The organism is Pseudoalteromonas carrageenovora IAM 12662, from assembly GCF_900239935.1.
Taxonomy (GTDB): domain Bacteria; phylum Pseudomonadota; class Gammaproteobacteria; order Enterobacterales; family Alteromonadaceae; genus Pseudoalteromonas; species Pseudoalteromonas carrageenovora.
The window spans coordinates 296,945-354,615 of record NZ_LT965928.1; the positions used below are offsets into that span (position 1 = coordinate 296,945).

Consider the following 57,671-nt stretch of genomic DNA (forward strand, 5'->3'; position numbering starts at 1 on the left):
ATGTGAAAGTAGGACATTACCAGGCTTCAAATAAGAGAAACCCGTTACAGCAATGTAACGGGTTTTTTTACGTCTGCAGAAAAGTAAAATTCGCGCAATTAACATCCATACCCATCACGTAGGTCGTGCGTAGCGACTCCCGACGCTAAAAGTATTTTTAATTATACCAAAATCACGCAATATCGCAGTCGGCCAAGAAAGTAACATTTTACTGTAACTCTCTACGGCTGTTGGTAATCAAAAGTGAGTAGATTAGGCGTTAGCCTTGGCATCATAAAATAACTTTTTAAGTATGTTATTTAAACCTTACTGGCATGTATTTCTTTTTATCGACTCAGAACAATTATTGCTCTAGTCTAAATCTAATAACTGTTACTTTATAAATTTACAAATAGAGTACAGAACTCAGATATATAAGATTAGAATAATAAGGGATTTATAATGAGTAAAATTGAAAATTATCTGCATGGTACTTTTTGCTGGTCTGAGCTTTGCTCTCATAACTGGAAAGATGGTAAGGCATTTTATACTTCATTATTTAATTGGGGATATGATGACCAGCCAATTGGAGAAAATTTATATTACACCATGCTGCAAAAACAAGGTGATGATATTGCAGCAATGTATGAAATGGATCAAGAACAGGTTACTGCGGGTGTTCCGAGTTATTGGTTAGCATATATTACTGTAGATAATGTTGATGAATGTGCTTTAAAAGCACAAAGCCTTGGTGCTGAAATTATTGCGGGTCCTCATGATGTAATGGATGCTGGCAGAATATTAATGATAAAAGATCCTGGTGGAGCAACTGTTGCTCTGTGGCAAGGGAATGCGCATAAAGGGTGTAAACGTGTTGAGGAGTTAAACACGCCATATTGGTATGAGATGGCAACGCGAGATACTAAAGCAAGTAAAGATTTTTACTGTTCTTTGCTGGGTTGGCAAAGTGAAACAAAGCCAATGGATAATATGCAATACACATTGTTTTTAGTTAATGGTAAACCTATCGCAGGCATGCTTGAAATGACAAAAGAGTGGCCGGGAGATATTCCTGCTCATTGGATGATCTATTTTGCTGTTGAGAATTGCGATACGGCTATTAAAAAAGCTGTAGAGCTTGGCGGGCAAGTGTGTGTACCTGCTACAGATGTTCCTGACGTTGGCCGATTTTGTGTTATCTGTGATCCTCAGGGTGCTGTATTTTCGGTAATACAGCCAGATATGCTTAGTAGTTCATTAGCGTAAATATATTCTGGTATTAAAGATAATATTATTTAATACCAGCAACTAAGTTCCCCACGTTATTTGACTATCCATTATGAATTATTGTGCAATTTTTCTTGCTATAATGCACACAATTAAATAGTTAGTAGCACTGAGAGCACAATGGAAATTGAACAAGATAGCAACTTAACCCTTCCTTTATTTCTTCTTGATGAAACTTTGAGTGAAAGAGATTTAGAACACCCTGATTTTGAAATTTCTATTGCGTTAAATGATGAGTTACTAACTCAAATTTGCCAAAACCCGAGCGAAGGTAGCAGTGTTGCTATTACGCTGAGTAATTACCAACTATTAATTACAGATTCGGTGTACTTGGCGATTATAGAACAAGAGCACGATGCGCAAATTACTTTAACTCATGGACCTTTATTGAGTGTGGTACTAAATACCTCAGAGCAACAAACATTTGTATCTCCACAAATGGATATGATGCCAACATTTGACTTAGGTGATGAGGACTTAGAATGAAAAAAATTCTAATAAGTGCCATAGTACTGATTATTTTGAGTGGGTGTGCATATTTAGGCAGTGCTCATTACGATAATGTATTTGGTGCAGAGCAAACACAGGAACGTATTGTTCCACATACCACGGGTGCCGGGGCTGATTTTTTACAAAATGTAAAACCAGTACTCGATACTCGCTGTGTTGTATGTCATGGCTGTTATGATGCGCCTTGTCAATTGAAGCTTTCATCGCCTGAGGGTATTGACCGTGGGCTAAGCAAAGATCTTGTTTATGATGGAACACGTTTACTTGCCACTACACCGAGCCGTTTGTTATTTGATGCCACTGATACTAAGCAATGGCGCGAGAAAAACTTTACGCCTGTGCTTAATGAGCGCGCTCAAACAGAAGAGGCTAACTTAGCTGGTAGCGTGCTATTTAATAGTTTGGTATTAAAGCAAAGCCATGAATTACCTGCTAATGAAGTCTTAGATGATGAGTTTGATTTTTCACTTAGTCGCTCACAAACGTGTGCCACAATGGGCGAATTTGATCGACTTGCGGATGAGCAACCCCATGCTGGTATGCCTTATGGTTTACCGGGAGTTTCGCGGGAAGAGTTTAATCATTTACAAAACTGGCTTAAAGATGGCGGTAAAATGTCGCACCTTAAGCCGCCTAGCCAATTTGATCTAAACAAAATAAAAGGCTGGGAAGCATTTTTAAATCAAGATAGTTTAAAGTATCAGTTATCCGCTCGTTATATATATGAACATTGGTTTTTAGCGCACATTTATTTTACTCCCGAAAACCCAAAAAGCTTTTTTAAACTTGTGCGTTCAAGTACTCCTCCTGGTGAGGAAATAAAGCTAATCAACACGCGCCGCCCATATGATGATCCTAAAGTTAGCCGTGTTTATTATCGTTTTATGCAAGAACGCTCAACTATTCTTTCTAAAACACATTTACCACTTGAGCTTAATGAAGCTAAGTTACTACGTTTATATGAGCAGTTTATTGCGCCTGATTACACCGTAACTAAAATGCCGAGTTATAAAGCTCAGTCGGCTTCAAATCCATTTAAAACATTTGAAGTAATTCCTATTAATTCTAAGTATCAGTTTATGCTTGATGAAGCTGAACTTATTATTATGGGTTTTATAAAAGGGCCTGTTTGTCGTGGTCAGATTGCGCTAAACGTAATTAATGATCATTTTTGGGTAGCCTTTGCTGACCCTGATAAAGTTGCTACACCCGCTGTAGGGGAAATGCTTGTACAACATGAAGATGCTCTAGAGCTTCCTGCTGCTGAAGAAAGTAATGCATTGCCTATCTCTAGCTGGGTTAAATATTCAGTACGTGAGAAAAAATATTTACAGGCTAAAGTTGAGCTTGCAAACGACATGTTTAAAGGTGGCGAGCATCTTACAACCGATTTGCTTTGGAAAGGTGATGGACATAATAAAAATGCAGCACTGACTATTTTTCGTCATTTTGACAGTGCTACTGTGGTTAAAGGTTTTATAGGGCAAGAACCTAAAACAACTTGGATACTTGATTATGCTTTATTTGAGCGTATTCACTACTTACTTGTAGCCGGTTTTGATGTGTACGGAAATATTGGTCACCAATTAGTGACACGCTTATATATGGATTTTTTACGTTTAGAGGGCGAGCAAAACTTTTTATCGTTGCTGCCAGAGGCAAAGCGTAATCAAATTAAAAAACAGTGGTATCGTAACTCACCACCAGATTTATCTAAGTTCTTTAAAAATAATCGCGAATTTAGCCAGCCAAGCGGTATTGAGTATAAAACCGATAACCCACAGCACGAGTTATACACTTTAATGAAGGAGACTTTAGCGCCTGTACTAAGTGAAAGGTACGATTACACTAAAGTGCCAGAGCCGTTAAGTGCAATAAATAATATGTCTGCAGAGGCGGTTAATTTATTACCTCAAATTTCTTTTGTACTTGTTAAGTAAGCTGATAATAGCCATAAAGGTTATACAATCATCCATCATAATGCGCACTATAATATATCGAGTTTATTAAATGAAAACGGCCAACGAGCCTATGATGAAGATACAGCTACAATAGTGCCTGGCTTTATAGGTGATTACCCTGCTGCTATTTGGTATTTAAATAACGATCAACAAGTTAATGCATTTGCCGAGCAGTTGCCAATGATGCAAATTGAAGCTGATTATCGTGCTTTAAAAAGTAAATTTGGAATACGCCGCACTCACCCACAGTTTTGGCAATACAGCGACATTTTACACTCTGTGGCAAAAGAGTATCGTGGTATAGAACATGGAATGTTTGATTACAACCGATTAGAAAATAGATAACGTTTAACTTTATAAAACCCAGCTTTTGCTGGGTTTTTATTGTCATAGTTTTCTTGTCTAAACATAGCTTACTTAATCATATAAATGGTATTACTCTTACTGATTTTGCGTTTCATAAAATTAGGCTACACTTAGATAAAAAAACAGGTCCTTACATGTTCAATATTATTAAAAGTGTTAGAAAGCGATACCGATGGGCGTTATTAGCTATTGCGCTTTTGATCAGTGGTTCTGCATTATTACTCCAATTAAGTATTTCGGTTCAAAAGTACGATGCTAAAATTATTAATATTGCAGGTAAGCAAAGGATGCTTTCGCAAAAAATAGCCTGGCATAGTAATACTATACTTAATACGAATAACTACTCTGCATTACATACTCAATCTCTAAAAAAATCCTTAAATGTATTTAAATCTGCTCATCAACAATTATTAGCTCAAAGCCCTAACGGGGAGTATAAATATTTAACGCCTGAGCTTATAAAGTTATACCTATATGAGCCAATACAGCTAGATAAAAGCGTTACACAATACATATTAGAAGCAGAGAAGTTGTTATACCAAAAGGGGGAAGTAAAACAGTCAGTTTTTTCTATCGAAGAGGTAGAAGCGGTTTTATTAAACCTCGATAAGGCAGTTAGTTTATATGAGCAAAGTGCGCTCAGTAAGGTTAACTGGGTTTCTAATTTAGAAATATTATGTTGGCTATTAGCCATGATATTACTGCTAATTGAGCTAAGATTTGTTTTTATGCCAATGGAGAAAGAAGTAACAAGTACGCTGTTAGAATTACAAAAACAAAAAGATTTTGTACAGCAAATTAGCCAAAATAAAGAGCATTTTATTGCCAGAGCTAGTCACGAATTTAGAACACCTTTACAAGGCCTTATCACATCTATAGAAGCACTAGAGATAACCCCTGAGCAAGAAAGTATTAAAACACAGGCAAAATATTGCTCCCTCAGATTAATATCCATGCTTGATGAGTTACAAGACCTGCAAGCTCTAAGTGCAGGGAAGTGGGTGCCCCATTTAAAAGATGAAAACCTATTAGAGTCGTGCAATAAAGTAGTGATAGCTTATAAATATGCATGTAAGCAAAAAGGTATAAAGTTAACTAGTCATTTAGATGAATCGTTAAATTGTATTTGTAAATTAGATCACCAGCGCTTGCAGCATATGTTTACTGAATTGATGAGTAACGCGATTAAATTTACAGCTCAAGGTGAGATTAATGTATCTGCAAAGCTTTTAAATAATGAGTTTTGTTTAACTGTGAAAGACACAGGTTGTGGTTTTTCACAGGTAATTGCTGATCTTGAGTTTGATTCGTTTAAACAGAGTAACCACTTTCAAGGATTAAGAACCGGACTTACCCGGGTACAGTATGTAGTTAAGGCGCTTCATGGCGCAATAAGCTTTAAAAACAACGAAACGCATGGCGCTACAGTAACCCTAAGCTTACCAATAATAAGTCATAAAGAAGCGCTTGTAGAGCACACAGTAAACAGCAATCTAACATGCTTAGTTGTTGAGGATAACCCACTTAATACTTTGTTGCTTACCCGTATACTTACTCTTTTAAATTTAAGCTACGAGTGCGCCGTAAATGGAGAAATAGCGTGTGATATGGTGAGCAAAAATGAATACGATATTATTTTTATGGATTTAAATATGCCAGTGATGGATGGATTTGAAGCAATAAAAATAATACGTTCTGAACTTAATAAAACCATGCCAATTATAGCCGTAACAGCAAATACCTCAGATGATGATATGGAGCAAGTTTATAAAAATGGAGCTAATTTTCATATCCATAAACCTATCAGCCAACAAGCAATTGAGGATGCTTTAAATAGCATACGTGAAATTAATTTCACTTGCAGTGAAGGTACTTGCTAAGTACTTTAAATATGCGTTAAGTTGTTGTTTTATTGTTTACTCGGAAACGCACGTGCAGTCAATTACGCTTCAGCAATTTAATGGTTACTTAAAAGGGCAGGGTAAAAGCCGTTACAATATTAGTACTTTAAATTGGCAAGTTAATTTGGGAGAACATTGGCTATTATTAGGCGGGAATGGCGCAGGTAAATCAGCGTTAACGGCTACCTTAATAGGCGACGCAAAGTGTGAGAGTGGCAAACGGTTAAGTAACATTGACAACTTGATGTTGGTCTCATCTGATTCCCAAAAGCAATTACTAGCAAATGAGTTAGAGCATGAAAAGCAAAGCTTAGTAAAAGATCTTATATTTACCTCGCAAAACCAACACAGCAGCCTTTTAACTCAGCTTATTGAGCTTTTTAAATTTGATACGCTACTAAACAGGCGCTTTAGAGACCTATCAACCGGTGAAACCCGCAAGTTATTACTCATTAATGCGCTTAGTTCAAGCTGTGACTTAGTGGTGCTTGATGAGCCTTTTGATGGACTTGATGCGGATTCGTGCCTTCAGCTTAATCAAATACTAGTAGATCTTAGTAAAATAATTACTTTTGTTTTTGTCTTAAACCGTCTGGATGAAATCCCTGCTTTTATTTCTCATTATGGTTATGTTAGCCAAGGGTGCTTAATCCATACATTAGCTAACCCAAGTGTTGAACAGTTAAACGACTTACTAAAATTACTGCATTTAGAGCACACTACATTAAGTGTACCAAAACCCGATAGCACACAGTTACAATCGCTATTTGCAGGCGAGACTTTAGTTAAATTAAATAATGCTAAAGTTAGTTATAGTGATGTAACTGTATTTAAAAACTTAAGCTGGACTATAAAAAAGCATCAGCATTGGCAACTAAGTGGAGCAAATGGCTCAGGTAAAACATGCTTATAAACTTAATAACAGGTGACAACCCTCAATGTTATAATAATGACATTGAAGTGTTTGGGTTTAAACGGGGTACGGGTGAAAGTATTTGGGGTATAAAACAGCACATTGGTTTTATATCAAATGCACTTCATATAGATTTCCGAGTAAGTATTTCGGCGCTTAATACTGTTATTTCAGGATTTTATGACAGCATTGGTTTATATCAAAAACCGAGTGATTCACAAGTAAATATCGCCAAGCAGTGGCTTGCATTAATAGGTTTAAGTGATAAGCAAAACACCTCATTTACCCAGCTTTCGTATGGGGATCAGCGTATGTTATTAATTGTACGCGCGATGATAAAGCACCCCACATTACTTATTTTAGATGAGCCTTGCTTAGGGCTAGATGAAGCGAATAGGCAGCGGGTGTTAGTATTAATCGAGAAAGTGTGTGCGGCTAATACAAGCACTGTAATTTATGTAAATCACCATGCGGCAGACAAAATTAAAGGAATAGAGAATTACTTAAAAATGGAAGATTTTAAGTATTAGTTCGTTTTTTATATTTTTTATTAATACTTTCTATTGAATAAATAACGATTTCAATCGCAAGAAGAGTAGAAGCAATGATTAACCCGCCACTTGGTTTAAAGTGTCCCTCTTGATAGTAATATATTCCACTTATAAACAGCATGGAGAGAAAAAATAAAATCTCAAATTGAATACGTTTCATAATTCACTTAAATATTATGAGCTTACAAAGAGTAGCCATTTCGTAAGCTCTATAGGGGGTCTAATTTTAAAGGCGAGTAACACTGAAACCTTTATCTTTTAACTGCTTTATTAAACCATGTTGCTCTGGTAAGTGCAGTGCGCCTACTGCAATAAATAGCTTTTCTTTAGTTAAGCGAGGCACTAATTGCTCAACCCATTTATCATTACGATTAACTAGCATAACTTGCTCGCTTATTTCACCGTAATTACTCTCGTCAAAACTCATATTGTAGTACTCGGTAAGCGTATCCATATCGCCATTTTTCCATGCGTTTACTAGCTTAATGAAGTAGGTATTAATATCGGCAAGCTGCTCAAACGTTTCTTCAATCATTTCGTTACTTAATAGTGCCATACCATCAAACATTTGCAGTTGCTGCTCTAGCGTTTCTAGCTCTCCAATTGTGATATTTTGCTTTTTAGCGTAAGCAAGTACTTGCTTGTCTATGCCTGTTTGGTCAGAAAAACCTGCATTTTGAAACTCAATTTGCATCATCGTCACCATTACAGCCCAAGGTTTTAGGCCGTTAAACATGGCAATATCAATCGATTTTTTAGAAAAATAATCTTTAAGTTTACTGTAGTTTTGCTTTGAGAGCTCTGTTTGTAATGTTTTGCCATCTTTAAGCATCATAAAGGGCATTGAACGCTGCTGCATTTGCAAAGGCGTGAGTTTACTAATATCTACTTCAACAACAACTTGCTCGCTTTGATCTATAGCCTTAGTTACTTTTTCTGGTAAGCCTTTCATGCTGGCATCACCTACGTGAACTGTGCCAAACAAATATGAGCTAGTGCCGTTTTTCTCTACTTTATATAAAGCCGGTGCCGCAAGGCTATTAAAACTAAGTACTGTAAACAGCACCATAATAAAAAGGTGACTAATACGAGGTGTTGCTTTCATAGCTTGTCCTTAAAATCTCATTGTTGAGTTAGATAAATACTAACCTAAATTCACTTTATGGGCAGTGTTAAATTAAATGTAAGGGTATTATTTTCGTTATTTTGAGCATTGATTTTAAAGCCATTTAAATCACATAAGCTTTGCACTATAGAAAGGCCTAAACCGTGGCGTTGGTTATTAGTTCGTGACGAATCGAGTTGATACAGTGGATCAAAAATAGCACTTAGCTCTTCATTGTTAAGTAGCCTGTCGACTTTGTTACTGATTGAAATTGTTACACTATGCTCATTTTCAATGGTATCTAATATGATTGCTTGATCAGTTATACCGTAAAATAGCGCGTTATCTATAAGATTACATAAAATGGTATTTAAGCTAAATTCATCTGCAATAATAGTTAAATCATCATCGAGCATATTATTAATACGCTTTGATATATTTAGATGCTTGAAGGCCAGCTCCTCAATAATTTGGTCAATTAAGCGTTTTAAAATGATATTTTGATTACTCAGCTCAAAAGCATTACTGCTAGATCGTTGCAATAACAGTAAGCTATTTACAATCGTTTTCATTCGCTGGGATATATTGAGTACGTCGCTGGTATAGGTGTCGCTAATACGTTTATCTTCAGGGTATCGAATAGCTACCTCTGAAAGGCTTATGAGTTCAGCAATAGGAGTTTTTAGTTCGTGTGCTATATCGCTAGTTAAGCGTTTTTCATTGCTGTAGAGTTTCTGATTTACAGTGATAAACTTATTTAGTTCGTTACGTATGGGTTCTAATTCTTCTACTTTTATATCGCTTTCTATGGTTTGTGCTACACCGGTAATATCGAGTAACTTTATTTGGTCGTTTAAATTATGCAGCGGATACAAGCCTTTATTTACAATACGTGTCACTAAATAGCGCACGCCAAATACACCAAATATACATGTTAAAATAAATACAACATCTATAATTATGAGCACTTTATTAAGTTCATCAGTAGGTGCTGCTATTGTTAGTGTCATACGGTTAAATACGTCTAAACCTGTAGTGCTTCTATCATCTTTTTGTGCAATAAAATGGCTTATAAGTGCGCGGCCATCATGTCCGTTAGGAAGCTCAATATCGATTATTTTAGATTCATTTATTGGCATGTTTAAAAAAGGTAAGTTGGCATTTGGAAACAAATCGAGTGAATCGGAACGTTCAAATATCGCTTCGCCGTGCCAAAGCTGATAAAACTCGCTGGCTTGTGCTTGCTCATATTCAGACATAAACTCGCCAGCAAAATCAAACTCTACATTGCCGTTATCATCTTCTACTAAGGTTTTTAAGTAGTTAGCTTTGTTAGTTAAAGATTGATTGAACTGGTCCTCGACCCAAGTATCTACACTTAAATCAACGGTTAAAAATATAGTGAATAAAATAACTGAAATCACTGCGCTAATATAATTAACCAGTTTACGTTTAATTGAGTGTGTTTTATTTTGCTGTGGCAACATAGCCAAACCCCCGTTTATTTTTTATCGGAAGCTCGCCATCAAACTGTCTTACTTTTTTACGTATAGTAGATATGTGTGCTTCAAGCGCATTTTTAGAGAGCATATCGAACTGACCTACTACTGCTTCGCTTATAAACTCTAGTCCTAACACTCGCTCAGGAGTGTTAAATAAGCATTCTATTATTTTGTATTCATTACGCGTGAGCTCAATAGCATGCTGCTTGTAATGAAGCGTTTTAAGCGAGAGATCTAATACGCAGTCGCCTACGGTCAGTGTATTTTGTTGGTTTTGCAATGAACCACGACGAAGCAATGCAAGGACACGAGCATGGAGTTCTTCAAATGAAAATGGCTTAGTTAAATAGTCATCAGCGCCTTTCATCAGGCCATTAATTTTATCTTGAGGTTCGCTTTTTGCAGATAGAATAAGCACACAGCTTTGGCTATTACTGCTACGTAGTGCTTGTAAAATATTCATGCCATCAACACTCGGTAGCATTAAATCAAGTACCAGGAGGTCGTAGTTTCCACTCAGTGCCATGCTCAACCCTTGTGAGCCATCACCGGTTTCATCTACGGTAAAGCCAAGGTTGCTAAGGCCAACTTGCAAGCTGCGCCTTAGTGCTTCGGAGTCTTCAATAACGAGGATTTTCATGTTTACTCAGTTTATAAAAAAAGCCTTGTTACTTTAACAAGGCTTTATTATTAAGTCACTTTGTTAATGGTACCAACCATTTGTATAAGCTAGATTCCCTAAGTTCGCGTGGGCTAGGGCTTTTTTAACTAGTTGCTCATCGTTTTCACATGGTAAAAGCTGGTTATTGCTATACGTATAGGTGGTTGCTGGTTTTTGTGGTTGTAACACCACCACTTTATTATCGTGCATATAAGCAAAGTTTTTGTCGTATTGCATCATTGCGCGTTGTTTGTTGTCGCTAATTGGCTTTGATAAATCATGACCTATCATTGGGTGCTTACCACTTGCGCCAATTAAAGACAGTAGAGTAACAGGAATATCGAGCTGACTGGCTAGTTGGTCATAGCGTTTATGAGCTATACCTTTGCCAAAAATAACTGCTGGAATTCTAAAGTGATCAACCGGGACCAAATTCGAACCCGATACGCGTGAGTCGTGATCGGCAATAACTATAAATACGGTGTTGTCCCAGTAGCTCGATTTTTTAGCTTTTTCGATAAATGTACCTAGTGCATAATCGGCATACTTTGCAGCATTATTTCGGGTTTGCTTTTGTTTATCGTACAGCGTTATTTTATCGTCAGGAAAGTCATACGGGCTATGATTAGAGCTGGAAAATATAAGACTAAAAAAGGGTTTATTCTGTTTTTCAAGTTGAGAGAGTTCGAGATCGGCTTGGTCGTATAAGTCTTCGTCTGATGCGCCCCACGAGCCGTTAAAGTCTATTTTATTAAAGTTATTCGTATCTACAATATCTTTAAAGCCATTACCTAAAAAGAAGCTTCGCATGTTATCAAAATGGCTTTCGCCACCATAAATAAACTGGGTGTTGTAATTTTTCTTAGCTAAAAAATCAGCAATGGTAAAAAAGTCGCGTTGTGATTTATCAAGCTTAACAACCGCACGTGAAGGCGTTGGTGTAAACCCTGTAATCACTGCCTCAATTCCACGCACTGAACGTGTACCCGTGGCGTATAAATTATCAAACCCCCAGCCTTGCTTGTAAAGGGCGTCGATATTAGGTGTAAGCGGTAAACCGCCAAGCGTGCCTACATAACGAGCACCTAAACTTTCTTGTAAAATAATGACTAGATTTTTGGGTTTACCTATATTACTTGCGCCATGAAACGTTTTTGTAGGGGCGGTTACATCACTAAATGTGCCTTGCGTGTTTTGCATGTTACTACGCACAATACTAAGCAATTCATCGGTAGGCATTTTACCGTAATAGTCTTGGCTTGATTGCTCATTAGAGAGTTGCTTAACTGCAAATGCGACGCTATAAAGTGAGTTAAGGGTTAAGTCGTTAAGTAAGTGATCAGTAGAGAACGAGACCATGGCGGGGTTAAGCGGCCTGTGTCCTAATGAATTACGCGCGCCCAAAATAGTTAAGCATACTAAAACAAGCGCTAAAATTGATTGATTTAAGCCTGTTAGTGATGATTTGCTTTGCCATTGATTGCTAAATACTTTACTTGCAAATTTACAGCTTAAAATAAGTGCTATAACAGCAATAAATACTTCTAACTTATAGCCTGAAAAAATCATTTTTGAGACTTCTTTAGGATAAATTAAATATTCTATAAATAAGCGGTTTGGGCGTAAATCGTACTCGTTTATAAACGTAGGCGTAATCACTTCAAAAAAAACGAGTAAAGCCGACATTATTACTAAGTATATTTTAAGTAGCCCACGTACTTTATTTTGCCAACCTATACTTTGCATCACTAAAGTCAGTAGTAATGCGGGCATAATAATGTAGCTTAGAGTGGCTATATCTACTCTTAACCCACCTATAAATATAGATAACCACGCATGCGATCCAAATACACGCTCCCCTTGCCATACACTTAATCCAAAGCGAGCAAGTGTTAAAAAACTCAGTGCCAAAACAGTAAATACAACAAAAATCCATACAGGGCCAAGTGCATTTTGTATTTTAGGTATAAAAGTTAGCTTTATGCCCATAATACAGCCCACCAAATAAGAGCAGTAATTAGCATGGCTATAAACACACTGGCTGAGGCAATATCTTTAGCAAGCCCCGAAAGCTCGTGGTATTCACGGCCTATCCTATCAACTACAACCTCAACGGCTGTATTTACCAGCTCAGCAAACAATACAAAAAGCAGGCTGGCTATCAGTAATAACTTGTCGCTTAATGCAATTTCTTGTAGCCACACAAACACTCCAAGTAACGAAAACAGTGCTAGCTCTTGTTGAAACGCCGCTTCAAATCGACTCATCCATTTTAAGCCGTTAAAAGAATGGTTTAAGGTAAAAATAAGGCGCATTAAGCCTTGGCGTTTTTTAACGGTTTTATTGCTCATAGTTTTATTTCGCTTGGTGTTGTTTGGCAGCGAGCAAGTAAATCAAGGGATGCCTGATACGTTTTGCTTTTAATGCCAATTAAATTTAAAAGGGTGTGAAAAATGTTGTTGTGTGAGCGTGCAGCTCGTGTGTCTAAATTAGCTAAACAGGTATTGGTAATGCGTTGGTTATGCTCATCGGCCCACATATAAAGAGGAACATGTGTTTGCGTGCTAGGCGCAAAGCTATACGGAAAGCCATGCAAGTAAGCACCGGCTTCGCCAAGTGATTCACCATGATCAGAGACATATAAAAACTGCTTATCTATGTTGTTCGGCAGTGCTTTTAATTGATCAATTACTTGGGCGTTAACAAAGTCGCTGTACGCAATTGTATTGTCGTAGGTATTAACTAATTCATCGAGTGAGCAGTTCTGAATGTCGCTTCTGTCGCACGTAGGCGTAAATTGCTTAAACTTTTCTGGGTAGCGTTTAAAGTAGGTTGGTCCGTGCGAGCCCATCATATGTAGGACGATAACGGTATTAGCTTGGCTTAAATTGGCGAGTTTGCGTTTAAGTGGAGCAATAAGTGCTTCATCAAAACAATATTTCCCATCGCAAAGCGCTGATGCAGCGGTTGGGATATTTATGTTAACAACACGGGTGCATACGTTTTTACAGCCGCTGTTGTTATCAACCCACAGTACATCACTGCCAGCTTGTTGTGCTAGGTCAATCAGGTTTTGTTGGTTGTCGGCTGCTAATCGATCAAAGTTATCGTGTGTTTGCAATGAAAACATACACGGCACAGACACAGCCGTAGCTGTGCCACAAGACGCCACATTATTAAAATACGTTACATTATGCTTTTGTGTATAAGGATTGGTGTTACGTTTATAACCCTGGTAAGCAAAATTGTCTGCTCGTGCGGTTTCGCCAACAACTATAACTGTTACGCTGGTAGTAGTAGGCGCAATTAAAGTGGGTATTGTATCTATATTTTTAAACTTTATATTGGTGTATAGCAGTTGATCGCGCATGTATTTATAACCGCTAGAGAGGTACTGAAATGGAATGATTTCTTTTTTCAAAATGCGATTATTACGGCCAGTGGCTGCGTAGTCGGCGTAAAAGTTCACAACCACTAAAGCAATTAATAAGCAGCACGCTACAATTAGCTTTATACGGCTAATCGCTTCTTGGTGGGGGCGAGCGAAATGTATTTTCACTTTGCTTAATATAAAAACAGGTAACGCACAAAATAGCAGTAAAAAGCCTATGAGCTGCGGGTTTAAATAGTTCAACGCTTCGCTTGAATCTGTTTCGAACGTGTTTTGAATCATTGAATAGTCAAACACGACGCCGTAACTTAATGAGCCATAAAGCACACCACTCGAAATTATCAGTAAGAGGTAGTTAATAGGTTTTAGTAACCATCTGACCGACACTATCGAAAAGAAAATAATTAAAAGGCATAGCAAAAGTAGCGGGACTGAGAGTAAAAACAGCCATGAAAAAGACGCAAGTGAGGTAATGGCGCTAAACGAACCTTGAATAAAAGGAATGTTTATAACTAAACAGTAATAACAGGCAATCATTACTACAAAGGCGTTAGCACTACAGTGAATGTAAAACCGCTTACTACGATTTGGCTTTTTTTGTACTGGTATTTGGCTAAGTATGTTCATATTTAGGCTCGTTTAAAATAACAACGCCATGCTATGTAACAACACTTAAGAATTGCTTAAGAGAACCTACGTATTCCCTGAGGAAAATAAATATTTTTTATTTGCAAAAAACCTCAAAAATTAATCAAACCATAAATGAGAGATATAAGAATAGTGAATTTCCATGCTTGAAATTAAAGCATAAAAAATCCTTTAAATAGATTTATGGTGAATTTTAAAACCACTTAATTTGATTTTTAGTGTTTTTTTTGAATTGAGTTTGGTATTGACTTAAAGGGCTCAGCGCGGTACTAATACATAACAGAGCGAAAGATTACCTTTCGTAACAAATGATTTAAATTTGGTATTAATTACATGCTTACAAATGCACTTAACCTAGTCCTGATTATTATCGTGGTGATTATTCCCGCGAGGGCTTCGTAGTGCTATAAACTTAAGCATTAAAAAGCCCTCCGCACCTAACCGTTCGGAGGGCTTTTTAGTTTTAAGGGTAAAATTTTTAGCGTAAAAATGTAATTGGGTTGTCACTGAGGAATGAGGATTTATTAATGACAGGCGCAGAACTAACAATCGATTTATTAGCCAAACACGGCGTTAAAGAGGTATTTGGCTACCCAGGCGGAGCTATTATGCCAATTTACGATGCGCTGTATGGCGCGCCAGTCAAACATTACCTTACTCGTCATGAGCAAGGTGCTGGCTTTGCTGCTGTAGGTTATGCCCGCAGCACAGGTAAATTAGGTGTATGTTTAGCAACATCAGGCCCAGGGGCAACTAACTTAATAACAGCACTTGCCGATGCGATGATGGACTCAGTGCCATTGTTAGCTATTACCGGCCAAGTACCTACTGCAGCCATTGGCTCAGATGCATTTCAAGAAGTAGATGTACTTGGTATGTCACTTTCGTGTACAAAACACAGTTACATGGTAGAGCGAGCAGAAGATTTAGCCGAAATACTACAAGAGGCCATGCACTTAGCCCAAAGTGGTCGCCCAGGTCCTGTACTTGTTGATATTCCAAAAGACATTCAAATGGCGCAAGTGCCTTTTAAACCTTGGTTAGCCGCTGATGAATATTTACCGCAACTTGATTTAAACCAAGTTGCCATTGCAAATCAGTTATTAAGTGAAGCAAAGCAGCCAGTTGCATATGTTGGCGGCGGCGTGCAAGCCGCTGATGCACAAAATGAGTTAATGCAGTTTTTAAATAAAACACAGATGCCAGCAGTATCAACACTTAAGGCATTAGGCAGCGTATTACCAGATTACGAACATTACTTAGGTATGCTAGGCATGCACGGTACACAAGCCGCTAATATAGCAGTACAAGAGTGCGATGTATTAGTGTGTATAGGCGCTCGCTTTGATGACCGCGTAACTGGTAACTTAGCTAAATTTGCAGCCAAAGCAAAAGTAATCCACTTAGATATAGATGCAGCTGAAGTAGGTAAACGTAAACCTGCTAAAGCCTCATTAATTGCTGATTTAAAAACGTCATTACCGGCACTTGAATGTGTTGTAACCCCTAAAGCATGGTGCGATACAAATAAGCAGTTAAGCGTAAAGCATGCCTGGCGCTACGACTACCCAGGCGAAAAAGTATTTGCCCCGTATTTATTGAACCAATTAAGCCAGCGTATGCCAAAAACAGGCGTAGTGTGCTGCGATGTTGGTCAGCATCAAATGTGGGTAGCGCAACACATGAAGTTTAGTCACCCGAGTAATCATTTAAGTAGCGGTGGCGCAGGCACAATGGGCTTTGGTTTACCGGCCGCCATTGGTGCGCAAGTAGCGCGCCCAGACGATTTTGTAATAACGGTGTCGGGTGATGGCTCAATCATGATGAACATTCAAGAGCTTGCGACTATTCGCCGTAACAATTTACCAGTAAAAATACTAATATTAGATAACCAACGCTTAGGTATGGTTCGCCAATGGCAGGAGCTATTTTTTGAAGGACGTTATTCTGAAACAAACCTTTCAGATAACCCTGATTTTGTTCAGTTAGCCGCTGTATTTGGTATTCCTGGGCAAACAATTACACATGCAAATCAAGTTGATGATGCAATAACAGCATTAGTTAACAGCAAAGGGCCGTATATAGTACATGCCTGCATAGACGATAAAGAAAACGTATGGCCACTTGTACCACCAGGGGCTGCAAATGACGAAATGATTACGGAGAAAGCACAATGAAACACAGCCTAACTATTGCATTAAAGAGCCAAAGTATAGCGGTCGAGCGTTTTTTACGTGTAGTGCGTCACCGTGGTTTTGACCTTACGCATTTTCAGCTCAATATGGATGATGGCCACTACAATGTTGCAATGACAGTAGACAGCGATAAACCAATCCATCTTTTAACAAGCCAGTTAAATAAGCTGGTGGACGTTAAAGAAATCACTTTACAAAATTTACAGCAACAAGCTGTGTAATTGCTAACAATACAAATTTACGAGTAATTGAATAACAGTTACTCACCAATTTTTAGAATGAGGAATGCCCGCTTACAGAGCGGCAAAACAGAGGTAACTATGGCTAAATTAAGAAGTGCAACAACAACTGAAGGACGTAAACGCGCAGGCGCACGTGCATTATGGCGCGCAACAGGCATGACCGACACAGACTTTGGTAAACCAATTATTGCTGTAGTTAACTCGTTTACACAATTTGTACCAGGGCACGTACACCTTAATCAGCTTAGTGAGTTAATGGCTGAAACAATCACTCAAGCGGGTGGCGTACCAAAAGAATTTAATACCATCGCCATTGATGACGGTATCGCAATGGGCCACGGCGGTATGCTTTACTCACTACCTTCTCGCGATTTAATTGCCGACTCGGTTGAGTACATGGTTAACGGCCACTGCGCCGATGCGATGATCTGTATTTCTAACTGTGACAAAATTACCCCAGGGATGATGCTTGCAGCGCTACGCTTAAACATACCGGTTATTTTTGTATCGGGCGGACCAATGGAAGCGGGTAAAACAAAACTTGCTAACATTGATATTAAATTAGATTTAGTAGATGCCATGGTTAAAGGCGCTGATGAGTCGGTAAGTGATGCTGATTCAGAGCAAGTAGAGCGCTCTGCATGTCCTACTTGTGGGTCGTGTTCAGGCATGTTTACTGCAAACTCAATGAACTGCTTATTAGAAGCTATTGGCCTTGCACTACCGGGTAACGGTACAACGCTTGCAACTCATAAAGACCGTAAGCAACTTTATGTAGAAGCGGGTGCTCGCATTGTTGATTTATGTCGTGAGTACTACCAAAAAGATAACCATGATGTGTTACCACGTGCTATTGCTAACAAAACAGCCTTTATGAACTCTATGGTTGTTGATATTGCTATGGGTGGCTCTTCAAATACCGTATTGCACTTATTAGCAGCGGCACAAGAAGCCGGCGTAGACTTTGATATGTCGCACATTGATGAGCTATCTCGTAAAACACCATTTTTATGTAAAGTAGCCCCAGCAACACCAGAATATCACATTGAAGATGTTCACCGCGCTGGTGGCATGATGGCAATTGTACGTGAGCTAGGTAAAGCCGGTTTAGTTGATTTATCGGTAAACCACGTAGCGGGTATGACAATGGGTGAGCTTGTTAAAAAGTGGGATGCGACAGATCCTACAAACGAAGCAGCACAAAAGTTTTACCGCGCAGGCCCTGCTGGTATTCGTACTACAAAAGCAATGAGCCAAGAGTGCCGTTGGGATGAAGGTGATAACGACCGAGAACATGGTTGTATTCGTAGTGTTGAGCACGCATTCAGACAAGATGGCGGCTTAGCTGTACTTTCAGGTAACTTAGCGGTTGATGGTTGTATTGTTAAAAGCGCTGGGGTTGTTGACGAAATGCTACATTTTGAAGGCACTGCAGTGGTGTACGAATCACAAGATGATTCAGTAGAAGGTATTTTAAACGACGAAGTAAAAGCGGGTGATGTCGTTGTTATTCGTTACGAAGGTCCTAAAGGCGGCCCTGGTATGCAAGAAATGCTGTACCCAACGAGCTACTTAAAATCAAAAGGCTTAGCTGAAAAGTGTGCATTGATCACCGATGGTCGTTTCTCAGGTGGTACATCAGGCTTATCTATTGGCCACGTATCGCCAGAAGCGGCAAGCGGTGGTGCCATTGCGTATGTTGAAAATGGCGACAAGATTATCATTGATATTGCAACACGTGAAATCACCTTGGCATTAAGCGATGAAGAACTTGAAGCGCGTAAGCAAAAACAACTAGCTCGCGGTAAATTAGCCTACAAACCGGTTGATCGTGAGCGTTATGTGTCGTCGGCATTAAAAGCGTATGCACTACTTGCAACCAGTGCTGATAAAGGCGCTGTACGTGATTTAGCCAAACTGGAGGAGCTTAGCTAATTATGGTTTCTCAAGAGCTCGATTATTTTCGCGCTATTATTCAGGCAAATATGGAGCCTTTGGCAAAAGTTACTGAGGTCAGCGAAATGGCTCAGCTCAGTGCTAAGCTAGGTAACCATGTATGGCTTAAGCGTGAGGATCAACAGCCCGTGTATTCGTTTAAATTACGCGGTGCATACAATAAATTAAATAAGTTACCAAAAGGGTCTGTTGTTATTACGGCATCGGCTGGTAACCATGCTCAGGGGGTGGCACTTAGTGCATCTCACCTTGGGCACCAAGCCACTATTGTTATGCCAGTAACAACGCCTGAAATAAAAGTAAGCGCAGTACGTGCGCTTGGTGGCGAAGTGGTATTACATGGTCATCATTTTGATGCGGCAAAAGCACATGCGCTTGAACTTACTGAGCAGCGTAATGGTGTATTTGTTCCGCCTTTTGATGACCCAGACGTTATCGTTGGGCAAGGCACTGTTGCCCGCGAGTTAATGCAGCAACTCAACGAGCTTGATGCCGTATTTATACCTGTTGGCGGTGGTGGTTTACTTGCTGGTATGGCTGTTTATATCAAGTCATTACGCCCTGATATAAAAGTTATTGGCGTAGAAGCTGACGAAAGCGCATGTTTACAAGCAGCACTTAAAGCGGGAGAGCCGGTAGAGCTTGACCGTGTTGGTAGTTTTGCAGACGGTGTTGCTGTAAAAATTATTGGCAGTGAAACATTTCGCTTAGCGCAAAAGTTTTGTGATGAAGTAATCACCGTGAGTAGCGATGAAATTTGCGCCGCGATGCAAGATATTTTTGTCTCTACTCGTGCGATTGCAGAGCCTTCTGGGGCTCTTGCAACGGCAGGGCTTAAAAAGTGGAGTCAACAATCGGGCTTAAAAGGACTCCATTTAGCAGCTGTACTTTCGGGTGCTAATTTAAACTTTGATCGTCTTCGTTACGTAGCAGAGCGCACTGCGCTAGGTGAAAAAAACGAAGCGTTATTAGCCGTTACCATCAAAGAAGAAAAAGGCAGCTTTAAACAGTTTTGTGCGTCTTTAGGTGGCCGTGCTATTACTGAGTTTAACTACCGTTATGCAGGCCCAGGTGAAGCACAAATATTTGTAGGTATTGCGCTACGCCAAGGCGAGCAAGAGCTCAACGAGTTGAAACAAGACCTAACCAAAAATGATTATGCATTTTGTGATTTATCAGACAACGAACTCGCTAAATTGCATGTACGTTATATGGTTGGCGGTAAAGCGCCAGAGCAATTGCATGAACGATTATTACGTTTTGAGTTTCCTGAATATCCAGGTGCACTTGCACGCTTTTTAGATACGCTTGGTAGTAATTGGAATATTACGCTATTTCATTATCGCAATCATGGCGGCTCTATGGGTAATGTACTGGCTGGCTTTGCTATTGAGCCAAGCCAATTTGATATGTTCAACGAGTATTTAAACCGTTTAGGTTATAGCGTTCAAGATGAAACACAAAATCCATGTTTTACGCAGTTTTTAACATCTCAATCGCAAAACCCCAAAGCTGACGATTTAGTCTCAGCTTAATCCTCATATAAGCAAGCGCTCTAAGTAGGGTGCTTGCTTTATCTTGTGTTTTACATATAGTTACAAGTATTTACCATTATTTGGAACTCCCAGTTGCCTATTAAAGGATTAATACTCGTAACGTTACTTTTTTGCAGCCAGCTTATGGCACAAGAGCATGTGACTTTACAGTTAAAATGGACACATCAATTTCAATTTGCCGGTTACTACATGGCCAAAGAAAAAGGATATTACAAAGAACTCGGCTTAGACGTAACTATTAATCCGGCCAACCCTTTTATGCCCGACACTTTTGCACCGGTGGCTTCAAATAAAGCGCAATTTGGTGTAGCGCATTCTGGTATTTTACAGCAAAAAGTAAAGGGTCAGCCTTTTGTTGCCATGGCTGCTATTTTACAGTTTTCACCTTATTGCTGGATGGTTAAAGACACTTCAGATATTTTTCATCCCCGAGACTTTGTTAATAAACGTATTACTAAAGTAAGCCGCCTAGACAGCACTGAGCTATTGGTAATGCTTAAGCGCAGTGGTATAGATGTAGATAACCTTGCAGTTTATGACGGTGAAAACCCAACTCAAGCATGGGTAGAAAATAAGCTTGATGCTACACAGGTGTATGTCACTAATCAGCCCTATTACATGACTCAGCAAGGCATAGCCCATAGGCTTGTTTGCCCACAGCGCTACGGAATGGACGTATATGGTGATATTCTATTTACGAGTCAATACATGCTTAAAAAGCATCCCAAAACGGTTGAGAACTTTTATCAAGCAAGTTTAAAAGGGTGGCGTTATGCCATGATGAACATGGATGAAGCGATTGCTATTACGCAATTAAAATACGCTAATCATAAAAATTTCCATCAATTAGCGTATGAAGCTGAAGTACTGCGAGAGTATATTATGCCGCCCACAACTAACCTAGGTAATATGTCGATGGCAAAATGGCGCCTGATAGCCGACTTATATGGCATTGGGCAAAATGAGTTTGATGAAGTAAAAGCTGACTTTATTTATAATTACGAAGAGCCAGAAACTATGCAGTTATCGTGGATGTTAATTGCTGCAATACTGGTGAGTATAATTTCTATTCCGCTGTACTTACGGCTTATTTTTAGCAAAAAGTAAGCGTTTAAAAGCGCTTAACTGGTATAATAAATCGTCTTTTTTTTAGTTTAAGCTGTTATGACGTTAGCTGAGCGATTTTTTGCACTTGATACATTTTTAATGAGCACTCGCCAATATTGGCAGTGTACAGCGTTTGATTTTGAGAGCTGCCCGTGGCCAGAGTTAACAACCTTACTTAATAACTTAACTGATCAACAAGTCGTTGAACTTGATTGTGATCAGGAGCGGCTGTATGAGTTTTTTGCCCCTCATATAAATAACGTAAGTAAACTAGCTTTACTGTGCGAAATACCACAAATTAATGCTTCTCGCAGTGACTACCCATTTTGGATAAGTACGGGTATTAAAGGGCGTAAGTTTGAGCAGCTACAAGACTTTGTATCGGCATTACCTAACTCTGCTGAGCCAGTTATAGAGTGGTGCGCAGGCAAAGGACATTTAGGTCGAATGCTTGCTTTTAATGGCGCAAGTAGTGTGCACAGTATTGAACTTCAAGCTAATTTATGTGAACAAGGACAAAAAAGTGCTCAGCAACAAGGTTTAGCAATGCACTTTAGCCAAGCTGATGTACTGAGTGACGACACTCAGTCTTTTTTTAACGAAGACACCCACGCTGTTGCACTGCATGCATGTGGGGCACTACATCAAGTATTTATGCAAAAAGCATGCTTTGCCAAAGCCAAGCAAATTAGTTTCTCCCCCTGTTGCTATCATTTATATACGCCAAATAACTATCATGCAATGAGTGACGCTGCTAAGCAAAGTGAGCTTAATTTAACTCATCGAGACTTAAAGTTAGCTCTGCAAGAAACCGTTACTGCGCCTTCTCGATTAGATAAAGTGCGTAAAACAGAACTTGAATGGCGCCTTGGGTTTGACGCGCTTAGAAAATCGATAACTAACGAGCAGTCATATGTCAGTGTGCCATCGGTTAACAAGGCTATATTTTCAGATTCATTTAAATCATTTTGTGCATGGGCTGCTGAGAAAAAAGCATTAAATTTACCTCAAGGTATTGATTATGAATCGTTTTTAAATATTGGCCAAGCAAAAAAGAAAGTCACTGACCGAGTTGAACTGGTTCGACATGTGTTCAGAAGGGCAATTGAGGTTTGGCTTGTACTCGATCGTGCTTTATATTTGCAACAGCAAGGTTATCAAGTGAGTGTTAAAACGTTTTGCGAAAAGCAGTTAACACCACGTAATATATTGATTCTTGCCAATATAAATTAAATTCCCTGTCCTCGACTTAATAAGAGATGCAATGAGAAAGTTAAAAAATTTATTCGAAAACAACAAACGCTGGGCTAAACGCACAAGTGAAGCAGATCCTGAGTTTTTTAAAATTTTATCAATGCAACAAAACCCAGAATACCTATGGATTGGTTGCTCAGATTCTCGTGTTCCTGCAAACCAAATAGTTGATTTATTACCCGGTGAGTTATTCGTACACCGCAACGTAGCAAACGTTGTAGTGCACACCGATCATAACTGTTTATCTGTAATGCAATACGCAGTTGAAGTGTTAAAAGTAAAACATATTATGGTGGTAGGCCACTATGGTTGTGGTGGCGTACAAGCTGTATTAAACGATGCTAAATTTGGCTTTATTGACAACTGGCTTCGCCACGTAGGTGACGTGAAAGAAAAACACCTTGAGCATCTTAATGCTATGGATGAAACACAGCGCTTGAGCCGTCTTATTGAGCTTAATGTAATAGAACAAGTGCGCAATGTGTGTAGAACCAACATAGTGCAAGACGCATGGGAAAAAGGGCAAGACTTGACGATTCATGGTTGGGTTTACGGCCTTGAAAATGGCCACTTACATGACTTAGAAGCAGTTGTAACTTGCGCCGCAGAAGAAACCGAAAGTTATAAAAGAGCGGTACAGCACGTTTTTAAAAAAGCGGGCTGTGAGTAACTTAGCGCATGGCTAAAACGGCGGTTTTAATAGGTGCTACAGGCTTAGTGGGCAATGAGCTACTGCATAAGCTACTAAGTAGTGAACATTACTCAAAGGTAGTGACTTTAAGCCGTCGTGATTTAGCTATTTCGCATGTTAAATTAGTAAACCATGTGATTGATTTTGATAAACTGACTCAATATTCAGAACTCATTAAAGGCGATGTTTTTTTCTCTTGCTTAGGTACTACGCTTAAACAAGCGGGTTCAGTAGCTGAGCAGCGAAAAGTCGATTTTGATTATCAATTTATAGCGGCGCAATTAGCTGCAAATAACAATATTCCCCATTACTGTTTAGTTTCTTCTAGCGGGGCTAATGCACACAGTCGTAGCGCATACTTAAAAATGAAAGGAGCGCTTGAAGTTCAAGTTAAGCAGCTTAATTTTTCTAAGTGCAGTATTTTTCAGCCATCGTTGTTATTAGGTGAGCGTAAACAATTTAGAGCGGCCGAAAAAATAGGGAGTTATATTTTTCCGGTTATTACAATGCTGCCTTTTTTAAAGCGTTATAAGCCAATTACGGGCAAACAAGTTGCGCAAAAAATGCATACGGTGAGCATTGAGCAGCAAGCTGCGTTATCGTATTACGTGCTCGATGAGTTATTTAAATATAGCTAAAAATACAAAAGGCAGCCTAAGCTGCCTTTTGTATTTTTACGCTTAATTATTCAGCGTCTGATTTAGCACTTAGCTGCTGCTCAAGTAGGGCAACTTTTGCTTCTAATTCTGTCAGTTTTTCGCGAGTACGAATTAGCACTTGGCTTTGCACATCAAATTCTTCACGGCTTACAAAGTCCATTTCAGCAAGCTTGTTTTGTAAAACTTGCTTAGTTTTACCTTCAAGTGTGTCTGCTAAGTTTTTTACACCTTGTGGCATATTGCTCGTAATTTGCTTTGCAATTTCTTCAAGTTTTGCTGGGTTGATCATAATTGTCCCTTCGGCCTTGCCTAAAATGATAATAACTCATATTACCTTATACCCAATGTATTTAACACATGATCATCTTTATCGAATTAATTAAGGCAATTGCTTTGCCTGCTGTGGTGGTTACGTTAAAATTGCGCGTCTTTTAAATCTCTTTGGTCGTTATGAAACTCAATCCTAAACAAGATGAAGCAGTAAAATATATTAGTGGTCCATGCTTAGTTTTAGCTGGCGCAGGCTCTGGTAAAACCCGTGTTATAACAAATAAAATTGCTTACTTGGTACAACAATGTGAATACAAAGCGCGAAATATTGCAGCTGTAACGTTTACAAATAAAGCCGCTAAAGAGATGCGTGAGCGCGTGTTACAAACGCTTAATAAGCAAGAGGCAAAAGGATTATGGGTATCGACGTTTCATACCTTAGGCCTTGAAATAATAAAAAAAGAGTTAAAAACGTTAGGCTTTAAAGAGGGCTTTTCGTTATTTGATGATCAAGACACTAACCAGCTTTTAAACGATTTAACTGAAGACGAATTAAAAAACGATAAAGACTTACTCAAGCTATTAAAAATGCAAATAGGCAATTGGAAAAATGAACTCATTTTACCAGAGCAAGCAGTGCGTGAGGCACGCGATGCACAGCAGTCTTTATTTGCACAGTTATATGCGCGTTATCAAATTCAGCTGCGCGCCTATAACGCATTAGATTTTGATGATCTTATCATGATCCCAACGTTATTACTTACCAATAACGAGACTTCTCGAGAGCGATGGCAGCAACGCTTTAAGTACTTGCTGGTGGATGAGTATCAAGATACCAATACCAGCCAATATCAGCTTGTTAAGCTACTTGTTGGTGAGCGCGCACGTTTTACTGTGGTAGGTGATGATGACCAATCTATTTACTCATGGCGTGGTGCAAGGCCGCAAAACTTAATCCTTTTAAGTAAAGACTACCCTGGCCTTAGACTCATAAAGCTTGAGCAAAACTATCGTAGTGCACAACGAATTCTTAAATCGGCAAATATACTTATTGCAAATAACCCACACGATATTGAAAAGAAATTATTTAGTGAGTTAGGTTACGGCGAACCCATTAAAGTAATTGGTTGTCGTGATGAAGAGCATGAGTCGGAGCGTGTAGTTGCAGAGATCATATCTCATAAGTTTATGAAACGAACGAGCTATAAAGATTACGCTATTTTGTATCGCGGGAATCATCAGGCTCGTGGTTTTGAAAAATCATTAATGAGCAACCGTATTCCCTATAAAATAAGCGGTGGAATGTCGTTTTTCTCTCGCTCAGAAATCAAAGATATTATGGCGTATCTACGTTTGCTAGTTAACCAGGATGACGATAACGCATTTTTACGCATTGTTAATACGCCGCGTCGTGAAATAGGCACGGTAACCCTTGAAAAGTTAGGAACGCTTGCAAACGAAAAACACCAAAGTTTATTTGCAACCTGTTTTGATAACGACTTAGGCTATAGACTTAAAGGCCGTGGCTTAAATGCGCTTTCGGGATTTGCTCGCTGGGTAGTAGAGCTATCTGACAATGCAGTGCGCAGCGATACACTAGAAGCCGTCAAAGATTTAGTTCGTAACATAAACTACGAAGCTTACCTGTATGAGTCATCACCGAGTGCAAAAGCGGCTGAAATGCGAATGAAGAACGTTTCTGAATTGTATCGATGGATCACCGATATGCTCACCGGCGATGCTGATAACGAGCCGATGACGCTCGCTGAAGTTGTAAGTAAGCTAACCCTTCGCGATATGCTTGAGCGCAACGAAGAAGAAGATGAGTCAGATGCAGTGCAACTACTTACTCTACATGCATCAAAAGGCTTAGAGTATCCGTATGTGTTTATAGTTGGCATGGAAGAGGGGCTTTTACCACACCAAGTCAGTATTGATGAAGATAACGTAGATGAAGAGCGCCGCCTAGCGTATGTAGGTATTACTCGAGCGCAGCAAGAGTTGACACTAACGTATGCAAAAATACGTCGTCAATTTGGAGAAACATCGCAAACGGAGCTAAGCCGGTTTGTACAAGAGTTACCGCAAGACGATTTAGCATTTGAGAACAAAAAAGCGCCCAACACTCAAGCTGAACGAATGGAAAAAGGCCAAGCTCGTGTTGCAAACTTACGGGCTATGCTTAAAAAGCCAGAGTAGCTTAACTTAGCTGTGACTGAGACACCGCAGATATGCCTTGTGCATGTGTGAGCGTGTGTTGCTTACCTACAAAAAAGGCTAGTCCGTGCTTATCTAATAGGGCTCTAAAATTAAGTATAGATGGGCCTTTAGCAATTACTTTCATATTCTTAAGTTTGGTAATTGCTAGTACACCTTGTAGCTGTAAATCAACGCTATCTTGTTGTAAAACACGTTTACTAAATGTGGAGCTAAGCAGTAAGTAATCGAAATTTATATCGGTTAGTAAGTTTAGCTCGCATCTATCTTTAGCAAAGTTATTCAGCCCAATAGAAAACCCTAACTGAGGTAGCTTTTTAAGGTTTTCTATTTGTGTTGCACTAGCATGGCGAATTTCTTGCTCATCAAATAACAAGCAAAGCTGGCTTAAGCCTTGTTGTTTATTTAATACATCGGTAAAAACAATAAACTCTAACTGTTCAAGTAAATTACTTGAACATGGCACTAGTGCCATTGCTACATTGGCACTGAGTGCTTGTGAATAGGCCTGCTGCAACAATTCTAATTCAACTTGTACATGCTGATCTTTATCTGTTGCAAACTTTTTCAAAATATCAAAACTAGTGCAACCTAAGACGGGGTGTTCGCCAAAGGCTTCAAATAAAGACTCTGATTGAAATTGCTCATTGAGCGTAATAATTTCGCTACTTCTAAAATGCATTGGCAGTAGGTCTAGATGATGAAGTGTCTGCGATTCTTGTGTAGGAATTGATTGAGTTAATAATGGATGAAACAGCTCGTAGCGGTCACGACCTGAATTTTTAGCATAATACATGGCGGCATCAGCATCACGGATAATTTCATCGGTGTGAATATATTGTGGTTGTGAAAAGGTCACACCAATACTTGCGCCACTTTGTATACACGTACCTTTGCTACAAAATGGTTTTTTCATTATATCAATAATACGATTAGCAACGTCTTCAGCTTGCTGTGGCTCAGTTAAGTGGGTTAATAAAATAACAAACTCATCGCCACCTAAGCGCGCTAGTAAATCGTGTTCACGTATACAATGCGCAAATAAATCACCTACGCTTATTAAAAATTGATCGCCAGCTTGGTGTCCTAACTGATCGTTTATATTTTTAAATTTATCTAAATCAATAAATAAAACTGCAAAATGATGATCGGGAAAACGCTGATAGTGCTGCAGTGTTTTCTCTAGTTGCGTTAAAAATAAGCTGCGGTTAGGTAAGCCGGTTAACGAGTCGTGATGAGCATCGTGATAAAGTTGTTGCTCAATTTTTTTACGTTCATCTATTTGCATCTGTAAGTGCAGATTAGCTTGCTGAAGCTCTTTTGTTTTTTCGCTAACTCTAAACTCAAGCTCTTGGTGACTTTTTTCAATCGCTTGATTGGCAAGCTTGGTTTGTAAAACAGCAGCAATTTGATGCGATACAAAGGTAATTAGTTCACAATCGTCTTGGCTAAAAATATGTTTATTATTATATGCTTGGCAAACTATTAAGCCTATTACACCTTGTGATGTTTTAAGAGGAGCACCTAGCCAACTCGTTGCTTTTTGCTCTAAAGGTACAGGGGCTGAGCGCTGTACAACGCCGCTTTTTAATAGCTCCTTAGCTCTACAAGGGTGTATGAGCTGCGTTTGCTCAGTGCTAATTACTAACTCGCTATAACCTTTAGCAAAACGTCGAGGCTTTGCTACATCTCTAAACTCATCAGCGTAATAGGGAAAGTCTATCCAACCGCTTTCTTTGTTATATAGCGCGATATATAAATTGTCGGCATAGGTAATGGTTTTTATTATTTGATGTATTTGAACGTAAGCGTCATCAAGGTTTTTTGCTTGTGTGGCAAGTTCAGAAATTTTAAATAATATTTGTTGTCGTTGTAGCGCGCGCTTTCTCTGCTCTACTTCAATATTCAATGCATCATTACTTTGCGTAAGTGCACGGGTACGAATTTTTACTTCTGATTCAAGTAACTCACGTTTTTTTACACGCTCAATTGCCGTTGCTAAATAAAGTGACATAACTTCTAAGAGCTGTATTTGCCCAGAGCTATACCCTTGTTGGGTATCGTAGCTTTGTGCGGCAAGTACGCCAATAATATTTTTTTCTTGATAAACCGGAACGCCTACCCAATGCTCCGCAGGTGTACCTAATGCTTTAAATAAGCCATTTTCTGCGGCTTGTTGCATTTGTTTTTTTGTAAAATAAGCGGTTTTACCTTGCTTAAATACATAACCCGTAGCCCCCTCATCAAAACTATTTGATTGGTTGAGCGCTACAGCAATACCGTCTTTCTCATCTGAAAAATAAGATAGTTCCAATGAGTTGTTATACGAATTAGAAAGCACGACATAAAAGCTTTTACTCGGTACATATTTTTGCAATATATCGTGGATGGCAGGATAAAGTAGGGTTAGCTCGGCAACAGTACTCGCTTGCTCTGATAATTGTATCAGAGCACTTTGTAGATGGTGAGATTGCTTGTACTTTTCTAATAGCGCTTTGAGCTTTTTATTTTGGTGCGCTAATTTACTCGGTACATTGGGTTTATCTTCCAATGACGTTGACCGACTGTTTTTATTGTATAGTTATTGCTCTTATAATTTCACTTTTAAGGGGACGGGTCAAGTAGCTATTGTGGTAAAAATGCGGCTAAAAGCGTTAAAAAGGCATTAAAAAAGGCCTACCTAGGGTAAGCCTTTTTACATAACTAAATATGTTTACTTAGATGTCATGAAATCGATAGCAGCGCTAATCTCGTCATCAGAACAATCCATACAAGTACCTTTAGGAGGCATTGCATTAAAACCATTAAGTGCATGCTCAAGTAAAGTGTCTTTACCTTTAGCTATACGTGGAGCCCAATCATCAGCTGATTTAGGCGCACCTAATGCACCAGTACCATGACATGCAAAACAAGCACCTTGGTATACTTGCTCACCTGAACGTGGGCCTGTTGGCTCAGCAGCAACAGCTGCTTTGTCGCCTTCAAGGTATACAGCACCAACCGGCGCGAGACGTTTTTTAATTGCATCTTCAGTCATAGACTTATCATATGGCTGTGCGTATGCGGTGGTTGCTAGCATTACTAATACTGCAGCTGTTAGTTTTTTCATTTTGCCTTGCTCACTTCGATTTGAACGTGATCAATCACGATTATAGATGACGGAAATTAAACCGATTATAACTCTCTGAAGCAATTTATAAAACGCTAAGAGACTATTTTATTAATAAAACTGGCTAATTTTTGCGTTAACGCAATAAAATTTAAAAATTAACGTTACTTTGCAAAGTAAATAAACAAAGTTAATTAGCTACATTACAAGCGGTCACTTTAAATTAGTCCAACGACAATACGCAGCGTACAAGCTTTGCGATCCCTGCATCGGCTTCAACAAGCGATTGCGCAAGCATATAAGCAGGAGTGGTTACTAATTTATTTGGCTGATCAATTACAATATCATCAACTGCACAGTTTACATGCTTAGCGCCAAGTGATGTTAATGCATTTGCTGTGTCTTCATCAGTGCCGATAGTAAGTGAAGCACCTTCATAAATAAAGGGGATCAAAGCTGGAGCTATACACATATAACCAGCCGGTTTTTTTGCTTTTGCAAATGCTTTACCTGCTTCAAGTACTTCAGTGTTGATAGTGGCATTTGTACCGTTAATAGCAAAGTCACATAAGTTTTTTGCCGCTCCAAAACCACCCGGAACAATTAGCGCATCAAATTGTTGTACGTCTAATTCTTTCAGCGCTTTTATATCGCCTCTGGCAATACGTGCAGATTCTACAAGTACATTACGAGTTTCGGGCATTTCTTCACCCGTTATATGGTTTAAAGTGTGATGCTGTGTTATATCTGGTGCAAAGCACTGATAACTAGCATCATTTTTAGCTATGTGCAAAAGGCTAAGTACGGCTTCATTAATTTCGCTACCATCAAAAACACCAGACCCTGCTAAAATTACGGCTACTTTTTTCATGCTTTTGTGCTCCTTAAATCATTTTTATAAGTCGATTGGATGAAGTCTAACATGCCCAAAATTTCTCGCTAAAATAAATTTTTAGTATAAAAAGCATTCGCTGCGCAAGCTATTTTGCGGTTTATGCCATTTGCGATCACTTCGCCTTTAAAAAAATTATAAAGGATCGCTATGATCTTTGATCCATTATGCTAGAATACTCCTCCGGTTATTTAAATGGATACAAATAATCAAAGTGACTAACAGCGGATGTAACAGTTAGAAAACCTTTTTCCACATTGGTTTAAAATAATAAAAAAAGAACCTCGTATTATCTTTTTTAAACAAAAACAAACAGTTAAAGTATTTTCTAAGCATTTTATATTGCTTCGGAAGAATAGATTGTGGCTGTTATCTACATACTTATCCACAGCTTGCTCTAATTTATATACCACGACGGATGATAATTCACAGTCGTTTTATTTACTGCCTTATGGCATGCTTACAATTACCTTAATTTTTTGTATTTAGGATCCAAATTCACCATGGCTCAGATCCCCGAAAACCCACTAATTTTAGTTGATGGCTCTTCATATTTATTTCGTGCTTATCATTCTCCGCCGCATTTGACTAATTCAAAAGGCGAGGCTACCGGGGCTATTTACGGTGTGATCAACATGCTTAAAAGCCTAATCAGACAATATGATCCGTCGCACATGGTAGTGGTGTTTGATGCCAAAGGTAAAACCTTTCGTAATGATATGTATAGCGAGTATAAAGCTAACCGCCCGCCTATGCCGGACGACTTACGCACGCAAATAGCACCAATACACAGCATTATTAAAGCAATGGGTTTTCCGCTTATTAGCATTGAAGGTGTTGAAGCCGATGATGTAATTGGGACCTTTGCACGCATAGCATCAGAGCAAAAACGTCATGTACTCGTTTCAACGGGTGATAAAGATATGGCTCAGCTTGTAAATGAGCATGTAACACTTATTAATACCATGACCGACAGTATTTCAGACCCACAAACCGTAGTAGAAAAATTCGGTGTAGGCCCTGAGCTAATTATCGATTATTTAGCATTGATGGGTGACAAGGTTGATAACATACCGGGTGTTGAAGGATGCGGTCCTAAAACAGCTGTTAAGTGGCTTCAAAAATACGGATCGCTTCAAGGTGTAATGGATAACGCTGGTGACATTAAAGGTAAAATTGGTGAAAAGTTAGCAACGGCGCTTGATCACCTGCCTTTAAGTTATGAGCTTGCAACAATAAAATGTGATGTTGAGGTTGAATCTGATCTTGATACCTTTAAGCTCCAAGAGCCAAATAAAGATGAGTTAATTGCATTATATGGTGAATGCGAATTTCGTCGTTGGTTAGCAGAATTATTGGATGATCCTAAAACCGCAGATACACATATAGATGTGCCTACTGAGGCAAATGAGCTGCCAAAAGTAGAAGATGCACATTACGAAACTATTTTAACCGAATCACAATTTGATACGCTTATTGAGCAGTTAAATAGTGCTGATTTATTTGCGTTTGATACCGAAACAACCAGCCTTGATTATATGCAAGCGCAGTTAGTCGGTATGAGCTTTTCAGTAAAAGCGGGTGAAGCAGCTTACTTACCTGTTGCGCACGACTACCCAGGAGCACCTGAGCAATTAAGCCTTGAGTTTGTAATGCAAAAACTTGGGCCAATTTTAGCTGATGCAAATAAAGCCAAAGTAGGACAAAATCTTAAGTACGATAAAAGTGTGCTGGCTAATGCCGGTTATGAACTTAACGGTATTAAGTTTGACACTATGCTTGAGTCGTACGTATTTAATAGCGTAGGCACACGCCATGACATGGATTCATTAGCACTTAAATACCTAGGCCATAAAAATATTAGCTTTGAAGATATTGCTGGCAAAGGTAAAAAGCAGCTTACCTTTAACCAAATTGAGCTTGAACAAGCCGCACCTTATGCTGCTGAAGATGCGGATATAACTCTGCGTTTACACGAAGTGCTGTGGCCTAAATTAGCGGCAGATGAAAAGCTAAAATCGGTATTTGAAGAAATAGAAATGCCTTTGGTAAATGTTATTTCGGATATAGAACGCACAGGTGTAGCAATTGATAGCAACATGCTTGCAGTGCACAGCCAACGCTTAGGTGAACGTTTACTTGAACTTGAAAAAGAAGCATATGAAATAGCGGGCGAACCATTTAACTTAAGCTCACCAAAACAATTACAAGTTCTATTATTTGAAAAGCTTGAGCTGCCAGTTATTAAAAAAACGCCTAAAGGTGCGCCTTCAACGGCTGAAGAAGTACTGCAAGAGCTTGCCCATGATTATCCATTACCAAAAGTAATTATTGAACATCGTGGATTATCTAAGCTTAAATCAACGTATACCGACAAATTACCGTTAATGGTCAATGAGAAAACGCAACGTGTGCATACGTCTTATCATCAAGCGGTTACAGCAACAGGGCGTTTAAGCTCAACCGATCCTAACTTACAAAATATACCAATTCGCTCTGAAGAGGGACGCCGTATTCGTGAAGCCTTTATAGCCGCAGAAGGTTATAAAATTGTAGCTGCCGATTACAGCCAAATTGAGCTGCGTATTATGGCGCACTTATCGCAAGATAAAGGCCTACTTAATGCCTTTGCAAACGGTTTAGATGTTCACAGTGCAACTGCTGCTGAAGTATTTGGTGTTGAGCTTGATGATGTAACCACAGATATGCGCCGTAAAGCTAAAGCAGTAAACTTTGGTTTAATTTATGGAATGTCAGCCTTTGGTTTAGCGCGTCAGCTTGATGTGCCACGTCACGAAGCGCAGCACTATATTGATAAATACTTTGAGCGTTTCCCTGGTGTACTTGAATACATGGAAACAACCCGCGAAAAAGCCGCTGAAAATGGGTATGTAGAAACTATTTTTGGTCGTCGCCTGCATTTACCAGAAATCAATGCGCGCAATGGCGCTCGACGCAAAGGTGCTGAACGTGCAGCAATTAATGCACCAATGCAAGGCACAGCGGCAGACATTATTAAAAAAGCAATGTTAAGTGTACATAGCTGGGTAAGCGAGCAGGCACCAAATACGATTAAGTTACTTATGCAAGTTCACGATGAACTGGTATTTGAGATTAAAACGGATTGTGCACAAGCGTACACAAAACAAATTTGTGAACTCATGTCGCAAGCAGCCACACTTGATGTGCCTTTAATCGTAGAAGCCGATGAAGGTGAAAACTGGGAACAAGCTCACTAATACTTAATTATTTATTTACTTTAAAGCGCCACTAGGCGCTTTTTTTATGACTGTAAAAAACTAGCGCAATAATGCTTTAGGCTTTTGCTGTGAACAAGGTTTAGTTAAAAGTAGGTTAATTTAAGCAACTATTTGTATTAAATAGTTATATGTTCGTCAATTCGAACTGTTTTTGAGGAATATCATTGTATTTTTATGCGCTCTTTTGTTAAAGTCCCGCCCGTCCTCATCCTGTAGGACATCCTGTTGATGATGCATCTGAAAGGGTGCAACAAATTGATAGCTTCTCCCCAGTTTGCTATACCGGCCTGCCATATTTTTGGTGGGCCGTTTTTTATTCTGCTCCTAAAAAATCAGCTTTATTAATTTTGCTTATCGCGTTATCCATTCGTTACTTTGAGGTGGTTTGGGTACATCGCAGGTGATACCATCAAAGTGCTATTATTTTTAATTTCTATTATTTCCATTATTTTTATTACTAAGGAGTGCGTTATGTTTAAAGCATTAGCTATTGCAGGTTTTTCTTTATCAAGTTTAGTCATTTCTAATGTTGCGCAGGCTGATTGGCAGCTTGTTAATGATAAAAGCCAATTGAGCTTCGTATCAATTAAAAAAGATTCAGTTGCTGAGGCTCATCACTTTACCAACCTCGAGGGCATGCTTACAGATAGTGGTAAGTTTAGCGTAAATGTCGACTTAAGCTCTGCAGAAACGCTTATCCCAATCCGTAATGAGCGTTTAGCTAAACTATTATTTGAAGCGAGTAAATTTCCAAATGCTGTTTTAAGTGCTGATTTAGCTAAAGAACTTAGTAGTGTCAAAAAGCCAGGCCAGCATGTGCTTAAAGGTATTAATGCTGAACTAGATTTTCATGGAAACAAAAAACCATTCAAAATTGATGTGTTAGTAACTAGCTCACAAAACGGTGACTTAAGCGTTTCATCTTTCACCCCGATTATTATTAATAGCGATGATTTTGGCGTAACTGAAGGTGTTAAGCAGCTACAAAAATTAGCGGGTTTACCGTCAATAGCGACAGCTGTACCAGTTACATTTGCACTAACACTTAAAAAACAGTGATCTCTCTTGCACAGCTTAGTAAGCAATTAAGCGAGCCAAGCAAACCGTTTAACAGCTGGCAGCCAACTCATTGTGGTGAGCTGCCAATTGTTATTGATGAGCAAGGGCAATGGTTTTACGATGGCAGTGAGATAACTCGCATTGCTATGGTGAAGCTATTCGCCAGTGTTTTATGTAAAGAAGGCACGCAGTTTTACTTAAAAACCCCAGTCGAAAAAATAGCGATAGAAGTGCAAGATGCGCCATTTATAATTGTGGATTGGCGTTTTGAAAATACAGCACAAGGAAACGTTTTGTGTTGTATAGATAATATAGCGAGGCAATGGCTCATAAGTGCTAAGCAGCCATTAACTATACAAAACTATAAAGGTATAACAGTGCCTTATTTACAGCTGCCGTATGGTTGCTGTGCACGTATAAGTAGAAATGTATTTTACCAGTGGGCTGAAATAGCCGCAGTAGATGAGCGCGGCTATTATGTAAAATCAGCAGGAGAAAAGTTTTATCTTTCTTAGCAATTAAGCGTTAGAGTCAGTTTCTTCACTTTGCTTATCTTGTGGTGGGATTGCTACAACGGGACCTAAGTACCATTCATCTAGCTTTTTAGCGACTTCAGGCAAGCCTGTGCCTTTAAGCGATGAAAACGCATGTACAGTAATGTCACCGTCAAGCTGACTTAACTCACGACGCACTTGTAGTACCTGTGCCTTACGCGCACCTTGCTTAAGCTTGTCTGCTTTTGTTAAAAGGGCAAGTACTGGTATTTCGCTACCTATAGCCCAGTTAATTAAATCTTTATCTAAGTCTTTTAATGGATGGCGAATATCCATTAATACCACGATACCTTTTAAGCTTTGGCGTTTTTGTAGGTATTCACCTAACGACTTTTGCCATTTCTTTTTCATTTCAATTGGTACTTTCGCAAAACCATACCCAGGTAAATCGATTAAGCGCATGTCATCAACATCAGCAAGTTCAAAAGTATTGATTAGCTGAGTACGCCCTGGTGTTTTACTGGTACGTGCTAGCTTTTGGTCTGTAAGCGCATTAAGGGCACTTGACTTACCAGCATTAGAGCGACCAGCAAACGCGACTTCAATTCCCGTATCAGCAGGTAATTTAGTAATGTCTGGAGCGCTTGTTACGAAAGACGCAGTATTATATTTGATACGAGATTTGAGCACAGGCTCTCCTAAAACTTAAAAATGGTCATGTTGAGTAAACTAAATTCACTCAGGGCGCGTATTTTATACTATAAAGGATGTATTAAAAAGCGTATTTAAACACCTTAAAGCAGCACAAATGGCACATTAAAAGACACTTAAAGCTTAATCTAGGTCAAAACCCTATAATTTATAAGCTTAATATGAGTAGAAAACGTGCCAGAGAATTTTTTATCGTGTAGAATACATGTATTACAACTATCTATATTGTAGATGATACAGGGTCGGAAACAGAGAATTCACCATGAAAAAAATAGCACTATCTTTAACAATATTGCTTGGTGCGTTGTCAGCAAGCAACGCAACAGCATTCGATGGCGATGTAAACGCAGGTAAAGAAAAATCAGCAACGTGTGCGGCTTGTCACGGCCCAGATGGTAATGCGCCGGTTAATATCTACCCTAAGCTTGCAGGTCAACATCCAGATTATATCCTTAAGCAACTTCAGGATTTAAAATTAGGTATGACTTCTGGCGGTAAAGAAGGTCGTATGGATCCGGTTATGAGCGCTATGGCTATGCCACTTAGCGAGCAAGACATGAAAGATTTAGCTGCTTATTTCTCTTCACTGAATATGTCTGAAGGTTCAACACCTAAAGATGTGGTTGAAGTTGGTAAAATGCTTTTCAAAGCGGGCGACGCGGAACGTGGAATTCCATCATGTGCAGCATGTCATGGCCCTCGTGGTAATGGTTCATCGTTAGCTAAGTTTCCTAAAATTTCTTTTCAACATCCAGAATACATCAAGGCTCAACTTGAAAAATTCCGCGATGGCACTCGTAGTAATGACCTAAACGGCATGATGGGCGATATAGCTAAGAAATTAACAGATAAAGACATCGAAGTGCTTTCTCAGTACTTAGGTGGTTTACACTAAAGTCGTATTTATTTAGCCGTCACTAGTAAATACACTGTAATGTGTTGAAAAAGCAGCTTAGGCTGCTTTTTTTTGTTTTTTAATTTACCGATATTACCCACCTCTGATGTGAGACATTGTCCATATCCATCTGTAAGAAAAGTCTTCTTTTAAATTATCACTTTAACTTAACCTTCTGAATTTTAAGGGTTGTTGTACATGTTAATGTAATAATTATAATAAAAGTTATATAAACCAGTTGTAACAAAATTATTAACGAGTAAATTAACCACTGTCGCAAAACAACAATAACAAAATGGATTATGCTAAAGGAAAATGGCGCGACACGACTACATAGCACAAGATGTTGCTACTAAAGGAAATAATAAAAAAGTGTCAGGATGACCGAGAATAATAAAAAACTCATGGAAGTTTAATAATAAAAACAAAAGGGAATGTTACAGGGAAGGTATTAATAATAACAAAACGGACTGATAATAATAAAAATAATAAAGACTAAAAAAAGTCGAAGGGAGAAGTGTCCAGATAATGGCGCTCAGATTAGCAGGCGGTAGAGATGTTTTCTCTACCGCCTTTTTATTTGTCCTGTTACAATACCCACCGTTTAAAATTAGCGATTAATTAGCTAAGGCGCTTTTGAAAGAGTAACCCAACCTCTATAGCGTAAACTGAATTCTTCTGGCTAGGCCAGCACTGCGATGCCCATTAAGTTGCGCCTCGCTCAAAACCTCTTAAGTGAGATGATCAAGATATGAGTAGAACTAAAAAGTCACGCAAAAGCCCATCAAATGGACCCGTTCGTTTAAGCCAAGACAAGCTTAAAGAAATGCGCGCATTAAAAGAGCAGCGAGTTAAAAAAACCAAAGGTGCTAAGCCAGGTTCTCGTAACGCTCCAGAGCTATTAGATGATGATAGCCAAAAAGGTGGTTATACGCCCAAAGATAAGCGTGTAGGCAGTAAAAAAGCAGTGCCATTAATTGCTACAGCACCTGAACCTAAAGTTGAAATGAAACGTAACTTAAAACCTACGGTTGAACTTAAAAAGGTTACTGAGCCTGAGATAACGCCAGAACAAGAGCTTGAAGCACTTGAGAATGATGAGCGCTTACTTAAATTAGTCGAGCGCCATGAAAAAGGTGAAATGCTAACAGGTAAAGATGCTAAGTACTTTAATAGCCGTATTGCTCGCCATCAGGCTTTATGTAAAATCCTTGGTATTGAAGATGAAGACGAGTTTGAAGATGATTTCGAAGATGACTTTGCAAGTGAAGGCAACTCTGACTTCGATCAATACTTATCTGACGATTTAGCCAATGAATGGCTAGACGAAGACGACAAATAGTAAGGGCAAATAATGAGTACAGCGTTGATCATAGCCTTATTTGTAGGTGCTGCGATTATTGCTGGCTTAGCATTTTATGCGGGTCAGTTGCTTTATAAGTTAAGTGCACAAAAAAAGCTAATTGCAAAAACTCAAGCTGAGCAGCAAAAAAAGCTTAAAAAGTCGCGTTTAGAGCGTAATGCTAAATTGGCCGACAGCATTCATTTAATTGCTCGTGCAATGAACGAAGAGCAGTGTGAGTTTTCTGAAGGGTGTTTGCGTATTTGGGTACTTATGTCTCAATACGCGTTTGAAGATGAGCGTGATTTAACTGTTGAGTACCCAGGCATTTTTGAAATGTACGAAGTAGTTAAAGAAATGCCAACGCATGATGCTCGTAAAAAATACTCTAAAAAAGAGATTTTTAAACAAGACACAGCTCGTTGGCGCGCAGAAGAAAAGCTTAATGACGCTATAAAAGCTGATTGCGCAAAAATTATTGTAGAGTTTAAAGCGGCTCCTGGCAGCGATAAAGTCGTGTTTAATTAAGTGCTATTGATAATATAAAAAGCAGACCTAGGTCTGCTTTTTTTGTGCCGATGTATTTATTACCTAAAGTTCAGGCTAAATCACTCTGGAAAATCGCGTTGCGTTAATTTGTTTTTGTAAGTGAGTATCGAAGCACATGCAAATTATACGTATAAATAAATTGCCGCGCGGCGTTACTTTAATCGTATTGTTATTGATTGTTACCATGGCATCATCTATTAGCGGTATAAGTGCAGTCAGAGCATCTGCAAAGTAACTATTAAATTCAATACCATGCTTATTGGCAAACTCTTCTGTATTAAGCTCAAACTGGCAAATAAGCTGTTTAATAGCATCAGCACGTATTATGTCATCAGTATTTAAATGCAGCCCTTTATTAATCGCACAGCCGTTTTGTGTTTCGGTTGCATGATAATATTGCTTTAGCTCTTTTTGATTTTGCAAAATAGCACTGCCAATTTGTGAAATAGACGATACACCTAAGCCCAGTAAATCACAGTTACCATGTGTGGTGTAACCCTGAAAGTTACGGTGTAGCTTAGCTTCGTTTTGTGCAGTTGCTAGCTCGTTTTCGGGGCGAGCAAAATGATCCATGCCAATAAATTGATATCCTGCTTGAGTCATTTGTTCAAGAGTGTTTTTGAACATAGTCAGTTTGTCATGCGCGCTAGGCAAATCTGCATCTTTAATTTTACGCTGTGCAGCGAAGCGCTCCGGCAAATGAGCGTAATTAAATACCGATACACGGTCAGGGTTTAACGCAATTAATTGCTCAATAGTATGCTTAAAGCTTTGAGGTGTTTGTAGTGGAAGCCCATAAATCATATCTGCATTAATTGATTTAAAACCAAGCTCGCGCGCTTGAGTAATTAGCTGCTTAACTTTACTGGCTTGTTGTGGGCGATTTACAGCAAGTTGTACCTCATCATTAAAATCTTGAATACCAAACGATACGCGGTTAAAGCCTAACACGCGCAAATCAACGAGCATGTTGTCGCTAAGCGAGCGTGGGTCTATCTCTATTCCACGCTCAGTTGTATGAGTAAAATCAAAATGCTGCTCTAATAAAGTCACTAAGCGAGTCATTTGCTTGGTATTTAAAAAAGTAGGAGTTCCACCACCTAAATGCAATTGCTCTACGGTGTAGTGTTTAAATAGGGGAGCTTGGGCTTTAATCTCTTTTGCAAGGTAATCTAGATACACATCTGCTTTTGATTGATGACGAGTAATAATTTTATTACAGCCGCAGTAATAACAAAGTTGGCTACAAAACGGAATATGTATATACAAAGATAGTGAACGACTAGATGATGACTCAACGGCGCTTAGCAAGTCTTGCTGGTTGTAACCTTCACTAAGAGAAAGTGCCGTAGGGTAAGAGGTGTAGCGAGGACCAGAGACATTATATTTGTTTATTAGGGAATCATCCCATTTTGGAAGTTCTATCATCACGCGCACCTTGTATATTAATAAGGTGCAAATTATAAAAAGTTTTGTAAGAAGAGGTTTTGATCTACAACAAAAAAAGGTGCCGCAGCACCTTTTTAATTTTTTAACGCTAGTAAGTCACTGTATGGGCATCTTTAAGATACTGAAATAACTCTTTGTAGCCTTTACCTGGTTTTTCAGCTTTAGCTTCTTTGGTCGCATTACGAACTAACTGGCGTAATTGCTGGCGGTCCAACTCAGGAAACTGCTCAATAGTTTCATTTATTAGATCATCACCTTGCTCAATTAAGTCTGCGCGAAGCTGCTCAATTTTTTTAACCAATACTTCAGCTTGGTTATTTTTATTTAGCATTACATCAATTATCGCTTTAATTTCTTCGATGTTTTCTACAGTACGAAGCGTCTTAGCAATGTAGTTTAAGTGACGACGGTAAGCATCACTTTTATTACTAATTTTATCAGCAACAACCATGGCCTCTTTTAAATCGTCATTTAATGGTAGGCGCTCACGCTGTTTTTTACCCATTTTGGCAATTTCAGAACCTAACTGATGAAACTCTTGCGCTTCGCGCTTAAGCTCCGTTCTTGATACGTATATAATTTCTTCTTCAATTTCAGCAGGCTTGCCTTTTTTCTTTGCCATGGGGTGCTCTTAAATAAAAATAACTTTTGCCATTATACGCGATTCTTTTAGTGATTAATATTAGCTGATGTGGTGCAGTGAGTGTGTTAGCATTTAACTATAAAAAATGCGTGCAATATTGCCTTAAGGCTCAGGACTTAATTTATGAAAAGCCAACAACACGATCCAATTTATTCTCAAATCTCTCAAGTAAAAGATGCCGTAGCCGAAGTGCTTGAGCATGCAAAAAAGTTGGGTGCAACAGCTGCAGAAGCTGCAATGTCGAGCACATCTGGTTTATCGGTTAGTACACGTATGGGTGAAGTAGAAACCATTGAATTTAACCAAGACGGTGGTTTAGGTATAAGTGTATATGTTGGTAATAATAAAGGCTCTGCGTCTACCGCCGATTTGAGTCCAAAAACACTGCGTACCGTTGTAGAAAAAGCGATAGATATAGCTAAATTTACATCTGATGACCCATTTAATGGTGTTGCTGATAAAGAATTACTTGAGTTTGCACCAAAAAATTTAGATTTATACCACCCGTGGGATGTAAGCCCAGAGCAAGGTATTGAGCTTTGCCATGCCGCAGAGCAAGCTGCATTAAATGCTGATGAGCGAATTGTTAATTCAGACGGTGCCAGCTTTTCATCGCACCAAGGTTTACGCGTATATGGTAACAGCCATGGCTTAATTGCAGGTTTTCCTCGTACTCGTCATAGCATTAGCACTATGGTAATAGGTAAAGAGGGCGAGCATATGCAGCGTGACTCTGCTTACACCGTTGCGCGCGATCAAGCGGGTTTAAATGATGCTGCAGCTGTTGGGCTTGAAGCCGCTGCAGAAACCCTCGCTAAACTAAACAGCCAAAAACTAGGGACTATGAAAGTGCCTGTTATTTTTAGAGCTGATATTGCCAATTCACTGTTTGGCCATTTAGTGTCGGCCATTGGTGGTGGTGCACTTTATCGTAAGTCGAGTTTTTTGCTCGACAGCCTTGGCACACAGGTATTTAGTAACTGTGTAAATATAGCTGAGCGCCCACATATTTTAAAAGGTTTAGCATCATCGCCTTTTGATAGCGAAGGGGTTAAAACGCTTGATCGTGAAATAATCCAAGGTGGCGAGTTACAAACCTATTTATTAGCAAGTTACGCTGCACGTAAAATGAATATGACGCCAACAGGCCATGCTGGCGGTATACATAACTGGTTAGTTGAACAAACCCATAATGATTTATCGGCTTTATTAAAAACCATGGGTACAGGTTTATTAGTTACTGAGCTTATGGGCCAAGGTGTAAACACTGTTACGGGTGACTACTCGCGTGGAGCAGCTGGTTTTTGGGTCGAAAACGGCCAGATTCAATACCCAGTAAGTGAAATTACTATTGCCGGAAATTTAAAAGATATGTTTAAAGGCATTAGTGCAATTGGTGGCGATATTGAGCGAAGAGGCGGTATTCAAACTGGCTCAGTACTTATAGATCAAATGCAAATAGCAGGCGCTTAATACCAATTTGCAATAATACTTAATTAAGCGAATTGGTGTAATATAAAAGCGCTCAGTTAAGCCAAACATTTACGTGCTTGGCTTAACTGAGCTTTATTTAAATTTATGGGGTGTTAAATGGCAAAAGATAGATATGCACCAAAGCCGTTAACCGACATTATGGCGGGGCTCAACAACCGCTTGTCGGCCTATGCAGGTAAAAGCCAAGCACTTGATAAACAGCAAACTCTATTAAAAGAGTTTTTAGGACCTAAGCTAAGCGAAAAGTGCAGAGTGAGTAACTACCGTGATGGTACCTTAATGATTGAGGCGGTATCGGCTTCTATCGCGCTTAAGCTTAATTATTTGAAAATGGATATGCAGTCACACTTTAGAGCTGCAGGCATGGCTGAGCTTGGGCAAATAAAAATTACTGCAAATCCGCAAGCTACTCAGCGATTAAGCGCTACTGGCAATAAAAGCCAAGCACAAAGCGCAGTTACGGGAAATTCTCGTAAAATGAGCACTCAAACCTCTGATTATTTAAATGCGATCGCTGCATCTGCACCTCCTTCTCTAAAAGAAAAATTAGAGCGCCTGGCTCTGCACGGAAAAAAATAATTTTTTTAAATTCAAATAATTTGTCATTGGTAGGGCTATTTCGTTTGCTCATCGCATTCAAAATACTTTGTTACATATTCTATTTTAATGTTTGTTTAATGGGGTTTATTATACCCACATGGCGTACTTTTATCTGAGTTCGCTCTTGATACCCATTCCATTAAGTGAAAGCGTGCTGTGAGTGCTATTACATTCCTCAAGTATTCAAGAATTTAATGGAGTTGGTATTAAATTCTAACTAACAAACGGAATAACTATGAAGAAAGTAACTATTACCGCCGCAAGTATTGCACTTGCGCTTGGCCTAGTAGGTTGCGGTGAAAAACAACAAGAAACAAAAGTCACCGAAACTGCAGCAGTCACGGCCCCTGCAGACAAAACGCTTGAGTTAGGTGTAGACCTTGCCAATATGGATGAGTCTGTACGTGCACAGGATGATTTTTACTACCACGTAAATGGTCAGTGGCTTGCTAAAACAGAGATCCCGGGCGATAAATCTAACTACGGTTCTTTTTCGCAGCTATATGACGAGTCGCAAAAAGCGATGAAAGTGGCTCTTGAAAGCGCGGCTGCTAATAACGCGGCTAAAGCGGGCAGTGACGAGCATAAAATTGGTGCTTTTTATAAAAGCTACATGAATAAAGACGCGCGTAATGAAATGGGAATTACACCACTTCAGCCTTCTTTAGATACAATTGATAGTGTTGAGTCTAAAGCTGATTTAGCTGGCCTAATGGCTAAAATTCAAAAGCAAGGTGCTAGCTTACCATTTGGTTGGTTTGTAAATAACGATGCTAAAAATTCAAGCGAATATGCCTTGTACTTATCACAATCAGGCCTTGGTTTACCGGACCGCGACTACTACTTAAAAGATGACGAAAAGTTCACTAAAATTCGTGCAGCTTATGAGCAGTACATGACCGATATTTTAGCTAAATCAGGTGTTAAAAATGCATCTGAAGCCGCTAAAAGCGTTATCGCATTTGAAAAGTCTTTAGCTGATGCGCAGTGGAGCCGAGTACAAAGCCGTGATGCAACAAAATCGTATAATAAGATGACGGTTGCCGATGCTGATAAACTAATGGGCGATTTTGATTTAGCTACGTTTTTTAAAGACGCTGGTGTGGATATACAAGAAATTATTGTGCGTCAGCCAAGCTACCTAGAAGCATTTGCCGATGTGTATAAAAACACAGACGTAACAACGTGGAAAAACTATTTAAAATTCCATTTTGTTAGTGGTTATGCACAGTTACTTAGTGACGATTTAGTTGACCTTAAATTTAACTTTTACAGCACAACATTGCGTGGTGTAGAAGAGCAAGCGCCACTTTGGAAAAAAGCCGTTGATGCTTCTAACAGTGTACTGGGTGAAATTTTAGGTAAAGTGTACGTTAAAGATAACTTCCCGCCAGAAGCGAAAGCGCGTATGGAAGAGCTAGTCGATAACGTAATTAAAGGCTACGGTGTAGCTATTGAAAACCTTGAGTGGATGAGCCCTGAAACTAAGCTTGCAGCGCAAGAAAAGCTAAACAAATTTACCCCTAAAATTGGTTACCCAGATAAGTGGAAAGACTACTCTGAGCTTACAATCAATTCAGATGAACTAGTAGGTAACTACATTCGTTACAGTGAATGGGCTTACAAAGACATGATTGCTAAATTAGGCAAGCCTGTTGATCGTTCTGAGTGGCACATGACGCCGCAAACGGTAAATGCTTATTATAATCCGGTAAACAACGAAATTGTATTTCCTGCTGCAATTTTGCAACCACCATTCTTTAATTTAGAAGCGGATGATGCTGTAAACTACGGTGCAATTGGCGCGGTAATTGGCCACGAACTAGGCCACGGTTTTGACGACCAAGGTGCTAAATACGACGGTGATGGTAACTTACGTAACTGGTGGAGCGAGACTGACCTTGCACAGTTTGAAGAGCGTACAGGTGCACTAGTGGCACAATACAACGAGTACAAACCGTTTGAAGATGCAGGTGTTAACGGCGAACTAACGCTTGGCGAAAACATTGGTGATTTAGGTGGCTTAACCGTAGCGCATAAAGCATATATGTTATCTTTAGGTGATAGCAAAGCGCCGGTAATTGATGGTTACACAGGCGATCAACGCTTCTTTATGGGCTGGTCACAAATTTGGCGCCGTAAGTATCGTGATGAAGAGTTACGTAACCGGTTAATGACAGACCCACATTCACCAAGCCACTACCGTGTAATCGGTATCTTGTCGAACATGCCTGAATTTTACGAAGCGTTTGACGTAAAAGAAGGCGACAAAATGTATATCAAACCAGAAGATCGCGTAAAAATTTGGTAATTGATATTTATTTTAATTAGCTTAACCAAAATTTAGAAAAACCAGCAAGTGTTTAGCTTGCTGGTTTTTTTTATACCAATAACATTGCTGCTATTGCATGAGGGTTTTATGCATCCAGCTTTCATTACTTAAAATGTTTTTATACAAAGCCAGTTGGTTTTGAGCACGCTCTAAATTATGCTCTGCATGAGTAGTTTTAAAGTACACATCGTTATTTAAGTAATCAGCTAAAAAACGCACGCTAAGCATTAACGGCATAATTTTAGCACCAAGCAATAAGCTTGATTGCTCTGACTTACTCATAATAGGCTTAAGCGGAGCGAGGTAGCCCTTAACGAGCGCCTCAAAAATCTCTTTACGAATAACTACCTTATCAAGGTTGGTCGAGTCTTCTGCCTCAGCGCAACAAAATGTACGTACCATGTCACCAAAATCATACAGTAAAAACCCTGACATACAGGTATCTAAATCGATAACCGCTTTTGCTTTATGCGTATTACTACAATACAGCATGTTATTTATTTTAGTGTCGTTATGGCAAACCCGAATAGGTAAGTCGGCAGCTATATCACTGAGTTCTGTAATTAAATGCTGCTGCGATAAGCAAAAGGCTATTTCGCTTTCACAGCGAATGAGACGCTTATCACTACTTGTATTTATAGCTGAATTTAATTGCTCAAAGCGCATGGCTAAGTTATGAAAATCCTCAATAACAGTGTAAAGCGATGCGGCGTCAAAATCGTGAAGGGCGCTTACAAAGGTGCCAAATGCTAAAGCAGCCTGATGTGCTTGCTCTATGGTTTTAACCACATCTTCACTAAAGCTTTGGCTAATAAAGTTAAGTACTCGGTATTGCTCGTTTTCAATACTTATTAAGTACTCATTGCTGCGTGTGCGTATGTGTTTAACAATCTCGAGCGGGTAGCTGTTACTTTGCTGTTTAGCGCATAAGTGCTGTTCAATTAATTTTGCATTATTAATGAGTTGCACAGGGTGTTTAAATACATGGGTATTGAGCTTTTGCACAATAAATTGCTGCGACGCATTACTAAGCAGCCACGTCGTATTTATGTGGCCGCTACCTATAACGCTAACCTGAGTAAGCTCAGGGTTTAGCGCTAAAAGCCCACTTAATTTATTTTGAATTAACGTATTCATTTAACCTACGCGTATCGAGCTTGTAGTTTTTCAATAATATCAGCGTTAGCCGCAGGGAAGTCGTAGTTACTAAGCTCACTAATGGCAACCCATTCGCTTGGTTGTCCTTCAGCGCCACGCGCTTCACCACTAAAATTACTAACGACATGAATATCGAGTTTTACACATTTATCGCCGTAGTCATGCTCAATCACCATTAGCTGGCTAGAGCTGTGAATTGTGATCCCCACTTCTTCTGTTAGCTCTCGCTTAAGCGCTGCAAATACGCTTTCGCCAGCCTCTACTTTGCCACCCGGAAATTCCCATAAGCCACCTTGGTGTTGCTCATCACCGCGCTTACAAATAAAAATGGCATTGTTTTTTTTAATAACACCTACGGCTACATTTACTATTTTTATTGTCATGTTTTTACTCCATAAAAAAAGCGACGCTAGCGTCGCTTTTTAATTACTTACAATGCGTAGTTATTTTAATTTACCACAACACTGTTTGAATTTTTGACCTGAACCACAAGGGCACGGATCATTACGGCCAACTTTTGGCTCTGTTCTAGCCATTACGGTTGCGCTTTGAGGTGCTTCGCCGCCTACGTGCTCAGCTTCTTCATGTTGGTATTCGCGAGGAGCATTTTCACTCTTACGGTGTTGCTCTTCTACTTTTTCAACATCTTCTTCTGCACGTACTTGTACTTTACTTAAAATGCCAACTACATCAACTTTTAAGTTTTCAAGCATTTCAGAGAACAGCTCAAACGACTCGCGTTTGTACTCTTGCTTAGGATTCTTTTGCGCGTAACCACGTAAGTGAATACCTTGGCGTAAGTGATCCATTGCAGCAAGATGATCTTTCCAGTGCTGATCAAGGCTTTGTAGCATAATCGCTTTTTCAAACTGGCGAAGTACAGAGTCGCCAACTTGTTCTTCTTTTTGCTGGTATGACTGCTCAACAGCTTGCTCAATACGTTCACGAAGTTTTTCTTCGTAAAGTTTATTGTCATCGGCTAACCACTGAGTAATTGGTAGCTCAATTAAGAAGTCTTGTTTTAATCGCTCTTCGAGGCCAGGCACATCCCACATTTCAGCAAGACTTTGTGGTGCAATGTACTGGTCAATAACACCAGCAAGTACATCACCACGGATAGCCGTGATAGTTTCTGAAATATCGCCTTCTTCAAGCAGTTCGTTACGCTGAGAGTAAACAACACGACGTTGATCGTTTGCTACATCATCGTATTCAAGTAGTTGCTTACGTACATCAAAGTTACGTGCTTCTACTTTACGTTGTGCGTTTTCAATTGCGCGGTTTACCCATGGGTGCTCAATTGCTTCGCCTCGTTGCATGCCTAGCTTACGCATCATGTTAGTCATGCGCTCGCCGGCAAATATACGCATTAGCGCATCATCCATTGATAGGTAAAAACGGCTAGAGCCGGCATCACCTTGACGACCAGAACGACCACGTAATTGGTTATCTATACGTCTCGATTCATGGCGCTCAGTACCGATGATGTGTAAACCGCCAGCATCAATTACTGCATCATGGCGAATTTTCCATGCTGCTTTAATTTCAGCAATTTGCTCATCTGTTGGATTTTCTAGTTTTTCAACTTCGCTGTTCCAGTTGCCGCCAAGCACGATATCGGTACCACGACCGGCCATGTTGGTTGCAATAGTAACAGTGCCTGGTAAACCTGCATCAGATACGATGTCAGCTTCTTGCGCGTGAAATTTAGCATTAAGTACATTGTGCTTAATTTTTTCTTTGCGTAAAAACTGTGATAAATACTCAGAGCTTTCAATTGAAATAGTACCGACAAGCACAGGCTGTCCGCGCTCTTGGCAATCTTTAATATCAATTAAAATAGCTTCGTATTTTTCTTCTTGCGTTAGGTAAACTAAATCGGCGCGATCATCACGAATCATCGGCTTATTAGTTGGCATAACTACGGTATCTAGGCCATAAATTGACTGAAACTCAAATGCTTCAGTGTCGGCTGTACCTGTCATACCTGCTAACGTTTCGTATAAACGGAAGTAGTTTTGGAAAGTGATTGAAGCAAGTGTTTGGTTTTCGTTTTGAATTTTTACGCCTTCTTTAGCTTCAACAGCTTGGTGTAAACCTTCAGACCAACGACGACCTTCCATTGAACGCCCTGTATGCTCATCGATAATAATGACTTCGTTTTCTTTAACAACGTAATCAACATCTTTTTGATAAAGCTTATGAGCGCGTAGTGCTGCATATACATGGCTTAAAAGGGTAATGCTACTTGCAGAGTAAAGCGAGTCGCCTTCTTCAATTAAGTTACGTTCAGTTAATAAGTCTTCAACTTTAATTTGGCCGCGTTCAGTTAAATGAACTTGCTTAGACTTTTCGTCAATTGTGTAATCGCCATCGCCTTCAACACCTTCTTCGTCTTCTTTTTCTTGAAGCTCTAAAAGCGGTACTATTTTGTTGATTTCGATGTAAAGCTCAGAGCTATCTTCAGCCGGACCTGAAATAATAAGTGGTGTACGCGCTTCATCGATTAGGATTGAATCCACTTCATCTACTACTGCATAAAACAATGGACGCTGTACGCGCTCATCAATGCTAAATGCCATGTTGTCACGAAGGTAGTCAAAACCAAATTCGTTATTTGTACCGTAGGTAATGTCAGCAGTATAAGCTTGCTTTTTCTGCTGTGGCATCATGCCAGGTACGTTACAGCCCACAGTTAGGCCTAAGAACTCAAATAACTCGCGGTTTGTTTCAGCATCACGTTTAGCAAGGTAGTCGTTCACGGTAATTACGTGTACGCCTTTGCCTGTTAAGCCATTTAAGTAGGCTGGAAGTGTTGCTGTTAGTGTTTTACCTTCACCGGTACGCATTTCTGCAATGCGACCTTGATGTAAAACCATACCACCTAATAGCTGTACGTCGAAGTGACGCATGCCATTTACACGCTTTGACGCTTCACGTACCACTGCAAATGCTTCTGGTAAAATGTCGTCAAGGCTTTGTCCGTTATCGTAACGTTCTCTAAACTCAGCTGTTTTAGCTCTTAAATCTTCATCAGAAAGCGCTTCTAATTGCGTTTCTAGCGCGTTAATTAGCGCGACCGTCTTTCTTAGGTTTTTAATAGTGCGGTCATTGCGACTACCAAAAATCTTGGTAAATAAATTAGATATCATGATAAAACCGTTACAATGTATTCTTTGTTAACCGAGTGTCGGCTAACCCATTTTTTACAATTGGTAATTAATATGTGCTTTTACATAACACGTAGAACATATTAATTAGCAATTTTGTATTAAAGCGCCCAAAAAGCACTGTTTATTACGTGCGCTACTATACCAGACTCTGGCAAACAACAAACTATCTCAACAAAAAGATGTGTATTTAAAACAGAAAATTTTGATCTGATGCGAAAAAATCGCTTTAACTGATTTAATTACGCTAAAAATAGCCGCAAGTTGTAAAGATATGGTGCTAAATAAATTAAAAACAAGGGGAGTAGGCGCACAAGTTTTATACTTAGCGCTCTACATTGTTACCCCATATTTTATAACTTAAATTGGTTTACTGTTTTATTAAGTGCGGCAGCTAAATCGCTTAAATCACGCGCTTCATCAGCAAGTGTATAAGCATGATCGGCTGTACTATTTACTAAGTTGTTAATTGCCGATAGGCTGGTATTAATATCTTCAGCAACAACAGTTTGCTCCTCGGTAGAGGTGGCAATTTGGTGGCTTTGGTCTTGTACTTTAGTAACCGATTGCGCAATATTTTGCAGTGAGCTAAGTACTTCTTTGGTTTGTGATACTGAGCCTTCTGTTTGCTCTTGGCCTTGTAGCATCATTACCGATGCTTGCTGCGCTATTTGTTGCAAGCGAGAAATCATATTACGAATATCGTCGGTAGATTCTTGCGTACGACTTGCAAGTGAGCGTACTTCGTCAGCTACCACGGCAAAACCACGACCATGCTCGCCAGCTCGGGCTGCTTCAATAGCTGCATTAAGAGCAAGTAAGTTAGTTTGATCGGCAATGGAGTTAATTACATCAACTAATGCACCTATGTTATTACTTTCTTGCTCAAGGCCTGCCACTACTTTAGATGCTTCACCTATGTGAAGTGCAAGCTCGGTCATTACTTTTTGTGCTTGCGTTGAACGATTAGCCCCTTCTGCTGTAATGGCTTGCACTTCTTCGGCAGCACTGTTGGTGTGCTGCGCATTACGTGAAATTTCAAGTACGGTACTGGCCATTTCGGTAACCGCAGCGCTTACGCTATCTACTTGTTGTTTTTCTTGCTGTATTTCAGTATTTGTTTGCTCAGATACGCGCCTAAGCTGCGCTGCTGCATTAGTTAATTGCTCTGCTTGTGCGGCGGTTTCGAGCATCATGGCACGCAGTTTATCAATAAAGGTGTTCATATGATTAGCCAACTGGCCCACTTCATCTTTACTGTCGATATTAATTTTTTGCGTTAAATCGCCTTCACCCGATGCTATATCACGCATGATGTTAGTAAGTGTTGTGATAGGCTGCGAGATCATTTGAGTAGCCCACAAAATCATGGCTAAAATAATAACAAGCATAATAATTACAGCTGTAATGGTGGTAGTAACGGCTGCATTTACTGGCGCTTCAATCATGCTGGTAGGAATAAGTATCCCTACGTACCAATCTAAATAAGGCTGCTCTAGTTGCAAACGGTGGTAAACCACATAAAACTCTTCACCTTTTAAAGTAACCAGTTGGCTACCCTCAAGGTTATTGCGCATTTGAGTGTTTAGACTTTTAAAGCCAGATGTATTTGCAAATTGTTGTTCTAGGCCGTCGAGCCCTTCTTTACCTTTAGGGCCTTCGTCGGTAATAGATAATTTATGGCCTGTGGCTTTTGAAAAGTGTACTACTTTTTGATTGCCGTCGAGCAAAAACCCGTAGCCTTGACCATTAAAACGAATGTCTTCGACCATATCGTTAATTTTATTTAGCTGCAGATCAACACCGCCCATACCTATGAGTTTACGATGCGCGTTATATACTGGTTGTTGAACTACTGCTGATGCCACACCTGTAGTTAAGTCAACCGAAATTGGCCCCACGTAAAGCTTGTTGATTTGCAAAGCTTCTTGCCACCAACCACGCTTATAAGCATAGTAAGGTTGGCCGTTGTACTGACTGGTACGTTCGTTTTCTTTAAAATATTCACCAGTGGTTGCTGAAGCAAAAAAGGCTGATAATACGTTTTCATCATTTGAGCTAATACGCACAAAATCTTGGTTTACTTCGCTGTAACCTGGTGCATTTTTAATTGGTTGATCACGCACATTCCAATTTTCAAAAAAGTTGACTAAATGCGGGTTATTTACAAAAGTCGACACCAATTTACCGTACATTGCAAAGTAGCTTTGCATTGATAGTTGTTCGCTTTGTAGGTAGCTTTGTGCTTCGCGCTCTATGTTAACTCGGGAAAGATCTGCGATATGTTTAACAAAAAAAGTTGAGGCAATTATCAGTAAAACTGTGATCGTTCCACCAATCAATAATAATATTTTCTTCCGTAATGATAAATTATTTAGCATGAGTGTACGTATTATTGTTATTTAGTAAGTTATATCTAATCATATCTTACTTAAAATCGCTACGAAGTTAGATAGAAAACACTAATTATGCGTTTAAAATGAAGGGTTATGCAAAAAATGGAAACTAAAGCTAATAAATTAGTAGTACTAGGAGCTGGTTGGCTTGGTCATGCTTTGTGCGTACAAGCTAAACACGCGGGTTGGGAAGTACAAGGCACTCACCAAAGTGTTGAGCATAGCGATGATTTTCAGCGTCAATTTACATTGGTTAATAACAAGCTAAAACACGAAGTGGATTTGCGCGATGCCTATTGGGTGTGCGCTATACCTCCACGTAGCCGTAACACGCAAAGTAACTATCCAGAGATTTTAGCATCAGCACTTAATCTTGCTAAGCAGTTAAATTCAAAAGGCTTTATATTGTGCTCATCTACTGGGGTGTATGACCAAGAAGCTGGTGTTTATAGCGAAAGCAGTGAGATATCGTGTACAAATGAGCGACAAATAAAACTATACGATGCTGAAGAGCAAGTACTCGAACAAGACGGTAAAGTACTGCGTTTAGCTGGGCTCCTTGGGCCAAATCGTGAGCCTGGTCGTTTTGTTGCAGGTAAAGAGCTAAACACATCGAGCCAACAAGTGGTTAATATGGTGCACCAGCAAGATGTAATAAATGCTATTTTTTCGGTAATCGAAAATTTTAATACGGGGCAAAATATTTACAATGTAGTTAATCCGTCACATCCGACTAAAGCGAATTATTATGAACTAAAGTGTGCACAGCATGGCGGTGAAATGCCTACCTTTATAAGCGATGAAGTGGCTGAGCGAAAAGTGCTGGGCTCAGCCATTGAAGCATTAGGATTTAGTTATCAGCACACAATTTAATGTGCTGATGGCAGCGGGTTATCTATAACAAAGCCACACAATACACCCTGCGCTAAAAGCATATTTGCAGATTCAATATCAGGGGCAAAGTAGCGGTCTTTGTCGTAGTAGCTAACATGCTTACGTAGTAGTGCTTTGGCCTTTTCTACTTGCTCAGATGCTTTAAGTGGTGCTCTAAACTCAAGCCCTTGGGCGGAGGCTAGCCATTCAATAGCCAATACGCCTTGGGTGTTATTGGCCATTTCATTTAAGCGCCTAGCAGCAAAGGTTGCCATAGAGACATGATCTTCTTGATTTGCTGATGTTGGCAAGCTGTCTACAGAGGCAGGATGCGCGAGTGATTTGTTTTCTGATGCAAGTGCGGCGGCGGTTACTTGGGCAATCATAAAGCCAGAATTTACCCCACCGTTTTCTACTAAAAAGGGTGGCAAGGTTGAGAGGTTTGAATCAATTAGCAAGGCTATGCGTCGCTCGGCCAATGCGCCAATTTCAGCAATCGCAATTGCTAAATTATCGGCTGCCATAGCCACTGGCTCTGCATGAAAATTTCCACCTGAAATAATATCGCCAACATCAGCAAACACCAGGGGGTTATCGGTCACCCCGTTTGATTCACATAAAAGCACCTCTGCGGCTTGGCGTATTTGTGTTAAACATGCGCCGAGTACCTGAGGTTGGCAGCGTAAGCAGTAAGGGTCTTGTACTTTTTCACAATTTACGTGAGATTGACTAATTTCAGAGTGTTCACTGAGAAGCTCTCTAAATACGCGAGCAGTATCTATTTGTCCACGTTGGCCTCGAATATCATGAATACGGGCATCAAATGGTGCACGGCTTCCTTTGGCAGCTTCAATACTTATAGCGCCAATAACGCAGCTTTGCGTGTATAAATTCTCGGCTCTAAATAAACCTTGTAATGCAAATGCAGTAGACGCTTGTGTGCCATTTAATAATGCTAAGCCTTCTTTTGCAGCAAGTGTAAGGGGCTCAAGCGCCGCTATTTTTAGGCCTTGGCTTGCGCTAATAACCTCGCCTTGATAGCGCATTTGGCCTTCGCCTAATAGCACCAAGCACATGTGGGCTAGGGGGGCTAAATCGCCCGATGCGCCAACAGAACCTTTTTTTGGCACACACGGATACACTTCACTTTTTAATAGCTGCATAAAAAATTGAATTACTTGCAATCGAATACCAGAGTAACCGCGCGAAAGCGAATTTACTTTAAGGGTTATCATTAGCCTTACGGTACTGTCATCCATGTATTCGCCAATACCCGCAGCATGCGAAAGAACAATGCTGCGCTGAAGTAACTCAAGCTCGCTATCGGCTATTTTAGTATTGGCTAATAATCCAAAACCTGTGTTAATTCCGTATACGGTGCGGTGCTCGTTTATTACATTTTGAACGGTTTGTGCACTGGCTGCTATTTGTGCCTCGGCGCTGCTTTTTAAACTTAAATTAACAGCTGAATCGTTAATTTTTCTCAGTGTGTTTAAATCAAGGTGTCCGGGTGTGAGAGTGTGTGAAATCATGACTATTCCTTGTTTAGCATAGGTAAATCTAAGTTTTGTTCTTTAGCACAATTTTTTGCAATGTCGTAACCTGCATCGGCATGTCGCATTACGCCTGTGGCGGGGTCGTTCCAAAGCACGCGCCCTATTCGCTCTTTTGCTTCATTACTACCATCGGCAACAATAACCACGCCAGAGTGCTGGCTAAATCCCATTCCTACGCCGCCGCCATGATGCAGTGATACCCAGGTAGCACCGCCAGCGGTGTTTAATAAAGCATTAAGTAATGGCCAATCTGATACAGCATCTGAGCCATCTAACATGCTTTCGGTTTCTCGGTTGGGGCTGGCAACAGAACCCGAATCGAGGTGATCGCGGCCAATAACTACAGGGGCTTTGAGTTCGCCATTTTTAACCATCTCGTTAAAAGCGATGGCAAGGCGGGCTCTATCTTTTAAACCTACCCAGCAAATGCGTGCAGGTAATCCTTGAAATTGAATACGCTCTCGTGCCATATCTAGCCAATTATGCAAATGTTTATCATTGGGGATGAGTGCTTTTACTTTAGCGTCAGTTTTGTAAATATCTTCTGGGTCACCCGAAAGTGCAACCCATCTAAATGGACCTATGCCCTCACAAAATAGAGGGCGAATATAAGCAGGTACAAAGCCAGGGAAGTCGAACGCGTTAGTTACGCCTTCATCAAATGCCATTTGGCGAATATTATTACCGTAATCGGTTGTTGCAGCCCCAGCTTTATGTAGCGCTAACATAGCTTTTACTTGCACAGCCATTGATTGTTTAGCGGCTTTTACAACTGTTTGTGGCGCTTGCTCTCGCATTTTAGCCGCGTGCTCCATGCTCCAACCTTGTGGCAAGTAGCCATTGAGAGGGTCGTGTGCTGAGGTTTGGTCGGTTACAATATCGGGAGTAATATCGCTGGCAGCAAGAGCTGTAAATACGTCGGCTGCATTACCGAGTAAACCCACCGATAACGCTTCACCTTTTACACAGGCATCGGTAATTAATTGCAGTGCATGTTCAAGATTTGTGGCTTTAGCATCAACGTAGCCCGTTTTAATTCGAAAATCGATACGGGTTTCGTCACATTCAACTACCAGAGCGCTAAAGCCTGCCATTGTTGCAGCTAATGGTTGCGCACCACCCATACCGCCAAGCCCGCCGGTTAATACCCATTTACCCTTTGCGTTACCAGAAAAATGTTGTTTTGCCATAGCAACAAAGGTTTCGTAGGTGCCTTGTACTATGCCTTGCGAGCCAATGTAAATCCAAGAGCCTGCCGTCATTTGCCCGTACATCATTAAACCTTTTTTATCGAGCTCGTTAAAGTGCTCCCAATTTGCCCAGTGTGGCACTAGGTTTGAATTGGCAATAAGAACGCGAGGTGCATTGCAGTGGGTTTTAAATACGCCTACCGGTTTACCCGATTGTACAAGGAGGGTTTCGTCGTTTTCGAGTCTATCGAGTGTGTCTATAATTTTATCAAAACTAGGCCAGTCGCGCGCCGCTCTACCAATTCCACCATATACCACCAGTGAATGCGGATGCTCAGCAACATCAGGGTCTAAATTATTCATTAGCATGCGTTTAGCAGCTTCCGTTTGCCAACTCTTAGCGCTTATTTTTTCGCCATGAGGAGCACGTATTATACGTGTTTTATCTAATCGACTGTCCATATTTTACTCCTGTTGTATATACAAGGTAATCGGCTTTTAAAAAACGCCTTTTAAAGCGTTTTATATTTAATCTGAACTGTGCTTGATATAATTTTTTATTTTGCATTCAGGTTATTTTTTAAATGTTAAATGCCCACCTAAGCGGTATTTACTCCCAGGCGATACAAGTCGTGCAAAGCTAACAATGCCTTTGGATGACCATGTACGGCGGATTACTTGTAGACAAGGTTCTTCGTTGTACAAATTAAGCCATTGACACATTTCGTTATTTGGCATAATAGCTTCCACGGTATGGCGGGCTTGTGTAAGTGGAGCCACGTTCGATAAATATTCGTGAGGAGTGAGTAATGTAAAATCTTGCTGCAAATAATCTTTTGCAAGCTCAGGGTTTACAAAGCGTTCTTCAACTTGCAGTGGTTTTTCGTTTTCGTTGTGTACAAGTACGCTGCGATAAACCACGCTGTCTATTTCTACCCCAAGTGCAATTGCAATAGGCGCGATAGCATTAATAGATTCGAGAATATGTACACTACAGCTATAGCGGCCATTACGTTCTTTGACCTCATCGGCAATATTTTTTATTTCCAGTAATGATGACTGCGATTTAAAACTCGCTACAAACGTACCTAAACCTTGGCTGCGGGTTAAAATACCCGCATCGGTAAGCTCGCTTAAAGCACGGCGTGCTGTCATACGGCTAACGCTAAATTGGCTGCTTAACTCATTTTCTGAAGGAACGCGCTGATCTTCTTGCCACGATCCATTTTTAATTTTATCGACAATAAATTGTTTTATTTGAGCAAATTTAGGTGTTGTCATTGAAAAAGCGAGCTGTATTTATAATAAACAATGTTAGTTAAGATGACACAATTGCCTTGTATATACAAGGTGGGTTGTTAGACTGTATTTTAAGCAAGTTAAGGAGTTGAATATGCAAAATAAAATATCAAACAATGAGCTAGGTGACATCGACTTACTAATTACTGATGCCAATATTGCCACTATGGACACCGCTATAGATGCTCCTTATGGAGCAATAGAAAATGCAGCCTTGGCCATAAAAAATGGCAAGATTGCGTGGTTAGGTAAGCAATCTGATTTACCAAGTTTTGATG

Annotated in this window: 44 protein-coding genes and 2 pseudogenes (1 of these 46 cut by a window edge); 25 read left to right on the forward strand and 21 right to left on the reverse strand. The window is 39.7% G+C overall.

The genetic code is table 11. From position 1 onward, the window contains the following. Positions 1-441: 441 nt before the first annotated feature. The 5 genes and pseudogenes from ALFOR1_RS01480 (at position 442) to ALFOR1_RS01500 (ending at position 7,447) form a co-directional block, all read left to right on the forward strand. The gene (locus tag ALFOR1_RS01480) at positions 442-1,245 is read left to right on the forward strand and encodes a VOC family protein (RefSeq protein WP_104641826.1); all 804 of its coding nucleotides are present in this window, start codon (positions 442-444) and stop codon (positions 1,243-1,245) included. A 141-nt stretch (positions 1,246-1,386) separates the two neighbouring features. Beyond that, positions 1,387-1,752: a hypothetical protein gene (locus ALFOR1_RS01485; protein ID WP_104641827.1), complete on the forward strand. Its 366-nt coding sequence runs from the start codon at positions 1,387-1,389 to the stop codon at positions 1,750-1,752. Next, positions 1,749-4,082 (forward strand): annotated as a pseudogene (locus tag ALFOR1_RS01490) (fatty acid cis/trans isomerase). The gene ALFOR1_RS01485 and the pseudogene ALFOR1_RS01490 overlap by 4 nt, the downstream one beginning before the upstream one ends. Before the next feature lie 155 nt (positions 4,083-4,237). After that, entirely contained in the window at positions 4,238-5,983 is a 1,746-nt protein-coding gene (locus ALFOR1_RS01495; RefSeq protein WP_104641828.1) for a response regulator, read from the forward strand. 52 nt (positions 5,984-6,035) lie between these two features. Beyond that, positions 6,036-7,447 (forward strand): annotated as a pseudogene (locus ALFOR1_RS01500) (ATP-binding cassette domain-containing protein). On the opposite strand, the gene ALFOR1_RS01505 reads toward ALFOR1_RS01500, so the two are convergent. The 7 genes from ALFOR1_RS01505 to ALFOR1_RS01535 all read right to left on the reverse strand — a co-directional run bounded on the left by ALFOR1_RS01505 (position 7,437) and on the right by ALFOR1_RS01535 (position 14,754). Beyond that, positions 7,437-7,628 (reverse strand): hypothetical protein, encoded by a 192-nt coding sequence (locus ALFOR1_RS01505; protein WP_058547662.1) that lies wholly within the window; start codon positions 7,626-7,628, stop codon positions 7,437-7,439. The pseudogene ALFOR1_RS01500 and the gene ALFOR1_RS01505 sit on opposite strands and share 11 nt — an antisense overlap. 66 nt (positions 7,629-7,694) lie before the next feature. Beyond that, positions 7,695-8,573, reverse strand: a complete 879-nt coding sequence (locus tag ALFOR1_RS01510) for a TraB/GumN family protein (RefSeq protein ID WP_058547661.1) — start codon at positions 8,571-8,573, stop codon at positions 7,695-7,697. 50 nt (positions 8,574-8,623) lie between these two features. After that, complete coding sequence (locus ALFOR1_RS01515; RefSeq protein ID WP_104641829.1) at positions 8,624-10,060, reverse strand: sensor histidine kinase; 1,437 nt, start codon at positions 10,058-10,060, stop codon at positions 8,624-8,626. Continuing rightward, on the reverse strand, positions 10,041-10,715 hold the full coding sequence (locus tag ALFOR1_RS01520) for a response regulator transcription factor (RefSeq protein ID WP_104641830.1): 675 nt from the start codon (positions 10,713-10,715) through the stop codon (positions 10,041-10,043). The genes ALFOR1_RS01515 and ALFOR1_RS01520 overlap by 20 nt, the downstream gene beginning before the upstream one ends. Before the next feature lie 63 nt (positions 10,716-10,778). Beyond that, on the reverse strand, positions 10,779-12,725 hold the full coding sequence (locus tag ALFOR1_RS01525; RefSeq protein ID WP_104641831.1) for an LTA synthase family protein: 1,947 nt from the start codon (positions 12,723-12,725) through the stop codon (positions 10,779-10,781). Continuing rightward, positions 12,716-13,087 carry a diacylglycerol kinase gene (locus ALFOR1_RS01530; RefSeq protein WP_104641832.1) on the reverse strand — a complete coding sequence of 124 codons (372 nt, stop codon included), beginning with the start codon at positions 13,085-13,087 and terminating at the stop codon, positions 12,716-12,718. Before ALFOR1_RS01530 ends, ALFOR1_RS01525 begins: the two co-directional genes overlap by 10 nt. Next, positions 13,084-14,754, reverse strand: a complete 1,671-nt coding sequence (locus ALFOR1_RS01535) for a phosphoethanolamine transferase (protein WP_104641833.1) — start codon at positions 14,752-14,754, stop codon at positions 13,084-13,086. The genes ALFOR1_RS01530 and ALFOR1_RS01535 overlap by 4 nt, the downstream gene beginning before the upstream one ends. Before the next feature lie 548 nt (positions 14,755-15,302). Here ALFOR1_RS01535 and ilvG point away from each other — a divergent pair. The 8 genes from ilvG (at position 15,303) to ALFOR1_RS01575 (ending at position 24,414) form a co-directional block, all read left to right on the forward strand. Next, positions 15,303-16,952 (forward strand): acetolactate synthase 2 catalytic subunit, encoded by a 1,650-nt coding sequence (gene ilvG / locus ALFOR1_RS01540; RefSeq protein ID WP_058547655.1) that lies wholly within the window; start codon positions 15,303-15,305, stop codon positions 16,950-16,952. Further along, entirely contained in the window at positions 16,949-17,191 is a 243-nt protein-coding gene (gene ilvM, locus ALFOR1_RS01545; RefSeq protein WP_006793049.1) for an acetolactate synthase 2 small subunit, read from the forward strand. Before ilvG ends, ilvM begins: the two co-directional genes overlap by 4 nt. A 99-nt stretch (positions 17,192-17,290) precedes the next feature. Further along, on the forward strand, positions 17,291-19,147 hold the full coding sequence (gene ilvD, locus ALFOR1_RS01550) for a dihydroxy-acid dehydratase (RefSeq protein ID WP_104641834.1): 1,857 nt from the start codon (positions 17,291-17,293) through the stop codon (positions 19,145-19,147). A 2-nt stretch (positions 19,148-19,149) separates the two neighbouring features. Then, positions 19,150-20,703: a threonine ammonia-lyase, biosynthetic gene (gene ilvA / locus ALFOR1_RS01555; protein ID WP_104641835.1), complete on the forward strand. Its 1,554-nt coding sequence runs from the start codon at positions 19,150-19,152 to the stop codon at positions 20,701-20,703. Between the two features lie 144 nt (positions 20,704-20,847). Continuing rightward, the gene (locus tag ALFOR1_RS01560) at positions 20,848-21,831 is read left to right on the forward strand and encodes an ABC transporter substrate-binding protein (protein WP_058547677.1); all 984 of its coding nucleotides are present in this window, start codon (positions 20,848-20,850) and stop codon (positions 21,829-21,831) included. A gap of 57 nt (positions 21,832-21,888) precedes the next feature. Further along, positions 21,889-23,064, forward strand: a complete 1,176-nt coding sequence (locus tag ALFOR1_RS01565; RefSeq protein WP_058547652.1) for a methyltransferase — start codon at positions 21,889-21,891, stop codon at positions 23,062-23,064. 31 nt (positions 23,065-23,095) lie between these two features. Further along, positions 23,096-23,755, forward strand: a complete 660-nt coding sequence (gene can, locus ALFOR1_RS01570) for a carbonate dehydratase (protein WP_058547651.1) — start codon at positions 23,096-23,098, stop codon at positions 23,753-23,755. 8 nt (positions 23,756-23,763) lie between these two features. Then, positions 23,764-24,414: a Rossmann-fold NAD(P)-binding domain-containing protein gene (locus tag ALFOR1_RS01575; RefSeq protein WP_058547650.1), complete on the forward strand. Its 651-nt coding sequence runs from the start codon at positions 23,764-23,766 to the stop codon at positions 24,412-24,414. 46 nt (positions 24,415-24,460) lie between these two features. Here the strand turns inward: ALFOR1_RS01575 and ubiK are convergent, their stop codons facing one another. Next, a complete protein-coding gene (gene ubiK, locus ALFOR1_RS01580) occupies positions 24,461-24,724 on the reverse strand; it encodes a ubiquinone biosynthesis accessory factor UbiK (protein WP_058547649.1) in 264 nt (87 codons plus the stop codon). A gap of 161 nt (positions 24,725-24,885) precedes the next feature. On the opposite strand from ubiK, the gene rep reads away from it, so the two are divergent. Next, complete coding sequence (gene rep / locus ALFOR1_RS01585; RefSeq protein ID WP_104641836.1) at positions 24,886-26,904, forward strand: DNA helicase Rep; 2,019 nt, start codon at positions 24,886-24,888, stop codon at positions 26,902-26,904. A gap of 1 nt (position 26,905) precedes the next feature. On the opposite strand, the gene ALFOR1_RS01590 is transcribed toward rep, so the two are convergent. From ALFOR1_RS01590 to elbB, 3 genes are all read right to left on the reverse strand, one after another. Continuing rightward, positions 26,906-29,473 carry a sensor domain-containing diguanylate cyclase gene (locus ALFOR1_RS01590; RefSeq protein WP_104641837.1) on the reverse strand — a complete coding sequence of 856 codons (2,568 nt, stop codon included), beginning with the start codon at positions 29,471-29,473 and terminating at the stop codon, positions 26,906-26,908. Between the two features lie 162 nt (positions 29,474-29,635). After that, positions 29,636-30,031: a c-type cytochrome gene (locus ALFOR1_RS01595; RefSeq protein ID WP_058547646.1), complete on the reverse strand. Its 396-nt coding sequence runs from the start codon at positions 30,029-30,031 to the stop codon at positions 29,636-29,638. A 223-nt stretch (positions 30,032-30,254) separates the two neighbouring features. After that, the gene (elbB, locus tag ALFOR1_RS01600; protein ID WP_104641838.1) at positions 30,255-30,902 is read right to left on the reverse strand and encodes an isoprenoid biosynthesis glyoxalase ElbB; all 648 of its coding nucleotides are present in this window, start codon (positions 30,900-30,902) and stop codon (positions 30,255-30,257) included. Positions 30,903-31,426: 524 nt separating this feature from the next. Here elbB and polA point away from each other — a divergent pair. The 3 genes from polA to ALFOR1_RS01615 all read left to right on the forward strand — a co-directional run bounded on the left by polA (position 31,427) and on the right by ALFOR1_RS01615 (position 35,757). Then, entirely contained in the window at positions 31,427-34,162 is a 2,736-nt protein-coding gene (gene polA, locus ALFOR1_RS01605) for a DNA polymerase I (protein ID WP_104641839.1), read from the forward strand. A 492-nt stretch (positions 34,163-34,654) separates the two neighbouring features. Next, a complete protein-coding gene (locus ALFOR1_RS01610) occupies positions 34,655-35,242 on the forward strand; it encodes a YceI family protein (RefSeq protein WP_104641840.1) in 588 nt (195 codons plus the stop codon). Next, a complete protein-coding gene (locus ALFOR1_RS01615; protein ID WP_104641841.1) occupies positions 35,239-35,757 on the forward strand; it encodes a DUF1285 domain-containing protein in 519 nt (172 codons plus the stop codon). Before ALFOR1_RS01610 ends, ALFOR1_RS01615 begins: the two co-directional genes overlap by 4 nt. A gap of 3 nt (positions 35,758-35,760) precedes the next feature. Here the strand turns inward: ALFOR1_RS01615 and yihA are convergent, their stop codons facing one another. Further along, positions 35,761-36,426, reverse strand: a complete 666-nt coding sequence (gene yihA / locus ALFOR1_RS01620; protein ID WP_058547641.1) for a ribosome biogenesis GTP-binding protein YihA/YsxC — start codon at positions 36,424-36,426, stop codon at positions 35,761-35,763. A gap of 283 nt (positions 36,427-36,709) precedes the next feature. On the opposite strand from yihA, the gene ALFOR1_RS01625 reads away from it, so the two are divergent. The 3 genes from ALFOR1_RS01625 to ALFOR1_RS01635 all read left to right on the forward strand — a co-directional run bounded on the left by ALFOR1_RS01625 (position 36,710) and on the right by ALFOR1_RS01635 (position 39,212). Beyond that, the gene (locus tag ALFOR1_RS01625; RefSeq protein ID WP_058547640.1) at positions 36,710-37,342 is read left to right on the forward strand and encodes a c-type cytochrome; all 633 of its coding nucleotides are present in this window, start codon (positions 36,710-36,712) and stop codon (positions 37,340-37,342) included. 751 nt (positions 37,343-38,093) lie between these two features. Next, on the forward strand, positions 38,094-38,684 hold the full coding sequence (gene yihI / locus ALFOR1_RS01630) for a Der GTPase-activating protein YihI (RefSeq protein ID WP_104641842.1): 591 nt from the start codon (positions 38,094-38,096) through the stop codon (positions 38,682-38,684). 12 nt (positions 38,685-38,696) lie between these two features. Next, complete coding sequence (locus ALFOR1_RS01635) at positions 38,697-39,212, forward strand: DUF2489 domain-containing protein (protein ID WP_104641843.1); 516 nt, start codon at positions 38,697-38,699, stop codon at positions 39,210-39,212. A gap of 75 nt (positions 39,213-39,287) precedes the next feature. Here the strand turns inward: ALFOR1_RS01635 and hemN are convergent, their stop codons facing one another. Together hemN and yjgA are read right to left on the reverse strand one after the other, a co-directional pair. Then, a complete protein-coding gene (gene hemN, locus ALFOR1_RS01640; RefSeq protein WP_104641844.1) occupies positions 39,288-40,661 on the reverse strand; it encodes an oxygen-independent coproporphyrinogen III oxidase in 1,374 nt (457 codons plus the stop codon). Positions 40,662-40,770: 109 nt separating this feature from the next. After that, on the reverse strand, positions 40,771-41,304 hold the full coding sequence (yjgA, locus tag ALFOR1_RS01645; RefSeq protein WP_058547636.1) for a ribosome biogenesis factor YjgA: 534 nt from the start codon (positions 41,302-41,304) through the stop codon (positions 40,771-40,773). 144 nt (positions 41,305-41,448) lie between these two features. On the opposite strand from yjgA, the gene pmbA reads away from it, so the two are divergent. The 3 genes from pmbA to ALFOR1_RS01660 all read left to right on the forward strand — a co-directional run bounded on the left by pmbA (position 41,449) and on the right by ALFOR1_RS01660 (position 45,730). Beyond that, positions 41,449-42,798, forward strand: coding sequence for a metalloprotease PmbA (gene pmbA / locus ALFOR1_RS01650; RefSeq protein ID WP_058547635.1), 1,350 nt, complete (start codon positions 41,449-41,451; stop codon positions 42,796-42,798). A 117-nt stretch (positions 42,799-42,915) separates the two neighbouring features. After that, entirely contained in the window at positions 42,916-43,398 is a 483-nt protein-coding gene (locus ALFOR1_RS01655) for a DUF721 domain-containing protein (RefSeq protein ID WP_058547634.1), read from the forward strand. 256 nt (positions 43,399-43,654) lie between these two features. After that, complete coding sequence (locus ALFOR1_RS01660) at positions 43,655-45,730, forward strand: M13 family metallopeptidase (protein WP_104641845.1); 2,076 nt, start codon at positions 43,655-43,657, stop codon at positions 45,728-45,730. Between the two features lie 90 nt (positions 45,731-45,820). Here the strand turns inward: ALFOR1_RS01660 and ALFOR1_RS01665 are convergent, their stop codons facing one another. The 4 genes from ALFOR1_RS01665 to ALFOR1_RS01680 form a co-directional block, all read right to left on the reverse strand. Next, entirely contained in the window at positions 45,821-46,888 is a 1,068-nt protein-coding gene (locus ALFOR1_RS01665; protein WP_104641846.1) for a phosphotransferase enzyme family protein, read from the reverse strand. Positions 46,889-46,893: 5 nt separating this feature from the next. Then, on the reverse strand, positions 46,894-47,292 hold the full coding sequence (gene mutT / locus ALFOR1_RS01670; protein ID WP_104641847.1) for an 8-oxo-dGTP diphosphatase MutT: 399 nt from the start codon (positions 47,290-47,292) through the stop codon (positions 46,894-46,896). 60 nt (positions 47,293-47,352) lie between these two features. After that, the gene (secA, locus tag ALFOR1_RS01675) at positions 47,353-50,061 is read right to left on the reverse strand and encodes a preprotein translocase subunit SecA (protein WP_104641848.1); all 2,709 of its coding nucleotides are present in this window, start codon (positions 50,059-50,061) and stop codon (positions 47,353-47,355) included. Positions 50,062-50,432: 371 nt separating this feature from the next. Beyond that, positions 50,433-52,460 (reverse strand): methyl-accepting chemotaxis protein, encoded by a 2,028-nt coding sequence (locus ALFOR1_RS01680; RefSeq protein WP_104641849.1) that lies wholly within the window; start codon positions 52,458-52,460, stop codon positions 50,433-50,435. Positions 52,461-52,577: 117 nt separating this feature from the next. Here ALFOR1_RS01680 and ALFOR1_RS01685 point away from each other — a divergent pair, with 117 nt between their 5' ends. Continuing rightward, positions 52,578-53,348, forward strand: coding sequence for a Rossmann-fold NAD(P)-binding domain-containing protein (locus ALFOR1_RS01685; protein WP_104641850.1), 771 nt, complete (start codon positions 52,578-52,580; stop codon positions 53,346-53,348). Here ALFOR1_RS01685 and hutH read toward each other — a convergent pair. The 3 genes from hutH to hutC form a co-directional block, all read right to left on the reverse strand. Next, a complete protein-coding gene (hutH, locus tag ALFOR1_RS01690; protein WP_104641851.1) occupies positions 53,345-54,880 on the reverse strand; it encodes a histidine ammonia-lyase in 1,536 nt (511 codons plus the stop codon). The genes ALFOR1_RS01685 and hutH overlap by 4 nt on opposite strands. Before the next feature lie 2 nt (positions 54,881-54,882). Continuing rightward, positions 54,883-56,556 carry a urocanate hydratase gene (hutU, locus tag ALFOR1_RS01695; protein ID WP_104641852.1) on the reverse strand — a complete coding sequence of 558 codons (1,674 nt, stop codon included), beginning with the start codon at positions 56,554-56,556 and terminating at the stop codon, positions 54,883-54,885. 111 nt (positions 56,557-56,667) lie between these two features. Next, entirely contained in the window at positions 56,668-57,375 is a 708-nt protein-coding gene (gene hutC / locus ALFOR1_RS01700; protein ID WP_104641853.1) for a histidine utilization repressor, read from the reverse strand. 112 nt (positions 57,376-57,487) lie between these two features. Between hutC and hutI the strand changes: the two genes are divergently transcribed. Further along, positions 57,488-57,671, forward strand: partial view of an imidazolonepropionase gene (hutI, locus tag ALFOR1_RS01705; RefSeq protein ID WP_104641854.1) — the 5' portion only. The gene runs 1,064 nt beyond the window's last position; the window shows 184 of its 1,248 coding nt (coding positions 1-184); it begins with the start codon at positions 57,488-57,490; its stop codon lies off the right edge, out of view.

Excerpts from the sequence above, each read along its gene's own strand:
- ALFOR1_RS01480 (WP_104641826.1), top strand. The coding sequence starts at position 442 with ATGAGTAAAATTGAAAATTATCTGCATGGTACTTTTTGCTGGTCTGAG.
- ALFOR1_RS01485 (WP_104641827.1), top strand. The coding sequence starts at position 1,387 with ATGGAAATTGAACAAGATAGCAACTTAACCCTTCCTTTATTTCTTCTT.
- ALFOR1_RS01495 (WP_104641828.1), top strand. The coding sequence starts at position 4,238 with ATGTTCAATATTATTAAAAGTGTTAGAAAGCGATACCGATGGGCGTTA.
- ALFOR1_RS01505 (WP_058547662.1), bottom strand. The coding sequence starts at position 7,628 with ATGAAACGTATTCAATTTGAGATTTTATTTTTTCTCTCCATGCTGTTT.
- ALFOR1_RS01510 (WP_058547661.1), bottom strand. The coding sequence starts at position 8,573 with ATGAAAGCAACACCTCGTATTAGTCACCTTTTTATTATGGTGCTGTTT.
- ALFOR1_RS01515 (WP_104641829.1), bottom strand. The coding sequence starts at position 10,060 with ATGTTGCCACAGCAAAATAAAACACACTCAATTAAACGTAAACTGGTT.
- ALFOR1_RS01520 (WP_104641830.1), bottom strand. The coding sequence starts at position 10,715 with ATGAAAATCCTCGTTATTGAAGACTCCGAAGCACTAAGGCGCAGCTTG.
- ALFOR1_RS01525 (WP_104641831.1), bottom strand. The coding sequence starts at position 12,725 with ATGGGCATAAAGCTAACTTTTATACCTAAAATACAAAATGCACTTGGC.
- ALFOR1_RS01530 (WP_104641832.1), bottom strand. The coding sequence starts at position 13,087 with ATGAGCAATAAAACCGTTAAAAAACGCCAAGGCTTAATGCGCCTTATT.
- ALFOR1_RS01535 (WP_104641833.1), bottom strand. The coding sequence starts at position 14,754 with ATGAACATACTTAGCCAAATACCAGTACAAAAAAAGCCAAATCGTAGT.
- ilvG (WP_058547655.1), top strand. The coding sequence starts at position 15,303 with ATGACAGGCGCAGAACTAACAATCGATTTATTAGCCAAACACGGCGTT.
- ilvM (WP_006793049.1), top strand. The coding sequence starts at position 16,949 with ATGAAACACAGCCTAACTATTGCATTAAAGAGCCAAAGTATAGCGGTC.
- ilvD (WP_104641834.1), top strand. The coding sequence starts at position 17,291 with ATGGCTAAATTAAGAAGTGCAACAACAACTGAAGGACGTAAACGCGCA.
- ilvA (WP_104641835.1), top strand. The coding sequence starts at position 19,150 with ATGGTTTCTCAAGAGCTCGATTATTTTCGCGCTATTATTCAGGCAAAT.
- ALFOR1_RS01560 (WP_058547677.1), top strand. The coding sequence starts at position 20,848 with ATGGCACAAGAGCATGTGACTTTACAGTTAAAATGGACACATCAATTT.
- ALFOR1_RS01565 (WP_058547652.1), top strand. The coding sequence starts at position 21,889 with ATGACGTTAGCTGAGCGATTTTTTGCACTTGATACATTTTTAATGAGC.
- can (WP_058547651.1), top strand. The coding sequence starts at position 23,096 with ATGAGAAAGTTAAAAAATTTATTCGAAAACAACAAACGCTGGGCTAAA.
- ALFOR1_RS01575 (WP_058547650.1), top strand. The coding sequence starts at position 23,764 with ATGGCTAAAACGGCGGTTTTAATAGGTGCTACAGGCTTAGTGGGCAAT.
- ubiK (WP_058547649.1), bottom strand. The coding sequence starts at position 24,724 with ATGATCAACCCAGCAAAACTTGAAGAAATTGCAAAGCAAATTACGAGC.
- rep (WP_104641836.1), top strand. The coding sequence starts at position 24,886 with ATGAAACTCAATCCTAAACAAGATGAAGCAGTAAAATATATTAGTGGT.
- ALFOR1_RS01595 (WP_058547646.1), bottom strand. The coding sequence starts at position 30,031 with ATGAAAAAACTAACAGCTGCAGTATTAGTAATGCTAGCAACCACCGCA.
- elbB (WP_104641838.1), bottom strand. The coding sequence starts at position 30,902 with ATGAAAAAAGTAGCCGTAATTTTAGCAGGGTCTGGTGTTTTTGATGGT.
- polA (WP_104641839.1), top strand. The coding sequence starts at position 31,427 with ATGGCTCAGATCCCCGAAAACCCACTAATTTTAGTTGATGGCTCTTCA.
- ALFOR1_RS01610 (WP_104641840.1), top strand. The coding sequence starts at position 34,655 with ATGTTTAAAGCATTAGCTATTGCAGGTTTTTCTTTATCAAGTTTAGTC.
- ALFOR1_RS01625 (WP_058547640.1), top strand. The coding sequence starts at position 36,710 with ATGAAAAAAATAGCACTATCTTTAACAATATTGCTTGGTGCGTTGTCA.
- yihI (WP_104641842.1), top strand. The coding sequence starts at position 38,094 with ATGAGTAGAACTAAAAAGTCACGCAAAAGCCCATCAAATGGACCCGTT.
- ALFOR1_RS01635 (WP_104641843.1), top strand. The coding sequence starts at position 38,697 with ATGAGTACAGCGTTGATCATAGCCTTATTTGTAGGTGCTGCGATTATT.
- hemN (WP_104641844.1), bottom strand. The coding sequence starts at position 40,661 with ATGATAGAACTTCCAAAATGGGATGATTCCCTAATAAACAAATATAAT.
- yjgA (WP_058547636.1), bottom strand. The coding sequence starts at position 41,304 with ATGGCAAAGAAAAAAGGCAAGCCTGCTGAAATTGAAGAAGAAATTATA.
- pmbA (WP_058547635.1), top strand. The coding sequence starts at position 41,449 with ATGAAAAGCCAACAACACGATCCAATTTATTCTCAAATCTCTCAAGTA.
- ALFOR1_RS01655 (WP_058547634.1), top strand. The coding sequence starts at position 42,916 with ATGGCAAAAGATAGATATGCACCAAAGCCGTTAACCGACATTATGGCG.
- ALFOR1_RS01660 (WP_104641845.1), top strand. The coding sequence starts at position 43,655 with ATGAAGAAAGTAACTATTACCGCCGCAAGTATTGCACTTGCGCTTGGC.
- ALFOR1_RS01665 (WP_104641846.1), bottom strand. The coding sequence starts at position 46,888 with ATGAATACGTTAATTCAAAATAAATTAAGTGGGCTTTTAGCGCTAAAC.
- mutT (WP_104641847.1), bottom strand. The coding sequence starts at position 47,292 with ATGACAATAAAAATAGTAAATGTAGCCGTAGGTGTTATTAAAAAAAAC.
- secA (WP_104641848.1), bottom strand. The coding sequence starts at position 50,061 with ATGATATCTAATTTATTTACCAAGATTTTTGGTAGTCGCAATGACCGC.
- ALFOR1_RS01680 (WP_104641849.1), bottom strand. The coding sequence starts at position 52,460 with ATGCTAAATAATTTATCATTACGGAAGAAAATATTATTATTGATTGGT.
- ALFOR1_RS01685 (WP_104641850.1), top strand. The coding sequence starts at position 52,578 with ATGGAAACTAAAGCTAATAAATTAGTAGTACTAGGAGCTGGTTGGCTT.
- hutH (WP_104641851.1), bottom strand. The coding sequence starts at position 54,880 with ATGATTTCACACACTCTCACACCCGGACACCTTGATTTAAACACACTG.
- hutU (WP_104641852.1), bottom strand. The coding sequence starts at position 56,556 with ATGGACAGTCGATTAGATAAAACACGTATAATACGTGCTCCTCATGGC.
- hutC (WP_104641853.1), bottom strand. The coding sequence starts at position 57,375 with ATGACAACACCTAAATTTGCTCAAATAAAACAATTTATTGTCGATAAA.